48 protein-coding genes and 3 tRNA genes are annotated in these 57,671 nt (G+C 69.0%); 30 read left to right on the forward strand and 21 right to left on the reverse strand.

Annotated elements, in window-relative coordinates; translation table 11 throughout:
- Positions 1-228 precede the first annotated feature (228 nt).
- Complete coding sequence (locus tag ACIHCL_RS14250) at positions 229-1,671, reverse strand: CCA tRNA nucleotidyltransferase (protein ID WP_399861264.1); 1,443 nt, start codon at positions 1,669-1,671, stop codon at positions 229-231.
- Positions 1,672-1,853: 182 nt separating this feature from the next.
- Here ACIHCL_RS14250 and ACIHCL_RS14255 point away from each other — a divergent pair, with 182 nt between their 5' ends.
- The 7 genes from ACIHCL_RS14255 to trxA all read left to right on the forward strand — a co-directional run bounded on the left by ACIHCL_RS14255 (position 1,854) and on the right by trxA (position 11,607).
- Complete coding sequence (locus ACIHCL_RS14255; RefSeq protein ID WP_399861267.1) at positions 1,854-4,142, forward strand: DUF6049 family protein; 2,289 nt, start codon at positions 1,854-1,856, stop codon at positions 4,140-4,142.
- 49 nt (positions 4,143-4,191) lie between these two features.
- Positions 4,192-6,345: a murein biosynthesis integral membrane protein MurJ gene (murJ, locus tag ACIHCL_RS14260; protein ID WP_399861269.1), complete on the forward strand. Its 2,154-nt coding sequence runs from the start codon at positions 4,192-4,194 to the stop codon at positions 6,343-6,345.
- Between the two features lie 125 nt (positions 6,346-6,470).
- Positions 6,471-8,186: a serine/threonine protein kinase gene (locus ACIHCL_RS14265; RefSeq protein WP_399861272.1), complete on the forward strand. Its 1,716-nt coding sequence runs from the start codon at positions 6,471-6,473 to the stop codon at positions 8,184-8,186.
- Positions 8,187-8,479: 293 nt separating this feature from the next.
- On the forward strand, positions 8,480-9,190 hold the full coding sequence (sigM, locus tag ACIHCL_RS14270; RefSeq protein WP_399861275.1) for an RNA polymerase sigma factor SigM: 711 nt from the start codon (positions 8,480-8,482) through the stop codon (positions 9,188-9,190).
- Positions 9,187-10,137 (forward strand): hypothetical protein, encoded by a 951-nt coding sequence (locus ACIHCL_RS14275; protein ID WP_399861278.1) that lies wholly within the window; start codon positions 9,187-9,189, stop codon positions 10,135-10,137. Before sigM ends, ACIHCL_RS14275 begins: the two co-directional genes overlap by 4 nt.
- 131 nt (positions 10,138-10,268) lie before the next feature.
- Positions 10,269-11,231 carry a thioredoxin-disulfide reductase gene (gene trxB / locus ACIHCL_RS14280; RefSeq protein ID WP_399861281.1) on the forward strand — a complete coding sequence of 321 codons (963 nt, stop codon included), beginning with the start codon at positions 10,269-10,271 and terminating at the stop codon, positions 11,229-11,231.
- A 43-nt stretch (positions 11,232-11,274) separates the two neighbouring features.
- The gene (trxA, locus tag ACIHCL_RS14285) at positions 11,275-11,607 is read left to right on the forward strand and encodes a thioredoxin (RefSeq protein WP_399861284.1); all 333 of its coding nucleotides are present in this window, start codon (positions 11,275-11,277) and stop codon (positions 11,605-11,607) included.
- Between the two features lie 89 nt (positions 11,608-11,696).
- Here trxA and ACIHCL_RS14290 read toward each other — a convergent pair whose 3' ends face one another.
- The 9 genes from ACIHCL_RS14290 to rpmH form a co-directional block, all read right to left on the reverse strand.
- Positions 11,697-12,314 (reverse strand): GNAT family N-acetyltransferase, encoded by a 618-nt coding sequence (locus ACIHCL_RS14290; RefSeq protein ID WP_399861286.1) that lies wholly within the window; start codon positions 12,312-12,314, stop codon positions 11,697-11,699.
- 228 nt (positions 12,315-12,542) lie between these two features.
- Positions 12,543-13,637, reverse strand: a complete 1,095-nt coding sequence (locus ACIHCL_RS14295) for a ParB/RepB/Spo0J family partition protein (protein ID WP_399861289.1) — start codon at positions 13,635-13,637, stop codon at positions 12,543-12,545.
- Positions 13,634-14,710, reverse strand: a complete 1,077-nt coding sequence (locus ACIHCL_RS14300; protein ID WP_399861292.1) for a ParA family protein — start codon at positions 14,708-14,710, stop codon at positions 13,634-13,636. Before ACIHCL_RS14300 ends, ACIHCL_RS14295 begins: the two co-directional genes overlap by 4 nt.
- A gap of 291 nt (positions 14,711-15,001) precedes the next feature.
- The gene (gene rsmG, locus ACIHCL_RS14305; RefSeq protein ID WP_399861295.1) at positions 15,002-15,718 is read right to left on the reverse strand and encodes a 16S rRNA (guanine(527)-N(7))-methyltransferase RsmG; all 717 of its coding nucleotides are present in this window, start codon (positions 15,716-15,718) and stop codon (positions 15,002-15,004) included.
- Positions 15,719-15,827: 109 nt separating this feature from the next.
- Entirely contained in the window at positions 15,828-16,337 is a 510-nt protein-coding gene (locus ACIHCL_RS14310; RefSeq protein WP_399861298.1) for a protein jag, read from the reverse strand.
- A 14-nt stretch (positions 16,338-16,351) separates the two neighbouring features.
- Positions 16,352-17,608: a membrane protein insertase YidC gene (gene yidC, locus ACIHCL_RS14315; protein WP_399861301.1), complete on the reverse strand. Its 1,257-nt coding sequence runs from the start codon at positions 17,606-17,608 to the stop codon at positions 16,352-16,354.
- Positions 17,609-17,611: 3 nt separating this feature from the next.
- Complete coding sequence (gene yidD / locus ACIHCL_RS14320; protein ID WP_399861304.1) at positions 17,612-17,971, reverse strand: membrane protein insertion efficiency factor YidD; 360 nt, start codon at positions 17,969-17,971, stop codon at positions 17,612-17,614.
- Positions 17,968-18,339: a ribonuclease P protein component gene (gene rnpA, locus ACIHCL_RS14325; RefSeq protein WP_399861306.1), complete on the reverse strand. Its 372-nt coding sequence runs from the start codon at positions 18,337-18,339 to the stop codon at positions 17,968-17,970. Before rnpA ends, yidD begins: the two co-directional genes overlap by 4 nt.
- 18 nt (positions 18,340-18,357) lie before the next feature.
- On the reverse strand, positions 18,358-18,495 hold the full coding sequence (gene rpmH, locus ACIHCL_RS14330) for a 50S ribosomal protein L34 (RefSeq protein WP_073790753.1): 138 nt from the start codon (positions 18,493-18,495) through the stop codon (positions 18,358-18,360).
- Between the two features lie 381 nt (positions 18,496-18,876).
- Here rpmH and dnaA point away from each other — a divergent pair, with 381 nt between their 5' ends.
- From dnaA to ACIHCL_RS14375, 9 genes are all read left to right on the forward strand, one after another.
- Positions 18,877-20,661, forward strand: coding sequence for a chromosomal replication initiator protein DnaA (gene dnaA, locus ACIHCL_RS14335; protein ID WP_399861310.1), 1,785 nt, complete (start codon positions 18,877-18,879; stop codon positions 20,659-20,661).
- A 1,257-nt stretch (positions 20,662-21,918) separates the two neighbouring features.
- The gene (gene dnaN / locus ACIHCL_RS14340) at positions 21,919-23,049 is read left to right on the forward strand and encodes a DNA polymerase III subunit beta (protein WP_399861313.1); all 1,131 of its coding nucleotides are present in this window, start codon (positions 21,919-21,921) and stop codon (positions 23,047-23,049) included.
- Positions 23,050-23,216: 167 nt separating this feature from the next.
- Positions 23,217-24,095: a phosphogluconate dehydrogenase (NAD(+)-dependent, decarboxylating) gene (gnd, locus tag ACIHCL_RS14345; RefSeq protein ID WP_399861316.1), complete on the forward strand. Its 879-nt coding sequence runs from the start codon at positions 23,217-23,219 to the stop codon at positions 24,093-24,095.
- 88 nt (positions 24,096-24,183) lie between these two features.
- On the forward strand, positions 24,184-25,314 hold the full coding sequence (gene recF / locus ACIHCL_RS14350) for a DNA replication/repair protein RecF (protein WP_399861319.1): 1,131 nt from the start codon (positions 24,184-24,186) through the stop codon (positions 25,312-25,314).
- Between the two features lie 86 nt (positions 25,315-25,400).
- Entirely contained in the window at positions 25,401-25,913 is a 513-nt protein-coding gene (locus ACIHCL_RS14355) for a DUF721 domain-containing protein (protein WP_399861852.1), read from the forward strand.
- Positions 25,914-26,394: 481 nt separating this feature from the next.
- Entirely contained in the window at positions 26,395-28,518 is a 2,124-nt protein-coding gene (gene gyrB / locus ACIHCL_RS14360) for a DNA topoisomerase (ATP-hydrolyzing) subunit B (protein WP_399861321.1), read from the forward strand.
- 46 nt (positions 28,519-28,564) lie between these two features.
- A complete protein-coding gene (gyrA, locus tag ACIHCL_RS14365) occupies positions 28,565-31,213 on the forward strand; it encodes a DNA gyrase subunit A (protein ID WP_399861323.1) in 2,649 nt (882 codons plus the stop codon).
- A 93-nt stretch (positions 31,214-31,306) separates the two neighbouring features.
- Positions 31,307-31,915, forward strand: a complete 609-nt coding sequence (locus tag ACIHCL_RS14370) for a DUF3566 domain-containing protein (protein ID WP_399861325.1) — start codon at positions 31,307-31,309, stop codon at positions 31,913-31,915.
- 70 nt (positions 31,916-31,985) lie between these two features.
- A tRNA-Ile gene (locus tag ACIHCL_RS14375) sits at positions 31,986-32,062 on the forward strand.
- A 357-nt stretch (positions 32,063-32,419) separates the two neighbouring features.
- Here ACIHCL_RS14375 and ACIHCL_RS14380 read toward each other — a convergent pair.
- Complete coding sequence (locus tag ACIHCL_RS14380) at positions 32,420-32,791, reverse strand: DUF6344 domain-containing protein (RefSeq protein ID WP_399861328.1); 372 nt, start codon at positions 32,789-32,791, stop codon at positions 32,420-32,422.
- Between the two features lie 382 nt (positions 32,792-33,173).
- Here ACIHCL_RS14380 and ACIHCL_RS14385 point away from each other — a divergent pair, with 382 nt between their 5' ends.
- Together ACIHCL_RS14385 and ACIHCL_RS14390 are read left to right on the forward strand one after the other, a co-directional pair.
- Positions 33,174-33,308 carry a DLW-39 family protein gene (locus tag ACIHCL_RS14385; protein ID WP_003958712.1) on the forward strand — a complete coding sequence of 45 codons (135 nt, stop codon included), beginning with the start codon at positions 33,174-33,176 and terminating at the stop codon, positions 33,306-33,308.
- 406 nt (positions 33,309-33,714) lie between these two features.
- On the forward strand, positions 33,715-35,106 hold the full coding sequence (locus ACIHCL_RS14390) for a hypothetical protein (RefSeq protein WP_399861331.1): 1,392 nt from the start codon (positions 33,715-33,717) through the stop codon (positions 35,104-35,106).
- A gap of 63 nt (positions 35,107-35,169) precedes the next feature.
- Here the strand turns inward: ACIHCL_RS14390 and ACIHCL_RS14395 are convergent, their stop codons facing one another.
- Together ACIHCL_RS14395 and ACIHCL_RS14400 are read right to left on the reverse strand one after the other, a co-directional pair.
- A complete protein-coding gene (locus tag ACIHCL_RS14395; protein WP_399861333.1) occupies positions 35,170-36,630 on the reverse strand; it encodes a protein kinase in 1,461 nt (486 codons plus the stop codon).
- Positions 36,631-36,725: 95 nt separating this feature from the next.
- A complete protein-coding gene (locus ACIHCL_RS14400; protein ID WP_399861336.1) occupies positions 36,726-37,274 on the reverse strand; it encodes a helix-turn-helix domain-containing protein in 549 nt (182 codons plus the stop codon).
- Positions 37,275-37,446: 172 nt separating this feature from the next.
- Between ACIHCL_RS14400 and ACIHCL_RS14405 the strand changes: the two genes are divergently transcribed.
- A tRNA-Ala gene (locus tag ACIHCL_RS14405) sits at positions 37,447-37,519 on the forward strand.
- A gap of 131 nt (positions 37,520-37,650) precedes the next feature.
- On the opposite strand, the gene ACIHCL_RS14410 is transcribed toward ACIHCL_RS14405, so the two are convergent.
- The gene (locus ACIHCL_RS14410; protein ID WP_399861339.1) at positions 37,651-38,394 is read right to left on the reverse strand and encodes a DUF5324 family protein; all 744 of its coding nucleotides are present in this window, start codon (positions 38,392-38,394) and stop codon (positions 37,651-37,653) included.
- Between the two features lie 539 nt (positions 38,395-38,933).
- On the opposite strand from ACIHCL_RS14410, the gene ACIHCL_RS14415 reads away from it, so the two are divergent.
- Both ACIHCL_RS14415 and ACIHCL_RS14420 read left to right on the forward strand, forming a co-directional pair.
- Positions 38,934-39,461 carry a peptidylprolyl isomerase gene (locus ACIHCL_RS14415; protein ID WP_399861341.1) on the forward strand — a complete coding sequence of 176 codons (528 nt, stop codon included), beginning with the start codon at positions 38,934-38,936 and terminating at the stop codon, positions 39,459-39,461.
- Positions 39,462-39,609: 148 nt separating this feature from the next.
- A complete protein-coding gene (locus ACIHCL_RS14420; protein WP_399861343.1) occupies positions 39,610-40,512 on the forward strand; it encodes a rhomboid family intramembrane serine protease in 903 nt (300 codons plus the stop codon).
- A gap of 474 nt (positions 40,513-40,986) precedes the next feature.
- On the opposite strand, the gene crgA is transcribed toward ACIHCL_RS14420, so the two are convergent.
- Positions 40,987-41,241, reverse strand: coding sequence for a cell division protein CrgA (gene crgA, locus ACIHCL_RS14425; protein WP_399861346.1), 255 nt, complete (start codon positions 41,239-41,241; stop codon positions 40,987-40,989).
- A 141-nt stretch (positions 41,242-41,382) separates the two neighbouring features.
- Between crgA and ACIHCL_RS14430 the strand changes: the two genes are divergently transcribed.
- From ACIHCL_RS14430 to ACIHCL_RS14455, 6 genes are read left to right on the forward strand one after another with little or no spacing between them, the layout of a single operon-like run.
- Positions 41,383-42,150: a DUF881 domain-containing protein gene (locus ACIHCL_RS14430; RefSeq protein WP_399861348.1), complete on the forward strand. Its 768-nt coding sequence runs from the start codon at positions 41,383-41,385 to the stop codon at positions 42,148-42,150.
- 27 nt (positions 42,151-42,177) lie between these two features.
- Entirely contained in the window at positions 42,178-42,903 is a 726-nt protein-coding gene (locus ACIHCL_RS14435; RefSeq protein ID WP_399861350.1) for a class E sortase, read from the forward strand.
- 57 nt (positions 42,904-42,960) lie between these two features.
- Complete coding sequence (locus ACIHCL_RS14440; RefSeq protein WP_399861353.1) at positions 42,961-43,143, forward strand: hypothetical protein; 183 nt, start codon at positions 42,961-42,963, stop codon at positions 43,141-43,143.
- A complete protein-coding gene (locus ACIHCL_RS14445) occupies positions 43,140-43,778 on the forward strand; it encodes an aminodeoxychorismate/anthranilate synthase component II (protein WP_399861355.1) in 639 nt (212 codons plus the stop codon). The genes ACIHCL_RS14440 and ACIHCL_RS14445 overlap by 4 nt, the downstream gene beginning before the upstream one ends.
- Positions 43,775-45,319 carry a class E sortase gene (locus tag ACIHCL_RS14450; RefSeq protein WP_399861357.1) on the forward strand — a complete coding sequence of 515 codons (1,545 nt, stop codon included), beginning with the start codon at positions 43,775-43,777 and terminating at the stop codon, positions 45,317-45,319. The genes ACIHCL_RS14445 and ACIHCL_RS14450 overlap by 4 nt, the downstream gene beginning before the upstream one ends.
- A gap of 27 nt (positions 45,320-45,346) precedes the next feature.
- Entirely contained in the window at positions 45,347-46,075 is a 729-nt protein-coding gene (locus ACIHCL_RS14455) for a class E sortase (protein WP_399861360.1), read from the forward strand.
- A gap of 183 nt (positions 46,076-46,258) precedes the next feature.
- On the opposite strand, the gene pknB is transcribed toward ACIHCL_RS14455, so the two are convergent.
- The 6 genes from pknB to ACIHCL_RS14485 all read right to left on the reverse strand — a co-directional run bounded on the left by pknB (position 46,259) and on the right by ACIHCL_RS14485 (position 54,290).
- Positions 46,259-48,229, reverse strand: coding sequence for a Stk1 family PASTA domain-containing Ser/Thr kinase (pknB, locus tag ACIHCL_RS14460; RefSeq protein ID WP_399861362.1), 1,971 nt, complete (start codon positions 48,227-48,229; stop codon positions 46,259-46,261).
- 167 nt (positions 48,230-48,396) lie between these two features.
- Positions 48,397-49,851, reverse strand: coding sequence for a peptidoglycan D,D-transpeptidase FtsI family protein (locus tag ACIHCL_RS14465; protein WP_399861366.1), 1,455 nt, complete (start codon positions 49,849-49,851; stop codon positions 48,397-48,399).
- Positions 49,848-51,257 carry an FtsW/RodA/SpoVE family cell cycle protein gene (locus ACIHCL_RS14470; protein WP_399861369.1) on the reverse strand — a complete coding sequence of 470 codons (1,410 nt, stop codon included), beginning with the start codon at positions 51,255-51,257 and terminating at the stop codon, positions 49,848-49,850. Before ACIHCL_RS14470 ends, ACIHCL_RS14465 begins: the two co-directional genes overlap by 4 nt.
- A 23-nt stretch (positions 51,258-51,280) precedes the next feature.
- Entirely contained in the window at positions 51,281-52,786 is a 1,506-nt protein-coding gene (locus ACIHCL_RS14475) for a PP2C family protein-serine/threonine phosphatase (protein ID WP_399861372.1), read from the reverse strand.
- A 129-nt stretch (positions 52,787-52,915) separates the two neighbouring features.
- Positions 52,916-53,431, reverse strand: coding sequence for an FHA domain-containing protein (locus ACIHCL_RS14480; protein ID WP_399861374.1), 516 nt, complete (start codon positions 53,429-53,431; stop codon positions 52,916-52,918).
- Between the two features lie 10 nt (positions 53,432-53,441).
- Positions 53,442-54,290: an FhaA domain-containing protein gene (locus ACIHCL_RS14485; protein ID WP_399861376.1), complete on the reverse strand. Its 849-nt coding sequence runs from the start codon at positions 54,288-54,290 to the stop codon at positions 53,442-53,444.
- A gap of 316 nt (positions 54,291-54,606) precedes the next feature.
- On the opposite strand from ACIHCL_RS14485, the gene ACIHCL_RS14490 reads away from it, so the two are divergent.
- From ACIHCL_RS14490 to ACIHCL_RS14500, 3 genes are all read left to right on the forward strand, one after another.
- A tRNA-Leu gene (locus ACIHCL_RS14490) sits at positions 54,607-54,689 on the forward strand.
- 446 nt (positions 54,690-55,135) lie between these two features.
- Entirely contained in the window at positions 55,136-56,761 is a 1,626-nt protein-coding gene (locus ACIHCL_RS14495) for a sensor histidine kinase (protein ID WP_399861854.1), read from the forward strand.
- Positions 56,762-56,794: 33 nt separating this feature from the next.
- Positions 56,795-57,454, forward strand: coding sequence for a response regulator (locus ACIHCL_RS14500; RefSeq protein WP_399861379.1), 660 nt, complete (start codon positions 56,795-56,797; stop codon positions 57,452-57,454).
- Positions 57,455-57,671 lie beyond the last annotated feature (217 nt).

The following is a 57,671-nucleotide window of genomic DNA, read 5'->3' on the forward strand; positions in this document are numbered from 1 at the left end:
GGGGGTTCCGTTGGGCCCGGGCGGGGGGGGGGGGGGGGGCGGGGGGGGGCCCCCGGCCCCCCCCCCGCGCCCGGGGGGGGGGGGGGGGGGGGGGGGGTTGCCCCCCCACCCCCCCCCCCCCACCCCTACCGGCTGTCGTCGTGTTTCACGTGAAACACGACGACAGCCGACCCCCACCCTTACGGGCCTACCGGCCAGAACGCTCCGGCCAGTCCGAGCTTCGACCGCTCAGCTCTGGGCGGCCCACCACTCCTTGAGCTTGCCGATCGCCGCATCGTGCCCCAGCGGGCCATGCTCCAGCCGCAGCTCCAGCAAGAAGGCGTAGGCCTTGCCGATCACCGGCCCGGGGCCGATGCCCAGGGTCGCCATGATCTCGTTGCCGTCCAGGTCGGGCCGGATGGCGTCGAGCTCCTCCTGCTGCTGCAACTCTGCGATGCGCTCCTCAAGGCCGTCATAGGTCCGGGAGAGGGCGGCCGCCTTGCGCTTGTTGCGCGTGGTGCAGTCCGAGCGGGTCAGCTTGTGCAGCCGTTCCAGCAGCGGTCCCGCGTCACGCACGTACCGGCGCACCGCGGAGTCCGTCCACTCGCCGTCGCCGTATCCATGGAAGCGCAGGTGGAGCTCGATGAGCTTCGAGACGTCCTTGACCATCTCGTTGGAGTACTTGAGCGCGGTCATCCGCTTACGGGCCATCTTGGCGCCCACCACCTCGTGGTGGTGGAAGGAGACACGGCCGTCCTTCTCGAAGCGCCGCGTCCTCGGCTTGCCGATGTCATGCAGGAGTGCGGCGAGCCGCAGGACCAGGTCAGGGCCGTCCTGTTCCAGCTCGATCGCCTGCTCCAGGACCGTCAGCGAATGCTCGTAGACATCCTTGTGACGGTGATGCTCATCACTTTCCAGCCGCAGGGCGGGCAGTTCCGGGAGGACGCGTTGTGCCAGGCCCGTGTCGACGAGGAGCGCCAGGCCCTTGCGAGGGTTGGCGGAGAGCAGCAGCTTGTTGAGCTCTTCCCTGACGCGTTCGGCGGAGACGATCTCGATACGTCCGGCCATGTCCGTCATCGCCGTAATCACGTCGGGCGCCACGTCGAAATCCAGCTGCGCGGAGAAACGGGCGGCACGCAGCATGCGCAGCGGATCGTCCGAGAAGGACTCCTCGGCCGTACCGGGGGTGCGCAGGACCTGCTGGGCCAGGTCCTCCAGTCCACCGTGGGGGTCGACGAAGTCCTTCTGTGGAAGCGCGACGGCCATCGCGTTGACGGTGAAGTCGCGGCGGACGAGGTCGTCCTCGATGGAGTCGCCGTAGGACACCTCGGGCTTGCGCGAGGTCCTGTCGTAGGCCTCCGACCGGTAGGTGGTGATCTCGATCTGGTAGCCGTCCTTCTGGGCACCGACCGTGCCGAAAGCGATCCCGACCTCCCACACCGCGTCCGCCCAGGGCCGCACGATCTTCAGTACGGCCTCGGGTCGGGCGTCGGTGGTGAAGTCGAGGTCGTTCCCGAGCCTGCCGAGAAGGGCGTCCCGCACCGAACCACCGACCAGAGCAAGACCGAATCCGGCATCCTGGAAGCGGCGGGCGAGGTCGTCGGCGACCGGTGACACCCGCAGCAGTTCGCTGACTGCGCGCTGCTGTACCCGGGTCAGGGCGATGGAGCTGTCTTCGTTGGCGTTCGACACAACAGAAAAGGGTACGTGCCCGGACCGGCCCAGTCGTCCGGATTCCGTCCCACCCTGCGAGACTCTTGCGATCTTGTAGTGCACTCCGCAGCACTCGGCACCCGCGCACCTCGTTACCATGCGTGGACGCAGCACCGAGAACCATCGACACCATCTGACTACGACGAGGGACGGGCAGGCGCGTGGCCGAGGCGGCAGACAATCAGGGGATCGGTCCCTCTCCTGCCCGCCGGTGGCTGCGGCGCACAGCCGCCCTGATCACCGGGGCCCCGCTCGTCGCCGCTCTGCTGGCCGCACCGCCCGTGCACGCCGACGCGCCGGCCAAGGCTCCTTCCGGGTCCGAGACCGTGCGGGTGTCCTTGAACACCGTGGCTCCCAGTGCCCCGGTGAAGGGGGACACCCTGACGATCGCCGGCACGGTGATGAACCGGGGCAAGGCCACGATCACCGACGCGAAGGTCGATCTGCGGGTGGGTTCGAGGCTGGTCGGCCGGACGTCCATCGACGCCGCCGCCAAACGCTCCGGGTACATCCCGGGCGGCGATCCCGCCCCGCTCGACGACAAGTACAGCGTGAAGCTCCCCAGGCTCCGCTCCGGGATCAGCCAGGACTTCACGCTGTCCGTACCGGTCGGCAAACTGGGTCTCGGCGACGACGGTGTGTACCCGATCGGTGTCTCACTGTCGGGGCAGACCTCCAGTGCCCAGTATGAGCAGGTGCTGGGGATCCAGCGCACCTTCCTGCCCTGGCAGGAGGAGGAACGCGACTCCCGGACGGAGATCACCTACCTCTGGCCACTCATCGCGCCGCCGCATGTCACCGCCGAGACCGGCTCCGATGACGAACAGACCCCGGTGTTCGCCGACGACGAGCTGGCCGACGAGCTCGCTCCGGGCGGACGCCTTGAGCAAATGGTCTCGCTGGGCAGCCGACTGCCGGTGACCTGGGTCATCGACCCGGACCTGCTGGCCAGTGTCGACGCGATGGCGCGTGGCTACCGGGTCAAGTCCGGTGACACCACCGTCGCCGGGAAGAACCAGGCCCTCGCCAAGCAATGGCTCGCCGCTCTGGAGGCCGCGGTGTCCGACGGCGAGGTCGTCGCGCTGCCCTTCGCCGATCCCGATCTGGCGGCCATCGCCCACCGCGGCAAGAACGTGTCGGGCACCCTCAGCCATCTGCAGACCGCCACGGAGGTGGCCGGGGCGACCGTGCAGACCGTCCTTCACGTGAAACCGTCGACGGACTTCGCGTGGCCGGTGAACGGAGCGATCGACCCGGCGATCGTCGATGTCGCCACCTCCGCCGGCGCCCACAAGGTGATCGCCCGCAGCGACAGCCTCCAGGAGGTCGGCGGGCTGCCGTACACCCCGTCCGCGGCGCGTCCGATCGGCGGCGGCACGACCGCGGTGGTCGCCGACGCCCGGCTCTCCACCGCTTTCGAGGGCGACATGTCGAGGGCCGACGGCTCCACCCTCGCCGTGCAGCAGTTCCTCGCCCAGACCCTCGCCCTGACCGATCAGGGCACGAACGAGGAACGCAGCATCGTCGTGGCGCCGCAGCGGATGCCGACGGTCGCCCAGGCGCAGTCGATGGCCCGCGCCCTGCAGGCCCTCGACGACGACCGCTGGACCCGGCCCCTCGGGCTCGTGGACGCGGCCGAGGCGAAGCCCGACGCGGACGCGACGACCAGTGTCCCGGGCTCCTCCCGCTACCCGAAAAAGCTCCGCAACCAGGAGCTGCCCACCCAGGCGTTCCAGGACATCAAGTCCACGCAGGTCTCGCTCAACAAGTTCCAGGTGATCCTCACCCACCCCGAGCGGGTGGTCACGCCCTTCGGCAACGCGGTGAACCGGTCCATGTCGACGTCGTGGCGAGGCAAGCCCCTGGAGGCCCAGCAGTACCGGGACTCCGTCCGCAGCTATCTCCAGGGCCTCATCGGCGAGGTTCAGCTCATCTCGAAGTCGGACGTCACCCTGTCCGGTCGCAGCGCCACGATCCCCGTGACCGTGCAGAACCGGCTGCTGCAGGGCGTGGACCACCTGGTGCTCCGCCTGAAGTCGGACAACGCGACCCGGCTCAGGCTGAACAACGGCGGGGCCGTGGCGGAGCAGCCGATCCGGATCTCCGGCGGCCACAGCCAGTCCGTGAAGTTCGACGCCGCGGCCAACGTCAACGGTCAGGTACAGATGACCGCCCAGCTCTACACCGAGGACGGCACACCGTACGGCGAGGAGATGACCTTCACCGTGAAGGTCTCGGAGCTCACCCCGACCGTGCTCCTCGTGATCGCCGGCGGGCTGCTGCTGCTGGTCCTCGCCGGCATCCGGATGTACACCCAGCGCAAGCGGGCCAACGCCGCCGACGCGGACGGGAACGACGGCGGTGAACCGGAGCACCCGGGTGACCCTGCGCCGGACACCGGTCCGGACAGCCGTGGGGCATCGGACTCGGGTGAGAAAGTGGAACGTTGAGCGATGTCTGTCGTGGCCGGTCGGCCGGGGACGATGAGGTGGGGTTTCGATGAACGCGCCGTACGACGGTGACCGCGGTCGGGGTACGGGCGGAGCTGGGCCCTCCGGCGGCCCCCCGGGGCCGGACGGGGTCCCGCCGGTGCCCGATCCGTACCTGCAGGCCGCGTACGACCACGATCCCTACCGGGCCCAGGATCTGTCGGCCCAGGACCCGGTGGACGAAGCGTTGTACGACCGCGCCGCGCACCCCCCGCCGCCCCATGGCGCCCACCAGCAGCCCCAGCCGCTGTACCAGCAGCCGCCCCCGGCGCCGTACGCGCCCGATCCGCGCGTCTGGGCGCAGACGCCGCCGCCCGAGCCCGACGGTCCGTCGCGCCATCTGCCGTACGGCGACGCCTCGGCGGCGACCCAGTTCGTCGGGGTGGACGATCTCGTCAGCCAGGCGTCCCGGGACCGGGGGCAGCCGGACGCCTTCGCGCATCTGCTCCGCGACCAGGAGGGCGCGAGGGCTTCCTCCGTCGCGGCCGAGCCCGAGCCGGTCCCGGCCCCGGCGCCCGCGCCTCGCAAGTCCGGGGGCCGGGCGTCCGGGCTGCTGAAGTCCAGCGCCCTGATGGCGGCCGGCACGCTGGTGTCCCGTCTCACCGGCTTCGTCCGCACGCTCGTGATGACCGCCGCGCTCGGCGCGGCCCTGCTCGGCGACAGCTTCACCGTCGCCTACACCCTGCCGACGATGATCTACATCCTCACCGTGGGCGGCGGTCTGAACTCGGTCTTCGTCCCCCAGCTCGTCCGTTCCATGAAGGACGACGAGGACGGCGGAGAGGCGTATGCCAACCGGCTGCTGACCCTGGTGATGGTCGCGCTCGGGTTGATCGTGGCGGTGGTGGTCCTGGCCGCTCCGTGGCTGATCCACATGATGTCGCCGACGATCGCCGGGGACCCGGCCGCCAACCGTGTCTCGGTGACGTTCGCCCGGTACTGCCTGCCCACCATCTTCTTCATGGGCATCCATGTCGTGATGGGCCAGATCCTCAATTCCCGCGGCAGGTTCGGCGCGATGATGTGGACCCCGGTCCTCAACAACATCGTCATGATCTTCACGTTCGGCATGTTCATCTGGGTGTACGGCACCTCCGCCGAGTCCCAGATGGGGGTCCAGACGATCCCGCCGGAGGGCGTCCGGCTGCTGGGCATCGGCACGCTGCTCGGTCTGATCATCCAGGCGCTGGCCATGCTCCCCTATCTGCGTGAGGCGGGCTTCCGGTTCCGTCCGCGCTTCGACTGGCGGGGGCACGGCCTCGGCAAAACGATCAAGCTGGCCAAGTGGACCGTACTGTTCGTCCTGGCCAACCAGGCGGGCGTGATCGTCGTCACCCAGCTCGCGACCTCGGCGGGCAAGCTGTCCGGCAAGGACGGCACCGGGTTCCTCGCCTACTCCAACGCCCAGCTGATCTGGGGCATGCCGCAGGCGATCATCACCGTGTCGGTCATGGCCGCTCTGCTGCCCCGTATCTCCCGCGCCGCCCATGACAACGACCCGGGCGCCGTCCGTGACGACATCTCCCACGGTCTGCGGAACTCGGCGGTCGCCATCGTGCCGGTCGCGTTCCTGTTCCTCGCGCTCGGCCTGCCGATGTGCACCCTGCTGTACTCCTCGGCCGGCACCGAGGCCGCCCGCTCCATGGGCTTCATCCTCATGGCGTTCAGTCTCGGCCTGATCCCGTACTCCGTGCAGTACGTGGTGCTGCGTGGCTTCTACGCCTACGAGGACACCCGCACACCCTTCTACAACACGGTCATCGTCGCCGCGGTCAACGCCGCGGCCTCGGCCCTCTGCTACGTCGTCCTGCCCGCCCAGTGGGCCGTGGTCGGCATGGCCGCCTCGTACGGACTCGCCTACGCCGTCGGTGTGGGCGTCGCCTGGCGTCGGCTGCGCAACCGGCTGGGCGGCGATCTGGACGGTGCGCATGTCGTACGCACCTACGCCCGCCTGTGCCTGGCCGCCGTCCCGGCGGCGGTGCTCGGTGGCGGAGTCGGCTTCGCCGTGCTCATGGGCCTCGGTGAGGGTGCCGTCGGGTCGCTCGTCGCACTGGTCTGCGGCGGGGCCGTTCTGCTGGCCGTCTTCGTCGCCGCGGGCAAGCGAATGCGGATCGAGGAGATCAACGGCCTGGTCGGCATGGTTCGCGGCCGGCTCGGGCGCTGAGGATCCCGGCGCACAACCATCACCACTCCTGGCGTGTCGTGCATAGCGTCGGAGTGTGGGCACAATTGGCGTGACTGTGCAGAGCCGGCTGGCAACGCGCAACGGATGGGGAGGCAGGAACGACGGTGGCGGAACGTAGCACGGCTGCCGTCGACGTGGCCGACAACAGCGGCAAGGAACCGCTGGCCGCCAAGGCGGACGGGGCCACGGCCGACGGGACGGCAGAAGCGCAGGACTCGGCGGGCACCAAGCCGCAGGACACGAACGGTGGACCACGCCGTTCCGAGGCCTCCCTACCGGCCCCGGATCTGCACAGCGGGCACAAACTCGCCAGACGGTACCGGCTTGAGGAGTGCGTCACCCGTCTGGACGGATTCAGCAGCTGGCGCGCCGTCGACGAGAAGCTGCGCCGCGCGGTCGGGGTCCATGTGCTCCCCGCCGACCACCCCCGTGCGCGTTCCGTGCTGGCGGCCGCCCGGTCCGCCGCGCTGCTCGGCGACCCCCGTTTCGTGCAGGTGCTCGACGCGGTGGAGGAGAACGACCTCGTCTATGTCGTCCACGAATGGCTCCCCGACGCCACCGAGCTGACCTCCCTGCTGGCGTCCGGACCGATGGAGGCGCACGACGCTTACCAGCTCGTCAGCCAGGTCTCCCAGGCCATGGCGGCGGCGCACCGGGAGGGCCTGGCCCATCTCAGGCTGACGCCGGGAGCTGTGCTGCGAAGCTCGACCGGCCAGTACCGGATCCGCGGCCTCGCGGTGAACGCGGCCCTGCGGGGCATCACCTCCGACGGACCGCAGCGGGCGGACACGGAGGCGATCGGAGCCCTGCTCTATGCCGCGCTGACCCAGCGCTGGCCGTACGAGACGGACGCCTACGGGCTGTCCGGACTCCCCAAGGGCATGGGGCTGATCGCCCCCGACCAGGTGCGGGCCGGTGTGCACCGGGGTCTCTCCGAGCTCGCCATGCGCGCCCTGGCCAACGACGGGGCCACAGCCTCCCGTCAGGAACAGCCGTGCACCACACCGGACGAGCTGGCCAAGGCCGTATCCGCGATGCCCCGTATCAGGCCCCCGGAGCCCGCCTTCACGGCGCCCCCGGAGTACCAGCGCACCACCTACCAGCAGGGGACCTACCGACGGCCGCCCGCGGGCCCCATTCCCGCCACCGCGCCCATCCCCGTGCCGCCGGCCCCGCTGCAGAGCCGCGCCGGCAAGGCCCTGAAGTGGGCCGTCTCCGCGCTGCTCATCGCCGCACTGGGACTGGGCAGCTGGCAGCTGGCGGACACGGTGCTGCACCGCGACAAGGGCTCCGACGAACAGCGGACGACGCAGAACAGCACCGACGACGACAAGTCGAAGGCGCTCGTTCCGATCAAGATCCAGAGTGCGCAGGAATACGCTCCGGACGGTTTTCTGCAGGCTCCCGGCGACGTGGACAAGACCTACGACGGCAAGGACTCCACATTCTGGCGGTCCAAGACCTTTGTGGACGGCCCGGTGCTCGCCCCTTACAAAAAGGGCTTCGGCATCGTCTATGACCTCGGCTCGGTGAAGAGCGTCTCCAGCGCCTCCATAAAACTGCTCTACGGCGGCGATTACACGGCGGTCTCGCTGTATGCGGAGGACAGCATGTCACCGGGCACACCCGTCGATTCGCTGAAGCCGTTCGCGACCCGGAAGACGAGTGGTGTATCGGCCCGTCTGGAAGCCGAGACGCCGGTGAAGACGCGTTACGTGCTGGTCTGGCTCACGGCGGCACCGAAGGCACCGGGAGACGCCTATACCGGTTCCGGCTACAAGCAGGCCATCACGGATGTCAGTTTCTCCGCTGCGGAGTGACCGCGGCATGGGAAAGCAGGGTCTCGTCAGAGGAAAAACTCTGACGAGACCCTGCTTTCCCATGTGAGGAGATTCGCACGGCTACGGGTTTCCCAATCTGCTTTCAGCGTGGCTCGAACCCATTCTCCCGCGATGAATCGCCGCCACCACGGAAGAAAGGGACACCCAACACAAAAGAGGAACTTTCCCATCGACATTGGGCAGCCGATTATTCTTTCGATTGTTCTCCAACATTTACATTTCGGCATGGATCGGTTTCAATGCACGGATGACACCGGCCGAGGAGGAGAACCGTGAGTTCTGCGGAGAGCGATCCCCGCGCAACAAGCGACTCCGACCTCCTCGCTCGCCATGTGGCCGGTGACCCCGACGCCTTCGGTGAGCTGATACGCCGTCATCGGGACCGGTTGTGGGCCGTGGCGCTGCGCACCCTCGGCGACCGCGAGGAAGCAGCCGACGCAGTCCAGGACGCCCTGGTCTCCGCTTTCCGTGCCGCGCACGGGTTCCGCGGCCAGTCCGCCGTCACCACCTGGCTCCATCGCATCACCGTCAATGCCTGTCTCGACCGGATGCGCAAAGCGGCCACCCGTAAGACCTCGCCGCTCGACGACACTGAGCGGTTCGAGCAGCTTCTCGAACCGCACGAGTCCGCGGAGGCACCGGTGGAACGCCGGGACCTGCACCGCGAGCTCCTGGCGGCACTCGCCACTCTGCCCGCCGAGCAGCGCGCGGCGCTCGTTCTCGTGGACATGCAGGGCTACCCGGTGGCCGAGGCCGCCCGCATCCTCGACACACCCGTCGGCACGGTGAAGAGCCGCTGTGCGCGGGGCCGGGCCCGGCTCGCCCCCCTGCTCACGCATCTACGCAGTGGAGTCGAGAGCGAGGACGCCCCTGCTGTGGAAAGGAACCGGACGCCGCGCGCAACCGTCCCACCCCCGACGGGACCAGGAGACGCGGGCACAGACGGTCCTGCCGTGGTGAAGGGCGGAGGTGGACACGCATGACATCGACCGACACGAGCAGGCATCCGGATGTTTCGGAGATCTCCGATCTCATGGAGGGACTTCTCTCGTCGGCGCACGCGGTCGAGGTGAGTGACCACGTCGAAGGGTGCGAACTCTGCGGCGACGTCCATGCCTCGCTCATCGAGATCCGTGAGCTTCTCGGCGCTGTGCCCGCACCACAGCGCATGCCCGATGACGTCGCGGACCGGATCGACGCCGCACTCGCCGCCGCGGCACTCGACGCCACCACCACGGATCACGCTGCGATCCATGTTTCACGTGAAACACCACCGGCCACGGTGACCCGACCTGATATGAGCCTGCCCACCACCGACCGCCCGGCAGGTCACCCCGGGGCCGCTACCGGCCCCGGCCGTCGTCGCACCCGGCGCCGCCGTCGAGTGGCTGTACTCGGTGCCGCTCTCAGCGCGGCCGTCATCGGCCTGGGCTTCCTCTTGTGGCCGAACGACCGGACGGCCCAGGAGGCCACAGCCCTCGATACAGCGAACCGCGAGGCCGACTCCACAGCGAGCGGGACATCGACCTTCTCGGAATCCACCCTCGAAAGCGACGTGCGCACGCTGCTACGGCGTGCCGACAGGAAACCGACGGTTCCGGACAACGGCGGCGCGGAAAGGAAACCGCCCTCCGTCCGGTCCCAGTCGACGCCCGGAAACACCTCTTCCGTGTCCGAGGCGCCCCAAACGCCTCTGCGCACGCCCGCCGCATCCGTCCCGAACTGCGTCCAGCAGGGAATCGGCCGCGACACCCCGGCCCTTGCCGCGGAAGCGGGAACCTTTGAGGGGACGAGTGCCTTCCTCGTCGTCCTCCCCCACCCCTCCGACTCCGCCCGCGTCCAGGCGTACATAGTCGACGCCGCCTGTACCCGCGACAAGGACACCGCCATGGGGAAGCTACTGCTCACCCACGCCTACGCCCGGCCCTGAAAGGGCGCTGGGGCGACCCTCACACGATGGGAATGCATCCCCCGTAGGATCCGTTGGGTGGGGTGAGAGTCGTTGAACCGACCCCAGTAGGCGTGGACCGTAGGCAGTCTGCAGAGACGAGGAAGAAACCCGTGAGCGACGTCCGTAACGTGATCATCATCGGCTCCGGCCCCGCGGGGTACACGGCCGCCCTTTACACCGCACGTGCCTCGCTGAAGCCGCTGGTCTTCGAGGGCGCCGTCACCGCAGGTGGCGCGCTGATGAACACCACCGACGTCGAGAACTTCCCGGGCTTCCAGGACGGGATCATGGGCCCCGAGCTCATGGACAACATGCGCGCCCAGGCCGAGCGCTTCGGCGCCGAGCTCATCCCCGACGACATCATCTCCGTGGACCTCTCCGGCGACATCAAGACGGTCACCGACACGGCGGGCACGGTCCACCAGGCCAAGGCCGTCATCGTGGCGACCGGGTCCCAGCACCGCAAGCTGGGCCTCCCCAACGAGGACGTCCTCTCGGGACGCGGCGTCTCCTGGTGCGCCACCTGCGACGGCTTCTTCTTCAAGGACCAGGACATCGCCGTGGTCGGCGGTGGCGACACCGCGATGGAGGAGGCGACCTTCCTCTCGCGCTTCGCCAAGTCGGTCACCATCGTCCACCGCCGTGACGCGCTGCGTGCCTCCAAGACCATGCAGGAGCGTGCCTTCGCCGACCCGAAGATCAAGTTCGCCTGGGACAGCGAAGTCGCAGAGATCCACGGCGACCAGAAGCTCTCCGGCCTCACCCTCCGCAACACCAAGACCGGTGAGACGTCGCAGATCGCGGTGACCGGCCTGTTCATCGCGGTGGGCCACGACCCGCGCACCGAGCTCTTCAAGGGGCAGCTCGACCTCGATGACGAGGGCTACCTCAAGGTCGACGCTCCCTCGACCCGCACCAACCTGACCGGCGTCTTCGGCGCCGGTGACGTCGTCGACCACACCTACCGGCAGGCGATCACCGCCGCCGGCACGGGTTGCTCGGCCGCTCTCGACGCCGAGCGCTTCCTCGCCACACTCGCCGACGAGGAGAAGGCCGCGACGGCGACCGTCTGATCCACATCCCCACACCCCACACCCCGAGCAGAAGGAGGCCGCCGTGGCCGGCGCCCTGAAGAACGTGACTGACGACACCTTCGACGAGGTCGTCCTGAAGAGCGACAAGCCCGTGCTGGTGGACTTCTGGGCCGCCTGGTGCGGTCCGTGCCGCCAGATCGCGCCGTCCCTGGAGGCCATCGCCGCCGAACACGGCGACCAGATCGAGATCGTCAAGCTCAACATCGACGAGAACCCCGCCACGGCCGCCAAGTACGGCGTCATGTCCATCCCGACCCTGAACGTCTACCAGGGCGGCGAGGTCGCCAAGACCATCGTCGGCGCCAAGCCGAAGGCCGCGATCCTCCGCGACCTCGAAGGCTTCATCGGCGAGTAGGACAGCCGTTCGCTGTTTCACGTGAAACGGTCCACCCCTGGGGTGGACCGTTTCGCTTTGCTCCAGAATTCCGGATCACAGCAACTGGATCACAACGGCCGAAGAGCCGGCTCTTTCTGGACGGCTCCCAGCAACCGATCCAACGCCTGCTCGACGTCCTCCTTCCACGAGAGTGTCGCCCGGAGTTCCAGTCGCAGCCGCGGATGCATGGGATGGGGCCGCACGGTCTTGAAGCCGACCGCGAGGAGATGATCCGCGGGAAGGACGCAGGCCGGCTCCTTCCAACGGGCGTCCCCGAAAGCCTCGACCGCCTTGAACCCCCGACGCAGGAGATCCTTGGCGACGGTCTGCACCATCACCCGGCCCAGCCCCTGTCCCTGGTATCCGGGCGTGATCCGCGCGGTCATCAACTGCACGGCATCGGGAGAGACGGGACTCGTAGGGAACGCCATCGAGCGCGGGACATAGGCCGGCGGCGCATAGAGAACGAAGCCCACGGGCACCTCGTCGACATAGACCACACGGCCGCACGACCCCCACTCCAGCAGGACGGCCGAGATCCACGCTTCCTTCTCCCTCTCGGGCGTCCCCGCCTTCACCGCGGCATCCCCACTGACCGGATCAAGCTCCCAGAAGATGCACGAGCGGCAGCGCTTGGGAAGATCGGAGAGGTTGTCCAGTGTGAGCGGTACGAGCCGACGCCCCATGAAGGCTGTTCCTCGCTTCCTTCGTCTGCCGCATCGCGTACGACCGTCAGCGCGCCCCGCTCGTGGGCGGGAGAAGCAGCTCTCGCTCCGCCGAGGTGGCTCAAGCCGGAGGGCCGTACCAGAACGCATCGTATCCACCCGTACATCAGGCCGACACTGCGAGAAAGCAAAGGGCTGGGTGTGTTCCGGCGTCTGCCGGAACACACCCAGCCCTTTGGTCCCTCTGGTTCAGCCCTCGTCGCCCTCGTCGCCCTTGTCACTCTTCTCGGCCTGGCTCTGGTCCAGCACCCGACCCTCACCCGGTGCCAGGCTGCCGAGAATGCGATCGAGATCCTCTATCGACGCGAACTCGACAACGATCTTCCCCTTCTTCTGCCCGAGATCGACCTTCACCCTCGTCTCGAAGCGATCAGACAGACGGGAAGCGAGCTCGGACAACGCCGGCGACACCCGGCCACCGGCCCTCGGCCCCTTGGCCTTGGCAGAGCCCTTGGACTCGGAGCCCAGCAGCGTCACGATCTCCTCGACCGCCCGCACCGAAAGCCCCTCGGCCACGATCCGATGCGCCAGCTTGTCCTGCTCCTCCGAGTCCTCCACAGAGAGCAGCGCCCGCGCGTGCCCGGCCGACAGCACCCCGGCCGCGACTCTGCGCTGCACCTGCGGCGACAGCCTCAGCAGTCGCAATGTATTGGAGACCTGCGGGCGGGAGCGCCCGATCCGATCGGCCAGCTGGTCATGGGTGCACTTGAAGTCCTTGAGCAGCTGGTCGTAAGCGGCCGCTTCCTCCAGGGGATTCAGCTGAGCCCGGTGAAGGTTCTCCAGGAGGGCGTCCAGAAGAAGCTTCTCGTCCTCCGTGGCCCGGACGATGGCGGGGATCCGCTCCAGCCCCGCCTCGCGGCACGCCCTCCAGCGCCGCTCCCCCATGATGAGCTCATAGCGGTCCGGTCCCACCTTCCGGACAACGATGGGCTGGAGAAGGCCGACTTCCTTGATGGACGTCACCAACTCGGCGAGCGCGTCCTCGTCGAACACCTCGCGGGGCTGACGCGGATTGGGTGTGATCGCATCGAGTGAAACCTCGGCGAAGTACGCCCCCGCGACACCCACCGTTCCCGCCGCCGCAGGCTCCGAGACCGGCGCACTGGGCTCCGGCACGGCAGGGGCGGACGCCAGAGAGGCCACCTTCGCGGCAGCCACCCCGCGCTCCGACGCCATGATGGGGCCCGCACCGGCAGAGGCCGCGCCCGGCACCTGCTTCTCCTGCGGAGCGGCGGGGATCAGGGCACCCAGCCCACGCCCCAACCCTCTACGACGCTCACTCACTGAATCCCCTCCGAATTGCTCTGCTGACTGTTCCCGCTGCCCGTGTGGGCATGCCGGGCCTCGTACTGCACCCCAACACCTCGCAGGGCGATCTCACGCGCCGCTTCGAGGTAAGACAACGCCCCGCTCGAACCCGGGTCATAGGTCAGCACGGTCTGCCCGTAACTCGGTGCCTCCGAGATGCGCACCGACCGGGGAATGTTGGTGCGCAGCACCTCCTTGCCGAAGTGGCTCCGCACCTCCTCCGCGACCTGTGAGGCGAGCCTGGTCCTGCCGTCGTACATGGTGAGCAAGATCGTCGACACATGAAGTTCGGGGTTGAGGTGTCCTCGCACCAGCTCCACGTTGCGCAGCAACTGCCCGAGCCCTTCCAGCGCGTAGTACTCGCACTGGATGGGGATCAGTACCTCGGCGCCGGCGACCAGGGCGTTGACCGTCAGCAGACCGAGCGACGGCGGGCAGTCAATCATGATGTAGTCCAGCGGCTGCTCATACGCTTGGATCGCCCGCTGGAGCCGGCTCTCCCTCGCCACCAGCGACACCAGTTCGATCTCCGCACCGGCGAGATCGATGGTGGCGGGAGCACAGAAAAGGCCCTCGACGTCCCGAACGGGCTGAACCACTTCAGAGAGCGGCCTGCTGTCCACCAAAACGTCGTAGATAGAGGGGACTTCGGCATGGTGATCGATCCCCAGCGCTGTAGAGGCGTTCCCCTGCGGGTCCAGGTCGATCACCAGAACGCGTGCACCGTGAAGCGCGAGCGAAGCAGCAAGGTTGACCGTCGTGGTCGTCTTGCCCACACCGCCCTTCTGATTGGCCACCACCATGATGCGTGTCCGGTCGGGGCGGGGCAGGCCCTCACCAGCGCGGCCGATGGCCTGCACCGCCAGCTGTGCCGCACGACCGATGGGTGTGTCATCCATCGGCGGCGGTGTTTCACGTGAAACACCCTCCCCCGCCGATTCGGTTCGGGGACCGGGGACCGGGTCGGTCATCGGCCCCGCGATGTTGGCGTCGGACCGCAAGGATTCACTCTCCTCGACTTCAGGCTCGCAATGAACAGAGCCTGCCATGCTTCCGGGGTCGTGAACCAGCGAGGCCCGCTCTTCTGTGGACGAATCCACTTCTGTGGACAACTCCGTAGCCCTAACGGGCCTGCGATGCCGCGGTGCGGCAGCAGCACGACCGCGGTCGATGATCCCATGCAGCAAAGAGCGACGTTTCACGTGAAACACGATGCCCCCGCAGCTTGGCTGCAGGGGCACGACACTCCGCATCTCGCACACAGGGTGACGTGCCGAGACCATCACCACCGGCTACCCAGAACCTGAGCAGCCGGTACCTCAGCGGCACGTCCATGCGTGTCAGCGCCGACGTCTCGTTCGACTCGTCCTCGCGGCCTTGGCCCTCTTCGCAGCGAACCTGACGCCACCCGGGCTCTCCCCGACCACGACACGGACGACCGTGGACATGGGGTCGACGATGCCCTCACCGACGTGCAGCACCTCGGTCTCCACCACGCCGAGCTTGCTCAGCGCGGCGCGCGCGCCGTTGAGCTCCTCCTCGGCGGTATCGCCCTTGAGGGCAAGCATCTCCCCGTACGGGCGCAAGAGCGGAACGCCCCAGCCGGCCAGCCGATCAAGCGGCGCCACGGCGCGAGCCGTCACCACATGGACCGGCTGAACCTTTCCCAGAACCTCCTCGGCCCGGCCGCGGACCACCGTCACATGCTCCAGCCCCAGCAGCTCGACGACTTCCTGGAGGAAGTTGGTGCGCCGCAGCAAGGGCTCCAGCAGGGTGATCTTCAGGTCGGGACGCACCAGCGCCAACGGGATCCCGGGAAGGCCCGCTCCGGAGCCCACATCGCAGACCGTGACACCTTCCGGTACGACCTCGGAGAGCACCGCGCAGTTCAGCAGATGCCGCTCCCACAGCCGTGGCACCTCGCGCGGACCGATCAGTCCCCGCGTCACCCCGATATCCGCCAGCAGTTCCGCGTACCGGACAGCTTCTGGGAAGAAGTCATCGAATACCGTCCGCGCACTTTCAGGCGCTGGGGGAAGCTCTACTTCCGCCGTCACCGGAACCGTCCTTCCATACCGCTCGACCGCACCGTGGCCGGCCGACTACCAGGCTGACAAAGATCGGCCCCGCCTGTGAACAGACGGGGCCGACAGAACAAGGGTCCGGTCAGGCCGGGAGAACGATGACGAAGCGCTGCGGCTCCTCGCCCTCGGACTCGCTGTGCAGACCGGCGGCCGCCACCGCATCGTGCACGACCTTGCGCTCGAACGGCGTCATCGGGTCCAGCTTCACCGGCTGACCGGTGCTCTTGACCTCGTCCGCGGCCTTGGCGCCCAGTTCGGCGAGCTGGGCCCGCTTCTTGGCCCGAAAGCCGGCGATGTCCAGCATCAGGCGGCTGCGATCACCGGTTTCCCGGTGCACGGCGAGCCGCGTCAGCTCCTGGAGCGCCTCCAGCACCTCACCGTCGCGGCCCACGAGCTTCTGCAGATCACGAGTCGAGTCGCTGATGATCGAGACCGCGGCCCGGTCCGCCTCGACGTCCATATCGATGTCGCCGTCGAGGTCGGCGATGTCGAGCAGGCCCTCGAGGTAGTCCGCGGCAATCTCGCCCTCCTGCTCAAGGCGGGTCAGGGTGTCGCTGCCCTCAGCGGCCGTGGAGGTGGTGCCTTCCGTCACGGATGGACTCCTTCTTACTTCTTGGACGGGTGCTTGGGCCGCTGCGGGCCCTTGCCCTGTCCGGACTTGGCTTGGCGTGAGGAGCCGGACGCGGCCTTGCCCGCCGGCTTCGACGTGTCGTCCGACTTCGGCTGGGAAGCCCTGGACCGCGCGGGTGTGGCGCCGGCTTCCTTGGCGCCCGTCTGCTGGGCCGTGCCGGCACCGCTCTGGCGCTGGGCCTTGGTCTGGCGCTTGGGCTGCTGGCGCCGCTGCGCGGCCCCCTCGGCCTCGGCAAGAGCCGTGTCGCTCTTGATCACCGTGCCGTCCTCCTGGGCGGCGAAGCCCTGCTTGGCCAGGCCCGTGATGAACTTCCGCTCGATGTCATTGCGGTCCGGCCCCTTGGACACGATGCGCTTGACCATGCTCCGCCTGGTCCTGCCGCGCACCTGGCCATGAGTGCCGACGTTCTTCAGCAGCCGTTGCAGGTACTGGTCCTGGGCCTTGCTGCCCGGGGTCGGGTTCTGGTTGATCACGTACATCTGCTGGCCCATGGTCCAGAGGTTGGTGGTCAGCCAGTAGACGAGGACACCGACGGGGAAGTTGACGCCCATGACGGCGAAGATCAGCGGGAAGATGTACATCAGCATCTTCTGCTGCTGCATGAACGGCGTCTTGACCGTCAGGTCGACGTTCTTCGTCATCAGCTGGCGCTGGGTGAAGAACTGGGACGCCGACATCAGCACGATCATGATCGCGGTGACGACCCGGACATCGGTCAGCGAGGCTCCGAGGGCCTGGGCCTTCGCCTCGGTGTCCATGAACTTGACCGCGAGCGGGGCGCCGAAGATGTGCGCCTGACGGGCGCTGTCGAGCAGCGGCTGGTCGATGACGCCGATCGTCTTGCCCGAGGCGATGGACGAGAGCACGTGGTACAGGGCGAAGAAGAACGGCGACTGCGCCAGGATGGGAAGGCACGAGGAGAGCGGGTTGGTGCCCGTCTCCTTGTACAGCTTCATCATCTCTTCGGACTGACGCTGCTTGTCGTTCTTGTAGCGCTCCTGGATCGCCTTCATCTTCGGCTGGAGCACCTGCATGTTGCGGGTCGACTTGATCTGCTTCACGAAGAGCGGGATCAGGCAGACCCGGATCAGCACCACCAAGGACACGATGGACAGGCCCCAGGCCCAGCCGGTGTTGTCGCCGAAGAGCGCACCGTACAACTTGTGGAACTGGACGATGACCCATGAGACGGGCCAGGTGATAAAGCTGAACAGACTGGCAATCGTGTCCACTAATCAGGCTCCTTGAGCATTGGGCGAAGTCTCTGCGGCCGGGCTCGGAGGTTCGGGAACCGTCCCTCCGGGAGGCACATCAGCGGCGGAGTCTCCGCCCTTGCCACCGCGCATGGCGTTACGCAGCAGTTCGTGCCAGCGCGGACGTTTGCGTGGTGGAACATGGTCCACGCCACCGGGCGACCACGGATTGCATCGCAGGATGCGCCAAGCCGTCAGCGCGGTTCCTTTGATCGCTCCGTGCCGGTCGATCGCCGTATATCCATAGTGGGAACACGACGGGTAGTAACGGCAGACAGGCCCGAGAAGCGGGCTGATCGTCCACTGATAGAGCTTGATGAGAGCCAGCAGCGGGTACTTCATCGCGCGCCCCCTCCCAGCAGCCGCTGGAGTGCAGCGTCCAGGTCTCGGGCCAGTGCTTCGTAAGCGGCGTCGCCCGCTCCGGGCAGCGCCCGTACGACAACCAGGCTACCGGGGGGCAGCAGGGCCAGCCGGTCGCGGACCAGATGGCGAAGCCTGCGCTTCACCGCCGTGCGCACCACCGCGCCACCCACGGCTTTGCTGACAACGAAACCCGCACGTGGCGGGGGAGCTCCCTCCCCTGTCACGTGCGGGTCCGTGGCACCGCTGCGTAGATGAACGACGAGGAGCGGACGGCCGGCCCGGCGTCCTCGGCGTACCGCGGTCGCGAAGTCCTCGCGCCGCCTCAGCCGATTCTCGGTAGGCAGCACGTCATGACCTGTAAGCGATCAGGCGGACAGGTTGGCGCGACCCTTGGCACGGCGGGACGCGAGAATCGCGCGGCCGGCACGGGTGCGCATCCGCAGCCGGAAGCCGTGGGTCTTCGCGCGACGACGGTTGTTCGGCTGGAAGGTGCGCTTGCTCACTCGGGGGCTCCAGAAATGACTCGGGTTTTGGCGGGACGTCGTCTGGCTGTCACCGTGCGCCCACGAGAGACTCGCGTAAACGCTCAAGCGCACCGCTTCGCGATCACAGATCGTGACCTTTGCCTATCGGAGGCAGGCAGCAGCAGCCATCGACAACTCGACCTCGTCACGGTACGCGCGGCTAAGCCATCCGGTCAAACCAGCTCTGCGACACCCCCCACTGTGCACAGGCTGTGGACAACAACTTGAACGACGCGGGTCGCCCTGACTACCGTGGCCGAACCCCGGTTCTTTTTCTTCCTGCCTGCCGGTCCTCACCTATACCGACCCACCCCGTCCCGAGAACCACACATTCGTGGGACCAGCGAGAGAGCGTGCTTTGTGGCTGACGTACCTGCCGATCTTGCCGCAGTGTGGCCACGCGTGCTGGAACAGCTCCTCGGGGAGGGCCAGCAGGGCATCGAGCCGAAGGACAAGCAGTGGGTCGAGCGCTGCCAGCCGCTCGCGCTGGTCGCCGACACGGCACTGCTCGCCGTCCCCAACGAGTGGGGCAAGCGCGTGCTCGAAGGCCGGCTGGCGCCGCTCATCAGCGAGACGCTGAGCCGCGAGTGCGGCCGCCCGATCCGCATCGCGATCACCGTCGACGACTCCGCGGGCGAGCCCGTGAGCCCGCCCGCGCCCCCGATGCACCAGCCGCCGCGCTACCCGGGGCCCCAGCACGACGAGCGTCAGCGCGCCGACGTGTACGACGGTTACGGGCACCGGCCCTCGGACGACGGCATGCCGACCGCCCGGCCCGCCTATCCCGGCTACCAGCAGCAGCGCCCCGACCCCGGGGCGTGGCCCCGCACCCAGGAGGACCTCTCCTGGCAGCAGCCCCGGCTCGGTGGGTTCCAGGACCGGGACACCGGCGCGGACCAGTGGCGCGAGCCGTACCCCGGCAGCCACACCCCGCACGACTATCGGCCCCAGCCGTCCGAGCACCCGGGCTACGAGCAGCCGCGTCCCGAACGCCCGGAGCTGCCGGACCCCCAGGCGCCGCACCGGCCCGCCGTCCCCGGCACCGGAAGGCCCGGCGGCGCTCCCGGGCCGATGGGCACGCAGTCCTCGGCCCTGCCCGGCCCCGGCGAACCGGCGGCGCGGCTGAACCCGAAGTACCTCTTCGACACCTTCGTGATCGGTGCGTCCAACCGGTTCGCGCACGCCGCGGCGGTCGCGGTCGCCGAGGCCCCCGCCAAGGCGTACAACCCGCTCTTCATCTACGGGGAGTCCGGGCTCGGGAAGACGCACCTGCTGCACGCCATCGGGCACTACGCCCGCAGCCTCTACCCGGGTACCCGGGTGCGGTACGTGAGCTCCGAGGAGTTCACCAACGAGTTCATCAACTCGATCCGCGACGGCAAGGGCGACACCTTCCGCAAGCGGTACCGCGATGTGGACATCCTGCTGGTCGACGACATCCAGTTCCTGGCGAGCAAGGAGTCGACGCAGGAGGAGTTCTTCCACACCTTCAACACGCTCCACAACGCCAACAAGCAGATCGTGCTGTCCTCGGACCGGCCGCCCAAGCAGCTGGTGACCCTGGAGGACCGGCTGCGCAACCGCTTCGAGTGGGGGCTGACCACCGATGTGCAGCCGCCGGAGCTGGAGACGCGGATCGCGATCCTCCGTAAGAAGGCGGTACAGGAACAGCTCAACGCCCCGCCGGAGGTCCTGGAGTTCATCGCCTCCCGCATCTCCCGGAACATCCGGGAGCTGGAGGGCGCGTTGATCCGGGTCACGGCGTTCGCCAGCCTCAACCGCCAGCCGGTGGACCTGGGGCTGACCGAGCACGTGCTGAAGGACCTGATCCCGGGCGGCGAGGACACGTCACCGGAGATCACGGCGACGGCCATCATGGCCTCGACCGCGGACTACTTCGGCCTGACGGTGGACGATCTCTGCGGAACCTCGCGCAGCCGTGTGCTGGTGACGGCCCGCCAGATCGCCATGTACCTCTGCCGTGAGTTGACCGATCTCTCGTTGCCGAAGATCGGAGCGCAGTTCGGCGGGCGCGACCACACGACGGTGATGCACGCGGACCGGAAGATCCGTGCGCTGATGGCGGAGCGGCGGTCCATCTACAACCAGGTCACCGAGCTCACGAACCGCATCAAGAACGGCTGACCGTCCAGGCGGTCCCGGCTGTGACCGGACCGCCTGGACCGCCTGGACCGCCTGGACCGCGCCGTACGCGCCACGAGGGCCGCCCCTGGAACCTCACCCGTGCCGGCCACGAGGCGCACGTGGGCGGAACCGGTCGGCGCGCGGCCCTCGCCGACCGGGCGAAGAACTGCCGTCCGTACCCCGGCCCCCTGAGTGCACCGGGCCCCTCGTCCGCTTTCCCATCCGCTCCCCCGTTCTCTCCGTCCGCTCCCCCGGACTTCCCGGCCTTTCTCCGGGCTCCCCGCGCTCCCGTCCCGCCGACGGCTGGGCGGCTCGCCCCCGCGTCCGCCCCGAAGCCTCCCGTTGCCTTCCCGAGCCCGGCGAGGACGACGCGAAGCCCGTCCCAGCGTGTCTCCACGGGGCGTTCGCGGCCCGGCCGTGGGCCGCTCCACAGCCGGACCGAACCCCTTGCAGCGCCTCCGCCGTGGCTCCGGAGCGATGGCGGTGTTCGAATACCTGTCGCCCGCGGCCTGTTCTCCACAGATCTGGGGAGATTTTCCCCTCCACAGCCTGGGGATCCGGAGGTTGTCCATACTGCTTCCACAGCAGTGTTGGGTGGCAGTTCATCAGCCCAGGTCAGGCGCCTGGGGATTTGTGGCAAACAGTGATCCACAGCCTGTGGAAAAAATCTTCGCCCACAGGGCCTTGCTGCTGTTGTCCACTGAGAGCCCACAGCCACGAGCGCGTTGTCCCCAGCCAATGCGTGCTTCTCCACACCCCTGTCCACTGTTCGGCAACACGACACCGCTTCTCACCGCGCCGAGTGAAAGGCGTCACACCAAGAGGGGCGGTTGGGCTGTGGGGAACGCGGGTAAAGCTGGGGACGGCTCTGGGGAGAAACCCCCCTGCCCTGTGTATCGGTTGTGCAGAACTTCCGTGTGTCCACAGAAGTGCCGAGTTCTCCACCGCGGCGCCCACAGGGGCAGTGGACAAAAAATCTGCCTTGACCTGCGAAAACAGCGTTATCCACGGTTTCCACAAGCCCTACTACTACTCCCACCTAGAGTTAGCTCGGAATCCGTTTGGAAGCAGGGGCTGTGCACAACTCGGGGTCGACGCTCGCCGGACGCCTTGCCGCGACTTGACCGCGAGCGGGCACCGAGTGTCGGTGCAGTAGGCCAGACTGGTCCCCGGCGTCCTCCCGCCGCCATGGACGGGGGGCCCGATCAGATGTCGAAGGCCGGCAGGGCGAGCGAGCAAAAGCAGGAGGCGGTTCCGGTGAAGATCCGGGTGGAGCGCGATGTACTCGCGGAGGCGGTGGCCTGGGTGGCCCGCAGCCTTCCGGCCCGTCCGCCGGCGCCCGTCCTCGCGGGCCTGCTGCTGAAGGCGGAGGACGGCGCGCTCAGCTTCTCCAGCTTCGACTACGAGGTATCGGCCCGGGTCTCGGTGGATGCCGAGGTCGAGGAGGACGGCACGGTCCTGGTCTCCGGCCGGCTGCTCGCCGACATCTGCCGCGCCCTGCCCAACCGGCCGGTGGAGATCTCCACCGACGGTGTACGGGCGACCGTGGTCTGCGGCTCCTCTCGGTTCACACTCCACACCCTTCCTGTGGAGGAGTACCCGGCGCTCCCGGAGATGCCCACCGCGACGGGGACGGTTCCGGGTGAGGTCTTCTCCTCCGCCGTCGCGCAGGTGGCCATCGCCGCGGGCCGTGACGACACGCTGCCGGTGCTGACCGGTGTACGCATCGAGATCGAGGGCGAGACGGTCACCCTGGCCTCCACCGACCGGTACCGCTTCGCGGTCCGCGAGTTCCTGTGGAAGCCGGAGAACCCGGACGCCTCGGCCGTCGCGCTGGTGCCCGCCAAGACGCTGCTGGACACCGCCAAGGCCCTGACCAGCGGCGACTCGGTGACGCTGGCGCTGTCGGGTTCGGGTGCCGGAGAGGGCCTGATCGGTTTCGAGGGCGCGGGCCGACGCACCACCACGCGGCTTCTCGAAGGCGATCTGCCGAAGTACCGCACGCTGTTCCCCACCGAGTTCAACTCGGTCGCGGTCATCGAGACCGCCCCGTTCGTCGAGGCCGTCAAGCGTGTGGCCCTCGTCGCCGAGCGGAACACCCCGGTGCGGCTCAGCTTCGAGCAGGGCGTACTGATCCTGGAAGCCGGTTCGAGCGACGACGCACAGGCTGTGGAGAGGGTCGACGCGGTGCTGGAGGGCGACGACATCTCGATCGCCTTCAACCCGACCTTCCTGCTGGACGGCCTGAGCGCGATCGACTCCCCGGTCGCCCAGTTGTCCTTCACGACGTCGACCAAGCCCGCGCTGCTGAGCGGCCGTCCGGCGGTCGATGCCGAGGCCGACGAGGCGTACAAGTACCTGATCATGCCGGTGCGCCTCTCCGGCTGACCGGGCTTTCGGCCACCGGTCCCCGACGCGTTTTCGCCGGGGCCGGTACGGCCGTTTCGACGACCACGGCGGGCGCGCTCTGCGGCGGGCACGCCCACCGGTCCGGCCCCTTCCGGGCGTAGGCTCGGTCCCGGGTACGAATCGGCACAACGCTTAAGGAATCTCTGATGGAGCTCGGTCTCGTCGGCCTCGGCAAGATGGGCGGCAACATGCGCGAGCGCATCCGCCGCGCAGGCCACACCGTCATCGGCTACGACCGCAATCCGGACCTCTCGGATGTCGCCGGCCTGGAAGAACTCGTGGGCAAGCTGAAGGGCCCGCGCGTCGTCTGGGTGATGGTGCCGGCCGGTGCCCCGACCCAGGCCACCGTCGACGAGCTGGCCGGGCTCCTGTCCCCCGGTGACGTCGTCGTGGACGGCGGGAACTCCCGCTGGACGGACGACGAGAGGCACGCGGTCGAGCTGGGCATCAAGGGCATCGGCTTCGTGGACTGCGGCGTCTCCGGCGGCGTCTGGGGCCTGGAGAACGGCTACGCGCTGATGTACGGCGGCGACGCCGAGAACGTGGCGAAGGTCCAGCCGATCTTCGACGCGTTGAAGCCCGCCGGGGACTTCGGTTCCGTGCACGCGGGCAAGGTCGGCGCCGGCCACTTCGCGAAGATGGTCCACAACGGCATCGAGTACGCCATGATGCAGGCCTACGCCGAGGGCTGGGAACTGCTGGAGAAGGTCGATTCCGTCACCGATGTGCGCGAGGTCTTCCGTTCCTGGCAGGAGGGCACGGTCATCCGTTCCTGGCTGCTGGACCTGGCGGTCAACGCGCTGAACGAGGACGAGCACCTCGACAAGCTCCGCGGGTACGCCGCCGACTCCGGCGAGGGCCGCTGGACGGTGGAGGCCGCGATCGACAACGCGGTCCCGCTGCCCGCGATCACGGCGTCGCTCTTCGCGCGGTTCGCCTCGCGGCAGGAGGACTCCCCGCAGATGAAGATGATCGCCGCGCTGCGCAACCAGTTCGGCGGCCACGCGGTCGAGACCAAGAAGTAACGGCGACGGGGCAAGGAACGGGGGCCGTCCCGGCCCGTACCCCGGAGCACGCAGTACGGAACAGCAAGGCGGGAAGGTCGGCGCACCCATGCATGTCACGCATCTCTCGCTGGCCGACTTCCGCTCGTACGCCCGGGTCGAGGTTCCCCTCGATCCGGGCGTCACCGCCTTCGTGGGGCCCAACGGCCAGGGCAAGACGAACCTCGTGGAGGCCGTCGGCTATCTGGCGACGCTCGGCAGTCACCGGGTCTCCTCCGACGCGCCGCTGGTGCGGATGGGCGCGGAGCGGGCGGTGATACGGGCCGCCGTCACCCAGGGCGAGCGTTCGCAGCTGATCGAGCTGGAACTCAATCCGGGCAAGGCCAACCGGGCCAGGATCAATAGATCCTCGCAGGTCAGACCCAGGGACGTGCTGGGGATCGTGCGTACGGTGCTGTTCGCCCCGGAGGACCTGGCACTGGTCAAGGGAGACCCGGGTGAGCGCCGGCGTTTCCTCGACGAGCTGATCACGGCGCGTTCGCCGAGGATGGCGGGGGTGCGCGCCGACTACGAACGGGTGCTCAAGCAGCGCAACACCCTGCTGAAGTCGGCGGCGATGGCGCGTCGGCACGGCGGCCGGTCGATGGACCTGTCCACCCTCGACGTGTGGGACCAGCACCTGGGCCGGGCGGGCGCGGAGCTGCTGGCGCGGCGGCTCGATCTGATCGCTGCCCTGGGGCCGCTGGCCGACAAGGCGTACGGGGACGTGGCGCCGGGCGGCGGACCCGTGACGCTGGAGTACCGGAGCTCGGTCGGTGCGGACGCGGGGTCGGCGGGGACGCGCGAGGAACTGTACGAGCGGATGATCGCGGCCCTGGCCGAGGTCCGCAAGCAGGAGATCGAGCGGGGAGTGACGCTGGTCGGTCCGCACCGCGACGATCTGCTGCTGGGGCTGCGCGGGATGCCGGCCAAGGGGTACGCGAGCCACGGCGAGTCCTGGTCGTACGCACTGGCGCTGCGGCTGGCCTCGTACGAGCTGCTGCGCGGCGAGGGGAACGAGCCGGTCCTGGTGCTGGACGACGTCTTCGCCGAGTTGGACGCCAGTCGGCGCGAGCGGCTGGCGGAGCTGGTCGCTCCGGGCGAGCAGGTGCTGGTGACGGCCGCGGTGGACGATGACGTCCCCGGGGTGCTGGCGGGTGCGCGGTACGCGGTGGCCGCGGGCGAGGTGGAGCGGCTGTGACGGGTCGGGGCGAGGTTTCCAGGGCCGCAGAGGTCTCCGGGGTCTCCGGGGCTGCCGCGGAGGGGGCGCGTCCGGCGGGGGCGGGGCTGCCGGAGCCGTCGGGTGTCGATCTGGCCCGGGTGGCGCTGCGCGCGGCGAAGGAGCAGGCGCGGGCGCGCGGCGCCGCGGTGCAGCAGCGGAAGCAGGCCCGGCGGGGCGGAGGTCTGCGTTCCGGGGCGCGGGCCGATGGACGTGATCCGTTGCCGCTGGGCGCCGCGATCAACCGTCTGATCACCGAGCGGGGCTGGGAGACGCCCGCCGCGGTGGGCGGGGTGATGGGCCGCTGGCCGCAGATCGTGGGCGAGGACCTGGCCAAGCACTGCGTGCCGCTGAGGTACGACGAGGAGCCGGACGAGCGGGTGCTGACCGTGCGGTGCGACTCGACGGTGTGGGCGACGCAGCTGCGGCTGCTGGCGCCCCAGCTGGTGGCCCGGCTCAACGCGGACCTGGGGCATGGCACCGTCCGGATGATCAAGGTGCTGGGGCCGGGCGGTCCGCAGCACCGGTACGGCCCGTTGCGGGCGCCGGGGAGCAGGGGGCCGGGCGACACCTACGGGTGAGGCGCCGGGGCGGCCACGGGCGGCGCGGTCCGGGTTCTTCCGTTCACGGGGTTGGTGGGCGCTTTCACGGGGTTCGCGGGCGGCGTGCCGTGGCTCTCCGCGCACGGCGGGGCGAGGGGCCGGGGGTCGTGCGTTCCGGTCCGTGGCCGCACGGATCCGCGGGGGTTCGCCGCCCGCCGCACCTCATGTCGCACGGCTGTGCGGTGGTCGAAACCACGTGGTGGAAATGGGGCGTCCCTCACGGTAGTCGGAGGTTGACAGCCCGAAGCGCACAATGCCCGCGTGAGCCCCCTGGGGGCCCTTCCCGAATATGGGGAGTCGTCAGTCGCTGGTTGAGGGCGGCACATGCGTACTCAGGCGCCAGCAAACCCCCATGAGTGTCAGTGCTACCGGTAGACTGGTGGACAATCCCGCATGTCGCGGGAGTCGTCGATGACAAGCCGAACGACGCAGCCGCTCCGGACTGTCCGGAGGATGGCCTGTGCTGTGCCAGAAAGGGCGCTTCGTGGCCGATTCCGGCAACCCCAACGAGAACATTCCGTCCGCATCCGGTGAGAACGGCGAGGGCGTCGCCCCCGCCGAGGCAGCCGCCACCGTCGAGGCGCCCGCCTCCGGCGATCCGGCCGCCTCGTACGACGCCAGTGCGATCACCGTCCTGGAGGGCCTGGACGCGGTCCGCAAGCGACCTGGCATGTACATCGGCTCGACCGGTGAACGCGGCCTGCACCACCTCGTGCAGGAGGTCGTCGACAACTCGGTCGACGAGGCGATGGCCGGGCACGCGGACACGATCGACGTCACGCTCCTCGCCGACGGCGGTGTCCGCGTGGTCGACAACGGCCGCGGTATCCCGGTCGGCATCGTGCCGTCGGAGAAGAAGCCGGCGGTCGAGGTCGTGCTGACGGTCCTGCACGCGGGCGGCAAGTTCGGCGGCGGCGGCTACGCCGTCTCCGGCGGTCTGCACGGTGTCGGCGTCTCCGTGGTGAACGCGCTGTCGACGCGCCTGTCCGTGGACGTCAAGACGGACGGTTACCGCTGGACCCAGGACTACGAGTTCGGCGCGCCCACGGCCCCGCTGGCCCGCAACGAGGCCACCGAGGAGTCCGGTACGTCGGTCACCTTCTGGGCCGACGGGGACATCTTCGAGACCACCGAGTACTCCTTCGAGACGCTGTCGCGCCGCTTCCAGGAGATGGCCTTCCTCAACAAGGGCCTGACGATCCGGCTCACCGACGAGCGCGAGTCGGCGAAGGCGACGGCGGGCGCGGACGTCGCCGAGGTGGCCGAGGTCGCCGAGGAGGAGCAGGCCCGCACGGTCACGTACCACTACGAGGGCGGCATCGTCGACTTCGTGAAGTACCTCAACTCCCGCAAGGGCGACGTCATCCACCAGTCGGTGATTGACATCGAGGCCGAGGACAAGGAGCGCATGCTCTCGGCCGAGATCGCGATGCAGTGGAACACGCAGTACACGGAGGGCGTGTACTCCTTCGCGAACACGATCCACACGCATGAGGGCGGTACGCACGAGGAGGGTTTCCGCGCCGCGCTGACCACGCTGGTCAACAAGTACGCGCGCGAGAAGAAGCTGCTCCGCGACAAGGACGACAACCTCACGGGCGACGACATCCGCGAGGGTCTGACGGCGATCATCTCGGTGAAGCTGGGCGAGCCGCAGTTCGAGGGCCAGACCAAGACCAAGCTGGGCAACACGGAGGCGAAGACCTTCGTCCAGAAGGTCGTCCACGAGCAGCTCACCGACTGGTTCGACCGCAATCCCAACGAGGCGGCCGACATCGTCCGCAAGGGGATCGCGGCGGCCACGGCCCGGGTCGCGGCCCGCAAGGCACGCGACCTGACCCGCCGCAAGGGGCTGCTGGAGAGCGCTTCGCTGCCGGGCAAGCTGAGCGACTGCCAGTCCAACGACCCGACGAAGTGCGAGATCTTCATCGTCGAGGGCGACTCCGCCGGTGGTTCGGCGAAGTCCGGCCGCAACCCGATGTACCAGGCGATCCTGCCGATCCGCGGCAAGATCCTGAACGTCGAGAAGGCCCGTGTCGACAAGATCCTGCAGAACACCGAGATCCAGGCGCTGATCTCGGCCTTCGGCACCGGGGTCCACGAGGACTTCGACATCGAGAAGCTCCGCTACCACAAGATCATTCTGATGGCGGACGCCGATGTCGACGGCCAGCACATCAACACCCTGCTGCTGACGTTCCTCTTCCGTTTCATGCGTCCGCTGGTCGAGGCCGGGCACGTGTTCCTCTCCCGCCCGCCGCTCTACAAGATCAAGTGGGGCCGGGACGACTTCGAGTACGCGTACTCGGACCGGGAGCGCGACGCCCTGGTGGCGCTGGGCAAGCAGAACGGCAAGCGGATCAAGGAGGACTCGATCCAGCGCTTCAAGGGCCTCGGCGAGATGAACGCCGAGGAACTGCGCGTCACCACCATGGACATCGACCACCGGGTCCTCGGCCAGGTCACGCTGGACGACGCGGCGCAGGCCGACGACCTTTTCTCGGTGCTCATGGGCGAGGACGTCGAGGCGCGGCGCTCGTTCATCCAGCGCAACGCCAAGGACGTCCGCTTCCTCGACATCTGAGTCGGCCGTACCAGCAAGCCGCCGCTCGAAAGGACTTTGACCAGCAATGGCCGACGAGAACACCCCTGTGACACCTGAAGAGGAGCCCGCCGCCGGCGGAGGCATGCGTGTCGAGCCCGTGGGGCTCGAGACGGAGATGCAGCGCTCCTACCTCGACTACGCGATGTCCGTGATCGTCTCGCGTGCGCTGCCGGACGTGCGGGACGGCCTCAAGCCGGTCCACCGCCGGGTGCTGTACGCGATGTACGACGGCGGCTACCGGCCCGAGAAGGGCTTCTACAAGTGCGCCCGCGTCGTCGGCGACGTCATGGGCACGTACCACCCGCACGGCGACTCCTCGATCTACGACGCGCTGGTGCGTCTGGCACAGCCCTGGTCGATGCGGATGCCGCTGGTGGACTCCAACGGCAACTTCGGCTCCCCGGGCAACGACCCGGCCGCCGCCATGCGGTACACCGAGTGCAAGATGATGCCGCTGTCCATGGAGATGGTCCGCGACATCGACGAGGAGACCGTCGACTTCCAGGACAACTACGACGGCCGCAACCAGGAGCCGACGGTCCTGCCGGCCCGCTTCCCGAACCTGCTGGTCAACGGTTCGGCGGGGATCGCGGTCGGCATGGCGACCAACATCCCGCCGCACAACCTGCGCGAGGTCGCGGACGGCGCGCAGTGGTACCTGGAGCACCCGGAGGCCACCCAGGAGGAGCTCCTGGACGCGCTGATCGAGCGCATCAAGGGCCCGGACTTCCCCACCGGCGCGCTCGTCGTGGGCCGCAAGGGCATTGAGGAGGCGTACCGCACCGGCCGCGGCTCGATCACGATGCGCGCGGTCGTCGAGGTCGAGGAGATCCAGAACCGTCAGTGCCTGGTGGTCACGGAGCTCCCCTACCAGACCAACCCGGACAACCTGGCGCAGAAGATCGCCGACCTGGTGAAGGACGGCAAGATCGGCGGCATCGCGGACGTCCGCGACGAGTCCTCCTCACGCACCGGCCAGCGGCTCGTCGTCGTGCTGAAGCGGGACGCGGTCGCCAAGGTCGTGCTGAACAACCTGTACAAGCACACCGAACTCCAGACCAACTTCGGCGCCAACATGCTGGCGCTGGTGGACGGCGTGCCGCGCACGCTGTCGATCGACGCGTTCATCCGCCACTGGGTGACGCACCAGATCGAGGTCATCGTCCGCCGTACGCGGTTCCGGCTGCGCAAGGCGGAGGAGCGGGCACACATCCTGCGCGGTCTGCTCAAGGCGCTGGACGCGATCGACGAGGTCATCGCACTCATCCGGAGCAGCCAGACGGTCGAGGTGGCGCGCGAGGGCCTGATGGGCCTGCTGGAGATCGACGAGATCCAGGCCAACGCGATCCTGGAGATGCAGCTGCGCCGGCTGGCCGCGCTGGAGCGCCAGAAGATCACCGCCGAGCACGACGAACTCCAGGCGAAGATCGACGAGTACAACGCGATCCTGGTGTCGCCGGAGCGGCAGCGGAAGATCGTCAGCGAGGAACTGGCCGCGATCGTCGAGAAGTTCGGCGACGACCGGCGTTCCAAGCTGGTGCCCTTCGAGGGCGACATGTCCATCGAGGACCTGATCGCCGAGGAGGATATCGTCGTCACGATCAGCCGCGGCGGCTATGTAAAGCGCACGAAGACGGACGACTACCGCTCGCAGAAGCGCGGCGGCAAGGGCGTGCGCGGCACCAAGCTCAAGGAAGACGACATCGTCGACCACTTCTTCGTGTCGACGACCCACCACTGGCTGCTGTTCTTCACCAACAAGGGCCGGGTGTACCGCGCGAAGGCGTACGAACTCCCGGACGCCGGACGGGACGCGCGCGGTCAGCACGTCGCCAACCTGCTGGCCTTCCAGCCGGACGAGCAGATCGCGCAGGTCCTGGCGATCCGCGACTACGAGGCGGCGCCGTATCTGATCCTGGCCACGAAGGGCGGTCTGGTGAAGAAGACCGCGCTGAAGGACTACGACTCGCCCCGTTCCGGCGGTGTCATCGCCATCAACCTCCGCGAGATGGAGGACGGTTCCGACGACGAGCTGATCGGTGCGGAGCTGGTGTCGGCCGAGGACGATCTGCTGCTCATCAGCAAGAAGGCGCAGTCGATCCGGTTCACGGCGACGGACGAGGCGCTGCGCCCGATGGGACGTGCCACCTCGGGTGTCAAGGGCATGAGTTTCCGCGCGGACGACGAACTTCTCTCGATGAATGTTGTCCGTCCGGGCACGTTCGTGTTCACTGCCACCGACGGCGGTTACGCGAAGCGGACTTCCGTCGACGAGTACCGAGTTCAGGGTCGCGGCGGCCTCGGCATCAAGGCCGCCAAGATCGTGGAGGACCGTGGTTCGCTGGTCGGTGCGCTGGTGGTGGAGGAATCGGACGAGATTCTCGCCATCACTCTGGGCGGCGGTGTGATTCGTACGCGAGTCAATGAAGTCAGGGAGACGGGCCGTGACACCATGGGCGTTCAACTGATCAATCTGGGCAAGCGCGATGCCGTCGTCGGTATCGCACGCAACGCCGAAGCCGGCCAGGAGGCCGACGAGGTCGAGGGGTCCGAGGAGGACACCGGGGCCCCGCAGGCGGAGGCCGCCGAGACCACGGTTGAGAGTGCGACCGCAAGCACGGTCGAGGGCAACGCCGAAGACACGTCGTCTTCGGCTGGGGAGCACGAGGAGTAGAGCGTGAGTGGAGCCACGGGCGCCGGTTCGGCCGCTTCCGGAGTCGGAGCGAACGGTGCCCGTGGCCCCGCCGCGGACTCCCAAGGGGGCACTGTGACGGACACCCGGGGGCCTCAGCCCCAGTACGAGGGCTATGCGACCGGGCCACTGCCCGGCGATCGCGAGCCCGCACCGGGGCAGGCGAGCGGGCCGTACCACCCGCCGCAGGCGTACCCCTCGCCCGCGGGCGAGACCAAGGGCGGCCGGCCGGCCGGCACCCAGGGCGGTACGCAGGGCGCCGGCGCCGCGCAGGCGGCCCGGATGCCGCGGACGGGGGCGCGGACGACTCCGCGTACTCGCAAGGCCCGTCTGCGGGTGGCGAAGGCCGACCCGTGGTCGGTGATGAAGGTGAGCTTCCTGCTCTCGATAGCACTCGGCATCTGCACGATCGTGGCGGTCGCGGTGCTGTGGATGGTGATGGACGCGATGGGCGTCTTCTCCGCCGTGGGCGGCACGATCAGCGAGGCCACCGGCTCGAACGAGAACAACGGCTTCGACCTCCAGTCGTTCCTGTCACTGCCGCGGGTCCTCCTCTTCACGTCGGTCATCGCGTTGATCGACGTGGTGTTGGCGACCGCGCTGGCGACGCTGGGCTCGTTCATCTACAACCTCTCGGCGGGTTTCGTGGGCGGTGTCGAGCTCACGCTGGCCGAGGACGAGTAGCGCTCGGGCAATCGATTTTGGGACTGGCCCCGACGTGCGCTAATCTTCAGGAGTCAGCGCGCAGCGCGGAGGGGCTATAGCTCAGTTGGTTAGAGCGCATCCCTGATAAGGATGAGGCCACAGGTTCAAATCCTGTTAGCCCCACCAGTACGAAGGCCCCCGACCGATCCGGTCGGGGGCCTTCGGCGTGTACGGAGGGCGGAAGCGTCCGCATGACGGTGGCGGAGCACCGACCCGCTCTCCTTGACCCGCTCTTCTCGATCCGTTCTCTTCGATCCGCCTGCGGGACAGCCCTTGCAGCCTCGTATGCCAGGAAACATGTCGTCGCCGATCGATGAGCGGAGTCTGCGCGAGGGACGGGGCGGGACGTGCACGACCGCGCTGGACCGGAGGGCGTGACAGCGCGGGCGGGAGGGCGTGACAGCGCGGGGACGGAGCGCGTGAAGAAGCCCCCGCCCGGTGTGAACCGGTCTCGGGGGCTCGTGCGTTCAAGGGGCGCCGCTCTCAGGGCGGCAGGAGGGACATGTCCCCCGCCGGGGGCCGGTGGGCGGGTCGGGCGAAGCTCATGGCCGCTGTGGCGTGCCCGATGTCCGGGAGCAGCCGTCTCGCGGCGGGCGAGGAGCCGTGCGCCTCGGCCTGGATGCGCTGCTTCATCGTCGGCGGCAGCGACCTGTCACGGGGAAGAGTCCACCGGATGGACGGGGCGGTCGCGGTTGCCGCAGTCACGGCCGCGTGCTCCTGGTTCGTGGCAGTCGGCTCGATGGCGTTCTGCTGCGTGGCCGCCGCGGGGGCGCTCATGAATCCCAGCGCGGCGAGGAGCGCGAAGAAGGCGGTGACGAAGGCGGTCCAGATGCTCTTGGGCGTGAAGGTGCGCATGGCCCCTCGCTTTCGGGCAGTCCGTTTTGCTTACCTTTCTGATGATGTGGACGTGACCCGCGATTCCGTGGACCGACGCCTCGAATCCGTCGATCTTCAGATCAACACCACTCATCTGGTGCAACCGGCCTCCATGGGCTTCTGCGAGGCGATCGGTGCGGCCCCGCACCCGGGAGGCCGGTCGGTCGCGGCGTGCACCCGGAGGTGGCTTCCAGGGGCGCCATTAGAACGATTCATCGAATGGTCACCGGCGTCGGCGGGCGCGGTGATCGCTCATTCTGTGGCGCCAGTTGGGTCGCGCACAGGTCACTGATCGATATCGGCCGGTGTGTATAGTCGGGCGACAGAAGTCCCCTACGTCAAGGAAAGACGAGGTCGCGCGGTGAAGAAGCTTCTCCTGGTCGCACTGGCCGCCATCGGCGGGCTCCTCGTGTACCGCCAGATCCAGGCGGATCGCGCCGAGCAGGATCTGTGGACGGAGGCGACTGACTCCGTGCCCGCAGGTTCGGGTGTATGAGACAGACAACCTGATTGCGGGCCCCGGTCGCTGAGCGGCCGGGGCTTCGTGCTGTTGTGGGGGTGGAGACCCGTGCCTCCGGGTTCGCCCGCGCGAATCCACGGGGTGCGGAGCCCTTCGGGAGCGCGGGCGGCGGGAACCGGGCGCCGAGCACATCGAGCGCATGGAAACACCGAGAGCATCGGGAACGCCGAGAGTGCCGAGAGCATCGGGAACGCCGAGAGCGCCGGGAAAACGGACAAGGCGGGCAATCGGTTCGGTGTCGAAGACAGCGGCCGGGCGGTCGGGGCAGGATGGACCGGCATTGCCGCCCCTGGGCGGGCGCCGCGGCTGGGATCGCGTGACCCGTGTCCGTATGCCCCGGCGTCGCGGGCGGGCCGCACGGACGACGAGGGGAAAGCGCGTGATGAGGCAGCGCAGCAGGGGCCGGGCGGCGCTGGCCGCGGTCGCGGCGATGTGCGCGGCGGCGGCGCTGCCGGGGCAGGCGTACGCGGCCGGGGAGACCACCGCGTACACCTTCGATCCCGGGGCGAAGAAGATCAACGGCGCCGAGGTGAGCATCGAGGCGTCGCCGCTCACGACCGGGTCGGTCCACCGGAGCTCGATCAAGGGCGGCGAGAAGCTCTACTACCGCCTCGACCTCGACGCGAAGACGAACGCGTACGTCTCCGTCGTGGCCGTGCCCAAGGGCGGCGGAAAGGTCGCGTACGGCGACGGCTTCACGGTCAGCATCCGGGACAGCACGGACCGGCAGTGCGGTTACGAGACCGCCCGCTTCGCGTCGGCGGAGTTCCCGCGCCCGATCGCCGCGTACGCCCACCGGACCGTCGACAAGGACGGCGGTGCCTGCCAGGAGGCCGGGACGTACAGCGTCCTGATCGAGCGCGAGAGCAAGGAGACCTCCTCGCCCGAGGCGTGGGACCTGGAACTGCGCTATGCGTCGGAGCCGCGGCTCGGGACGGGCGGCGCGATGCCGACCGAGGCGCCGGGGAACTGGCCGTCGGAGTCGCCCGCGCCACCGACCGCCACCCCGCAGATGCGCTCGGGCGGCACCAGCTACTACGACGCGATCGGCGTGGAGACCGGTGAGTGGCACGACGACGTCGCGCCGGGGCAGACCCGCTTCTACCGGGTGCCGGTCGACTGGGGCCAGCAGCTCTTCGCCACCGTTGACCTGGGCAACAACAACGCCTCCACCGAGTTCGTCGGCAGCGCGCTCACGCTGTCCCTGGACAACCCGGCCCACGGCCGCGTCGACGACGCCATGCCGCTGTCCTACTCCGGCAAGTCCACGTCGGTATCGCTGGACCCGCTGCCGCCGGTGGCGTACGAGAACCGCTACTCCTCCCGCGACAGCGTCAGTGGCATGCGGTTCGCCGGGTGGTACTACCTGTCGGTCACGCTGAGCCCCAAGGTGGCGGAGGCGTACGGCGACAAGGCGATTCCGCTCAGCCTCAAGGTCACGGTGAAGGGGTCGCCGGGGAAGTCGCCGTACGCGGGGGACGCCGGGATCTTCTCGGTCACCGGGAGCGACAAGGACATGGCGAGGAACGGGAAGAGCGTCCCCGAGGCCGCCCGGAGCAGCACGATGAGGACGGTCGGGGTGGCCGGGATCGGCACGGGTGTCGTGCTGGTGCTCGGACTGGGGGTGTGGACGCTGTTGGCCCGGCGCCGCGCCGCGGCGGTCCCGGCCCCGGCCGGCCCGGTGCCGAGTGGACCTGCACAGGGCGGAGCCGTGCCGGGGGGACCGGCCGGGGACGGCCGGTCCCCGTACGGAGGGCCGCCGCAGGGCTGGTAGCGGCCAGGCCGGGAGGCGCCGGGGCGGGACCGCCGCGTGCGGGAAGGGTTCCGGCGCCTCGGCTCAGCTCAGGGCCAGCGCCCAGATGCCCACGGTGAAGCAGAGCAGTGCCACGATCAGGACCGGGACCGCCACCTTCGGGGGCGGTCCCGGGCGCTTCGCCGGCGCCGGAACGGCGACCCGGGGAGGCGCGCCCGACGCTCCCGTTCCCGTTGCGGGGAAGGGCGGCTGCCCGGCGGTGTACGCCTGGGTGAAGGCCGGATCGCGCGGCACCCCGGTCGTGGGCAGCTGAGAGGGGTCCGGCGCGGGGAAGGGAGCGGCGGCCGGATGTGGCGCGTGCGGTACCGGAGGCGTGGGCGCGGGTTCCCGTGAGGCCGGCGGCGCGGGCTGTACAGGGGGCGGCGGGAGGTGGAAGCTGCCCGTCTCCGACATCGACACGGGCGGCTGCATGGGGGACGCCCCCTGGCCGACCGGTCGCCCCTGCGCGGCGGGGTCCGGTGCCGCCCCGGTCCCCGACGGCGCGTTCGGCGGAGGCGTCCACGTGGGTTCGTGGGACGGCGGTCCGGGCACTGGGGGCGGCGGCGCGGACCGGTCGTCGCGTATGTCCGCGCGGGGTTCTGCCACCGCGTCCGCCCGGGGTTCCGCGACCGGCCCGTCGGGGCCGAAACCGGCGGGCAGCGGACCGATCTGGTCGAAGACCTCCACCAGCTCGTCGTCGGGGCCGGGCTCGGGCAGCATCTCGACCGCGGCCGACAGCGCCTTGCGCGCCCCCGTCGCCGTACGGAACCTGGCCTGGGGGTCCGGTTGCAGCAGACCGGCGAGGACCTGCCACAGCGGTTCGGGGAGGCCGTCCGGGGCGCCGGGGGTGCCGTGCGCGGCGAAGTGCTCGACGATCGCCCGCGCGTCCGGCTTCCGGCCCTGGAGCAGATAGAGCGCGACCAGACCGACGGCGAACAGGTCCGCGGGGAAGTCGGGCTCCGCGCCCATCATCTGCTCGGGGGCGAAGTAACCGGGCGTTCCGACCACGTAGTTGGTCTCGGTGAGGCGTGGCTCGCCCTTCCGCATGGAGATACCGAAGTCGGACAGCCGCAGGTGCGGCCGGCCGGTGCCGGTGGCGTCCAGAAGGATGTTGGCGGGCTTGATGTCCCGGTGGACCACGCCCTCCGCGTGCACCGTGGAGAGCCCGGACAGCAACTGGTCGAGCAGCACGCACACGAAGCGTGGCGGCAACGGACCGTAGTCACCGATCAGATGGGCGAGCGAACCTCCGCTCACCAGGTCCATGGTGAAGAGCACCTGGTCGTCGTCCGCGGCCCAGCTGGCCGGGGCGAGTACATGGGGGTGCTCGATCCGCAGCGCCTGTTCGCGAACGAAGCGCAGCAGCGTGTGGGCGTCGCTCTGCTGGAGGACCTTGGCCGCCACATAGCGGCGGCGGCGGTGGTCCCAGGCACGCCAGACGGCTCCGACTCCACCGCGCCCGATCGGATCGACCAGTTCGTACCGACCGGCGAAGACCTCACCCATTGCGCTGCGTCCGCTCCCCGTCCCTGACTTCCGGCCCGACTCGGGCCCGTCCCCCGCTTTCCGCCGTCCGCGTTCCGTTCTCCGCGGACGAGTCGTCAGCCCTGGTGCCCCTCGTAGTGCGCCACGGCCTCCGCGGTGCGTCCCGCGCCGTAGACCTTGAGGAACTCTGCCAGCTCCGGGTGGGTCGGGGCGAGTGAGTCGGCGGCTTCGATGATGTCACCGGCCGCGGCGACGGATCGCAGCAGTGACTGGATCTCGCGCACCACACGCCGGACGGTCGGGGCACCGCCGGTGTGCGAGGTCTGGCTGGGGGCGGTGAGGACGGAGCCGCCCTGGGACTTCTTGACCTCTTCCATGCGGTCGGCGGCCTCGCCCGCGCTGACGCTGCCGTCGGCCACCTGGCCGGCCAGTTCCTGAAGGGCTTGGACGCGCTGGACGACCGCGGGATTGCCGATCTTCGCACGCTGACCGCTCATCAGCTGGGAGAGCATCGGGGCGGACAGCCCGAGGACCGCTGCGAGCCGGGCCTGGTTCAGGCCGAGGTCGTCGATCAGGCGGCGGAACAGCGCCCCGAGAGGCTCTCCGTACCAACTGCGCTGAAGCTCTCTGGCTCTTGCCGTCGCCTCTTGCTGAGCTGCGTCCATGGCGTCTCCCCTTCGCTGCCGCTTCGCTGCTGCGAACCTCGTCGTGCATCTTACGGAGAGTGGTCGCCGACCGGGAGTCCCCATCTTTTTTGCGAGATTCCGGGGAGTACCCGGTACTCTGGTCTGCGGCGGTAGCCGAGGCGCTGAAACGTCCGGTGTTGTCCGCCTTTTCGGGGCCTTAGCTCAGTTGGTAGAGCGCTGCCTTTGCAAGGCAGATGTCAGGAGTTCGAATCTCCTAGGCTCCACCGAACACGACGAAGCGGGCGCCGGAGAATCCCAGGATTCTCCGGCGCCCGCTTCGTCGTGCGAGGGCCGCTCGGTTTCGTGGTGCGGCCAGGAGCTCGATGCCCGGCTCGACGGCCCGGGGCCGGGCGGCTCAGCCGAGGTCGTCGGGTCCGGTGCCGTTCACACCTTCGGGGCCGTCCCCCCTCTTGTCCTTCCCTTCCTGTCCCGCCTCGCCGGTCTCCCCCTCCTCCGGGTCGAGCGGCGTCGGACCGGAGCCGTCGACCGAGGACGGCGGGGTCTGCTCGGAGACCTCCGTGGGAGCGGACGGTTCGACCAGCCAGTCGGGGTTGGCCTGCTTGTCCCACCACCTCCAGGCGACGTAGGCGGCGCCCGCCAGGACGCCGGCCGCCAAGAAGCCCCTGCACAGCCGGCCGGCCCTCGCCCGACGCTCGTGCTTCCTGGACAGTCGCCTGATCTCCTCCGCGGTGACCTGGCTGCGCAGCGCGGCCAGCGCCGCCGCGCCGCGGGCCGACGCCTCCTCGGCCATGGGCTGGGCCACGGTCATCGCGTGCTCGACGCGCGGCACGGTGTAGTCCGCGGCGGTACGGGCGGCACGGCGGGTGTGGTACGCGGCGCGCTGCGCGACCTCATCGACCCTGGGCGGCACATGGGTGCGGGCCTGTTCGATGCGTGGTGCGAGATGCGTGCCGTAACGGGCGCGGGCCTGCTGGGCCGCCCTCGACACCTTCGGCGCGAGCCGTGCGCGGGCCTCGCACGCGAGTAGCGCGGCCTGCTCCTTGGCGGTGTCGGCGTAGGGCGCCACCACGTCCGCGGCGTGCTGCACGCTGTCCTTCGCCGAGCCGGTTGCGGCGCGCACGCTGTCGATGCGGGTCACGGGATCCTCCTCCTCGGTGGCGGGTGGTTGGTCCGCCTTTCCACCCATTGAGAGATCATGCCTGCCGAAGGCGGGTCCGGCATGCGGGGTGGGCATCCGGGGCAGGCGTCGTGAGCGGTCCGGGGCCGTCGGCCTTTCGTGCTCGTGTCTTCGGGTTCCGGCCGTTCGTGCGGTCCCCCGGTTTCCGGTGCGCCCCGGCCCGGAGTCCATAGGGCCTTCCCGGGCCTCATGTGACTTTCGGGTTGAACGGGGTGCAAGCCGAGCTTGCCGACGAGGGGGCCGGGGTTCGGCTGAGCCCGCGCCGGTTCGTCACGCGCCTGGCCGCACGCGTTCCTGCGGGGAGCGGCACGGAGCTTCCTGTGGGAGCGGTGTGGAGCGCGGGCCCGGGAGGCCGGGCGGGAGCGCGGGGCGGGGTCGGGCAACGAGGTGAGCGGGGCGCGTGCGGGGTGGCGGCCGGGCGCCGGAACGGGCGGTCCGTGCGAGGATCGACGGGCGTCACCGAACGACTGACGTCATCGAGGACTTACGGAAGGCAGATCGTGGCCGAGCAGCTTTACGCCACCTTGAAGACCAACCAGGGCGACATCGAGATCCGGCTCCTGCCGAACCACGCGCCCAAGACGGTCAAGAACTTCGTCGAGCTCGCCCAGGGCGAGCGCGAGTGGACGCACCCCGAGACCGGCAAGAAGTCCACGGACAGGTTGTACGACGGCACCATCTTCCACCGCGTCATCAGCGGTTTCATGATCCAGGGCGGCGACCCGCTGGGCAACGGCACCGGCGGGCCGGGGTACGAGTTCGCCGACGAGTTCCACCCCGACCTGGCCTTCACCAAGCCGTACCTGCTGGCCATGGCCAACGCCGGCCCGGGCACCAACGGCTCGCAGTTCTTCGTGACCGTCGCGCCGACCGCCTGGCTGACCGGTAAGCACACCATCTTCGGCGAGGTCGCCGACCCGGCCAGCCAGAAGGTCGTCGACGCCATCGCGTCCACCCGGACCAACCCCCGCACCGACCGTCCGGTGGAGGACGTCGTCGTCGAGTCGGTCGTCATCGAGAAGCGCTGATCACCTGCGGTCATCGGATGATCACGTTCTGGTCGTCCGTCCGGGAACCAATCGCCCCGCTCGTCCGTACTTGTTACATGGCGGACGGGCGGGGCCGTCTCGTGCCCGCCGACGACGAGGACCGAGGGGACGGGAAGTGAGGGGACCGATGGACGAGCAGCCGCCGGTGGGCCGGGAGCGGCATGCCGCCGCGGACGGCTCGCTCACCTGTTACCGGCACCCGGACCGCGGGACACACATCCGCTGCACCCGCTGCGACCGTCCGATCTGCCCCGACTGCATGGTCAATGCCTCGGTCGGCTTCCAGTGCCCGGACTGCGTCCGGCAGGGCGCCAGTACGGGACACGGTCCGTCCGCCGCCCGTCCGCGTACCGTCGCGGGCGCCACGGTCACGGCCGATCCCCGGCTCGTCACCAAGATCCTTCTGGGGATCAACGTCGCCGTGTTCATCGCCGTCTGGGTGAAGGGCGACGAACTGCTCAACGAACTGCTGCTGCTCGGTCGCGCGATCACCTACTACGGCGGCCCGCTGGAGGGTGTCGCCGAGGGGCAGTGGTACCGCCTGGTGACGTCGATGTTCCTGCACCAGCAGGTGTGGCACATCCTCTTCAACATGCTGGGGCTGTGGTGGCTCGGCGGCCCGCTGGAGGCGGCGCTCGGCCGGGCCCGCTATCTCACCCTGTACATGCTCTCCGGCCTGGCGGGCGGGGCTCTGACCTACTGGCTCTCCTCGCCGGTGCAGGGTTCGCTCGGAGCCTCCGGCGCGATCTTCGGCCTGCTCGGTGCCACCGCCGTGCTGATGCGCCGGCTCAACTACGACATGCGCCCGGTCTTCGTGCTCCTCGCCGTGAACCTGGTCATCACCTTCAACCCCTGGGGCGGAATCGCCTGGCAGGCGCATGTCGGCGGACTGATCGCGGGCACGCTGATCGCGATCGGCATGGTGCACGCACCCCGCGAACGGCGTGCGCTGGTGCAGTACGGCACCTGTGCCCTGGTCCTGCTGGCGGTGATCGGCATCGTCGTCGCCCGAACGGCCGCGCTGACCTGAGGGAGAACGGCCGCGCCGTCGGGCCGGAGAACGACCGTGCCGTCGAGCCCGGAAAGCAGCCGTGTCGGCGAGAGGGCAGCCGTGGGTGGGCGACCAGGTGTGGGTGACGGGGGCGGGCGGCTGCGCGTGGGGGTGATGAATGGTTCAGTTGTCCACAGCATGTGCCAGATCTTGTGCGTTCTGTGGGAACAACTGAGCCCCTTGTCGCTGAGCTGGGTTTTCCAGCAGGGACAAGGGGCGTACCGTCCCCGGACGGGGGAAGGCGCAGTCACATCGGTGTCAACGGCCGGTGAGTTATCCACAGATCGTCTGACCTTTTCCCCTGCCTGTGGATAACGCTGTGGGTAACTTGGGGCAAGGCTTGCGCGAGTGTGGGCCGCTGTGGGATTCGAGGCCCGCTGCGGAAGCGGATCGGAGGAGCTCGGAGCGGATCGGTGGGTCAGTGGATCAAAGGAGCTCAGATCCGCCGCGGCCCTACTTCCACTGTGTGGAGACGCCGAAGCCCCCGGCGATGAAGCCGAAGCCGACCACGATGTTCCAGTTGTGCAGCGACGTGATCGGGAGCTCGCCGTCGGTCACATAGAAGACGACGATCCAGGCCAGGCCGATCAGGAAGAGCGCCAGCATCACCGGCGCCACCCAGCTGCGGCCGCTCAGTTTCAAGTTGTTCGTCTGCTTCGCCGGAGGGGGCGTGAAGTCGGCCTTCTTGCGGATACGTGACTTCGGCACGAGGAACTCTCCTGTCGATGCGCTGCGTGACCGCGCAGGTATCTGTGGCTGGCGCCGGGGCGGGGTGCGAGGGGGAATGCTGCCTCCCCCAAGCGTCCGTTAGCGTAGTGCTTCCGTGGCGCCGAAGGAGATAAGGGTACGTTGAGCAATTCTGCCGACTCCCCCGGAGGACCGGGCCGCCGCGCCTTCCGGCACCCGGCCCGAGTGCTCACGGCTGCGGTTTTCGCCCTCGCCGGGCTGATCTTCGTCACCAGCGCCAACACGGCCAAGGGCACCAACATCCGCACCGACTCCTCCCTGCTGAAGCTCTCCGACCTCGTCCAGCAGCGCAGCGGCAAGAACGCCCAGCTGGACGAGACGAACGCCTCCGTACGCGAGGAGATCGACGACCTCGTCCAGCGCGACGACGGCGCCACCAAGACGGAGAACGCCCGGCTCAAGGAGCTGGAGCGGGCCGCGGGTACCGCGAAGCTCTCCGGCCGTGCGGTGTCCGTCACCCTCGACGACGCCCCGCCCGATGCCACCGCGAACCCCGGCTACCCCGATCCCCAGCCCAACGACCTGGTCATCCACCAGCAGGACCTCCAGGCGGTGGTCAACGCGCTCTGGGCGGGCGGTGCCCAGGGCATCCAGGTCATGGATCAGCGGCTCATCTCCACCAGCGCGGTCCGCTGCGTCGGCAACACCCTGATCCTCCAGGGCCGGGTCTACTCACCGCCGTACAAGATCACCGCGGTCGGCGATCCGTCCCTTCTCAAGAAGGCGCTCGACGACTCCCCGGCGATCAGCAACTACCTGCTGTACGTGAAGGCGTACGGGCTCGGCTGGAAAGTCGACGAGCACCAGGCGGTGACTCTTCCCGGCTACTCGGGCACAGTGGACCTCCACCAGGCGGAGCCGGTGCGGTAGCGAGCGGCTCGGGGGGAGGCCGGCGCGGTGTCGGTGCGACTGATCGTGCGGACGTTCAGCGAACTCTGTATCACCGTCGGCGCCCTGATCGTGCTCTTCGTGGTGTACGTGCTCTTCTGGACCGGGGTGCGGGCCGCGAGCGCGGCCGAGGACCAGATCGGCACCCTGCGCGACCAGTGGGCGCGCACCATGGCCGCCGCCCCCGCGCCGTCCACGTCTCCCGTCCCGCCCGTACCCTCCGCGGCGCCGGGTGCCGTTCCGGAGCCCGCCCCCGCGAAGTACCGGGACGGCAAGCCGTTCGCGATGCTGTACATACCCCGCTTCGGCGCGGGGTGGGAATGGCCCATCCTGGAGAACACCGAGGTCGGCACCCTGCAGAAGGGGATCGGCCACTACTCGGGGACCGCCAGCCTCGGCGAGCGGGGCAACTTCGCCCTCGCCGGACACCGCCGCACCTACGGAGATCCGTTCAAGGACTTCCCGAAGCTCCGCCCCGGGGACGCGGTGCTGCTGACGGACGGGACGACGTGGTTCACGTACCGCATCGACTGGAGGCCGTACCGGACGGTGCCGACCGACACCGGCGTCATCGACCCGGTCCCCCGCAAGTCCGGGTACGACGGTCCGGGCCGCTATCTGACGCTGACCACCTGCGACCCCGAGTGGGGCAGCAGCCACCGGTTGATCGCCTGGGCGCACCTCGATGCGACCCGGCCCGTGGCCGAGGGCGGACCGGCGGCTTTCCTCAGCTGACCCACATGTGCGCCTCGGCCCTTTAGTCTGGTTCCGGTACCGAATGGAGGGGACTGCATGTACGGCTGGATCTGGCGGCATCTGCCGGGCAACGCGTGGGTGCGCGCGCTCATCTCGCTCGTGCTGGTGTTGGCCGTCGTCTACGCGCTTTTCCAGTACGTCTTCCCGTGGGCGGAGCCACTGCTTCCGTTCGGCGACGTGACGGTCGACGGCGAGAGCGGAGCGGGGGCCGGACGATGAGTGCCCGCATCCTCGTCGTGGACAACTACGACAGCTTCGTCTTCAACCTCGTCCAGTACCTCTACCAGCTCGGCGCCGACTGCGAAGTGCTGCGGAACGACGAGGTGACCACGGCGCACGCCCAGGACGGCTTCGACGGCGTCCTGCTGTCCCCCGGCCCCGGCACCCCCGAGCAGGCGGGCGTCTGCATGGAGATGGTGCGCCACTGCGCGGCGACGGGCGTTCCGGTCTTCGGGGTCTGTCTCGGGATGCAGTCGATGGCGGTGGCGTACGGCGGTGTGGTGGACCGTGCCCCGGAGTTGCTGCACGGCAAGACCTCGCCGGTCACCCATGACGGCACCGGCGTCTTCACGGGCCTGCCCTCTCCCTTCACCGCGACCCGCTACCACTCGCTCGCCGCCGAACCGGACACGATTCCGCCGGAGCTGGCGGTGACGGCCCGTACGGCCGACGGCATTGTCATGGGGCTGCGCCACCGCGAACTTCCGGTGGAGGGCGTGCAGTTCCACCCGGAGTCGGTGCTGACCGAGCACGGCCACCTGATGCTGGCCAACTGGCTGGCGCAGTGCGGCGACACGGGGGCCGTCGCGAGAGCGGCGGGGCTCGCGCCGGTGGTGGGCAAGGCCGTAGCGTGACCGAACTCCGCCCCGAACACGACGCCGACCAGGACAGCCCGTACGAGCGAGGAGCGTACGAAGCGGGTTCCTCCGGGCCGGCGGGCGTGTTCGAGGCGGCGGGAGCCTTCGAAGAGGCGGGGGACCTTGAGGCGGCGGTCGGCCGACTGGCCGACCCGCTGAACGACCCGCTTCCGTCCTCGGCCCCGGGAGAGCACACCTCGCCGTGGTTCCGTGCGGACGTTCCGTCGTCGGAGAGTCCGGGCCCGAGGCATGGACGGGGACAGGGACGGCACCGGGCTCAGGAACGGCCGGAGCAGGAGTCGGCGCCCACCCCGGCCCCGGACCAGGCGCAGCCGTCACGGCCTTCCCCGGCGGCGCATGGCGCTCAGAAGGCGCCGCCTGAGTGGTACGACCCGGAGGGGTTCGAACGGGACTGGTACGGGCCGCGGAGCCCCGCGCCGGCGCCCGAGGCGCAGCCGGTCCGTCCGTCTCCCGCCCCCGCTTCCGTTTTCCCCGATTCCGTTCCCCCTGCTTCCCCTTCCGCGCATTCCCCTTCGGCGGACGACGAGGCGGCCGGAGCGCGGACCACGGCCCTCGGAGGCCCGGACGGCCCGCTGGAGTCGACCCGGCGGATGCCGGCCGTCTCCATCCCCGTTCCCGGGCCGGATCCGGTTTCGGACCGCGACCCGGCCTTGGACCGTGACTCGGACCCGGCGCCGGAGGAACCGCGTACCGGAGGCCGTGCCGAGCGCCGACGGGCCGCGAAGGGGCGGGGCCGCCGCCGTGCCGAACCGCGGCAGGGGCGTGCCGCCCCGGCCCCGCCGACGCCCGACAGACCCATGTCACGTGTCGAGGCACGGCGTGCGGCGCGCGCGGCCAAGGAGAGCCCGGCCGTCGTCGCCAGCCGGTTCGTCGGCGAACTGTTCATCACGCTCGGTGTGCTGATGCTGCTGTTCGTCACGTACCAGCTGTGGTGGACGAACGTGCGCGCCGTTCAGTACGCCGGCCAGGAGACGCACAAGATCCAGGACGACTGGGCGAAGGCGAAGGGCGACCGCGCCCCCGGCGCCTTCGAGGCGGGCCAGGGCTTCGCCATCCTCCACATTCCCAAGCTGGACGTGGTCGCCCCGATCGCCGAGGGCATCAGCAAGGAGAAGGTCCTCGACCGCGGCATGATCGGGCACTACGCCGAGGGCGCGCTGCGCACCGCGATGCCGTCGGACGAGCAGGGCAACTTCGCGATCGCGGGCCACCGCAACACGCACGGCGAGCCCTTCCGCTACATCAACCGGCTGGGCCCCGGTGACCCGATCGTGGTCGAGACGCAGGACACGTACTACACGTACGAGATGACGAAGATGCTGCCGCAGACCTCGCCGTCCAACATCTCGGTCATCAATCCGGTGCCGCCGGAGTCGGGATTCACCGATCCCGGCCGATACATCACGCTGACGACGTGTACACCGGAATTCACGAGTACGTACCGATTGATCGTCTGGGGCAAGATGGTCGACGAACGACCGCGCAGCAAGGGGAAGCCCGACGCGCTTCTCGACTGACACATCATCACCACAGGGACGGGTGCGGTGACAACGAGGACCGAGCACGAAGAGCTGACCGGCGAGTCCGCGCCCCCGCCTCGGCGTACGGGCCGCCATCCCGTCGCGATCGCGATCAGCGTTTTCGGTGAACTCCTGATCACGGCGGGCCTGGTCCTGGGCCTCTTCGTGGCGTATTCCCTCTGGTGGACCAATGTGCTCGCCGACCGTGCGGCGACCAAACAGGGCGAGACCGTCCGCGACCGCTGGGCGGACGGGCCGGGCGCGCTGGACACCAAGGACGGCATCGGCTTCCTGCACGTTCCGTCGATGAAGAACGGCGAGGTGCTGGTCAAGAAGGGCACCGACGACGAGACCCTCAACGACGGCATCGCGGGCTATTACACGGACCCGGTGAAGTCGGCCCTGCCCTGGGACGAGAAGGGCAACTTCACCCTGGCGGCGCACCGCGACGGTCATGGCGCCAAGTTCCACAACATCCACAAGGTGCGGTCGGGCGACTCGATCGTCTTCGAGACCAGGGACACCTGGTACGTCTACAAGGTGTTCAAGGAGCTTCCCGAGACGTCGAAGTACAACGTCGACGTGCTGCTGCCGGTGCCGAAGGGCTCGGGCGCGAAGAAGCCCAGCCGCTACATCACGCTGACGACCTGCACACCGGTCTACACGTCGAACTACCGCTACATCGTGTGGGGCGAGCTGCTGCGCACGGAGAAGGTCGACAAGGACCGTACGAAGCCGGCCGAGCTGCGCTGACGTCCCTGGCGGCGGGGGTGCCCTCCGGCCGGGGCACGCCCCGGGTGGTTCCGGTGGTTTCTTCCGTCACCATGGGCACGGTGGCAACACGGCCGTGCCGTCACCAAGGCCATGGTGACGGAAGCGGAAGGGCCCCGGTCACCCGTTGCCGGGTGACCGGGGCCCGATGAGGCCGGGGCCGGGTCAGTGCCTCCGCTCGCTGTCCGGGCCGCCGAAGGAGTTGCCGTCCCCGCCGCCCGGAATGGTCATCACTTTGACCTCGCTGTTCTTGTCGGCCTGTTGTCCCTGGCCGGGCTGGGAGGCGACGATCCGGGCATCGTCGTTGTTCGGGCCCCGCACCTCGCCGAGCCGTAGTCCCGCCCCGGCGAGCAGGTTCTTCGCCTCTCCGAGGGACTTGCCCTGGATCTCGGGAACCGTGGTCTGCTCCGGCTGCTGCGGTCCCTTGGAGACGCTCAGGACAACCTGCACATCTTTCGCCTGCTTGCTGGGACCGGAGGGGGTCTGACCGGTGACCGTACCTGCTGGTTCGTCCGAATCCACCGGCGTCTGAGAGACGTTGGTGAAGCCAAGGGGCGTGAGCTGGGCCAGTGCCTGCTCGACGGTCCGACCGCGGACGTCCGGCAGATCCGCCATCTGCTGCTTGGCGACCGTGATCGTGATCTCGGAGTTCTTCTCGGCCTTCTCGCCGCCCGCGGGGTCCTGCTTGATGACCGTGCCCGGGTTGGCCTCGGACTCGACCGCGGTGACGTTGACCGTGAAGCCCTTCTCCTCAAGGAGCTTGCGGGCGTTGGCCTCGGACTTCTCCGTGACGTCCGGGACCTCGACCTTCGGTGCACCGGTGGAGACGACGACCGTGACGGTGTCCTTCACCGGCATCTTGCCGTCGGCGGTCGGGGTCTGGCTGCAGATCTTGCCCTTGGGCTGGTCCTCGCAGGGTTCCTGTGAGCCGACCTTGAGGACGACATCAGCAGTGTCCGCGAGTTTCTGGGCCTCGTCCACGGTCGATCCGACCAGGTTCGGCACACCGACCTGGTCGTTGTCGGTGCTGCTGAACATCGATTTGCCGATCAGTATCGCGCCGATCAGGACCAGGAGACCGGCGACGACCAGCAGGATCGTCGAGGCGTTGTTCTTCTTCTGGCGGCGACGGTCCGGGCGGTCGTCGTAGCCGTAACCGCCGTCGTCCGGGTTGACGGGGGGAAGCATGGAGGTGGCGCCCGCGCCGTGCTGGTCGGCGGAGTGCAGCGCCGTGGTGGGCTGATCGCCGTAACCGCCGCCGTAACCGGGCGCGGCCATCGCCGCGGCGGCGACGGGCTGACCGTCGAGGCACGCCTCGATGTCGGCGCGCATCTCGTCGGCCGACTGATAGCGGTAGTCGGGGTCCTTGACCAGGGCCTTCAACACGATCGCGTCCATCGCGGGCGTGATCTCGGGGTCGAAGTTGCTGGGCGGCTGCGGCTCTTCCCGGACGTGCTGGTAGGCGACCGCGACGGGGGAGTCCCCGACGAACGGCGGCCGGACGGTGAGCAGCTCGTAGAGCAGGCAGCCCGTCGAGTACAGGTCGGAGCGTGCGTCGACCTGCTCGCCCTTGGCCTGCTCCGGCGAGAGGTACTGGGCGGTGCCGATGACGGCCGCGGTCTGGGTCATCGTCATGCCGGAATCGCCCATGGCGCGGGCGATGCCGAAGTCCATGACCTTGACCTGGCCGGTGCGCGTCAGCATGACGTTCGCCGGCTTGATGTCCCGGTGGACGATGCCCGCGCGGTGCGAGTACTCCAGCGCCTGGAGGATGCCGATGGTCATCTCCAGGGTGCGCTCGGGCAGCAGCTTGCGGCCGGAGTGCAGAAGCTCCCTGAGGGTCGATCCGTCGACGTACTCCATCACGATGTACGGGATGGAGACCCCGTCGACGTAGTCCTCGCCGGTGTCGTAGACGGCGACGATCGCCGGATGGTTGAGCGACGCGGCGGACTGGGCCTCACGGCGGAACCGGGCTTGGAAGGACGGGTCGCGTGCCAGGTCGGCCCGGAGTGTCTTCACAGCTACGGTGCGGCCGAGCCGGGTGTCGTGTGCGAGGTAGACCTCGGCCATGCCACCACGGCCGAGCACCGAGCCCAGCTCGTACCGGCCGCCGAGGCGACGCGGCTCTTCCATAACTGTTCCAGCCCTCTCCGTCAGTCCCGACCGCACCGATGCGCGGTCCGGCGGTGTGCTGCTCGCGCCTACGCTACCGGCCGCGCACTACCCGGTCGGCCCGGAGACCGGACCTGATACCTGACCGGTATCCGAAGGTGCAGGTATGACCCTTGGTGTGATGGTCATCACCTCTTGTTGATGACCGCGTTCATGACGGCCTTGGCGATCGGGGCGGCCAGACCGCCACCGGAGATGTCGCCCCGGTTCGCGTCGCCGTCCTCGACGACCACGGCCACGGCGACGGGAGAGCCCTTGTCGGTCTTGGCGTACGAGATGAACCAGGCGTACGGCTTCTCGCTGTTGTTGAGGCCGTGCTGGGCGGTACCGGTCTTGCCGCCGACCGTGACGCCGGGGATCTGGGCGTTCTTGCCGGTGCCGTCCTGGACGACCGTCTCCATCATCGACTGGAGCTTCTGCGCGTTCTCGGCCGAAAGGGGCTGGCCGAGCTGTTCCTGCTTGTGGGTGTAGATGACGTCCAGGCCGGGCGCCTGGCGCTGGGCGACCATGTACGGCTGCATCAGCTTGCCGTCGTTGGCGACGGCGGCGGCGACCATGGCCATCTGGAGCGGGGTGGAGCGGTTGGACGCCTGGCCGATGCCGGCCATGGCGTTCTGCGGCCGGTTGTCCTTGGGGTAGACGCTGGCGTTGGCCCGTACCGGGGTGAAGATCTCCTTGTTGAAGCCGAACTTGTCCGACTGGTCGATCATCTTCTGGTTGCCCAGGTCATCGCTGATCTTGCCGAAGACGGTGTTGCAGGACCACCGCAGAGCCTCCCGGAGCGAGGCGTTCTCACACGGGATGTTGCCCTCGTTGTTCAGCGGCCGTGTCGACAGGGGCAGCTGCCAGGGCAGCGGCGAGTTCGTCTTCGCGTCGATGTCGGTGTACAGCCCGTTCTCCAGGGCTGCGGCGGCGGTGACGACCTTGAAGGTCGAGCCCGGCGGGTAGGTCTCGCGCAATGCCCGGTTGAGCATCGGCTTGTCCTTGTCCTTCAGGAGCCCCTGCCAGGCTTCCGTATCCTTCTTGGAGTTGCCCGCGAAGGTCGAGGGGTCGTAGGAGGGGGTGCTGGCGAGGGCCAGGATGGCTCCGGTCTGCGGGTCGAGTGCCGCGACGGCGCCCTTCTTGTCGCCGAGCCCCCTGAACGCGGCCTTCTGCGCGGCGGAGTTGAGGGTGGTGACGATGTTGCCACCCTGCTTCTTCTCACCGGTGAACATCGACAGCGTCCGGTCGAAGAAGAGCTGGTCGTCGTTGCCGGTGAGGATGCCGTCCTCGAGCTTCTCGATCTGCGAGGCGTCGAACGCCTGGGAGGAGTAACCGGTCACGGGGGCCCACATGGGGCCGTCCTTCCAGACCCGCTTGTACTTGAAGTCGCCTTCCTTGGTCTCGACCGAGCCGGTGACCGGATTGCCGTCGACGATGATGTTGCCGCGCTCGTGCGCGTAGCGCTCGATGCGGACGCGGCGGTTCTCCTTCCGGCTGTTCAGTTCGTCGGCGCGCACGTACTGGAGGTAGTTGGTGCGCACGAGCAGAGCGAGGATGAGGACACCGCAGAAGATCGCGATCCGGCGCAGGGGCTTGTTCACGTTCGGACCACCTGGGTCATCTCGGCGTCGGGGGACGGTGCGGGGGCCGGTGCGGGGCGGCGGGCGGTGTCGCTGATCCGGATCAGGATGGCGATCAGCGCCCAGTTGGCGAGCACGGACGAACCACCGTAGGCCATGAAGGGCATGGTCATACCACTGAGCGGGATGAGCCCCGTCACGCCGCCGGCGACCACGAAGATCTGGATCGCGAAGGCGCCGGACAGTCCGACGGCGAGCAGCTTGCCGAAGGGGTCGCGGGCGGCGAGCGCCGTACGGATACCCCGCTCGATGATCAGGCCGTAGACCAGCAGGACGGCCATCATTCCGGCCAGGCCCAGCTCCTCGCCGACGGTGGAGAGGATGAAGTCGGCGTTGGCGGCGAACATGATCAGGTCGGAGTGGCCCTGGCCCAGGCCGGTGCCGAGCGTGCCGCCGGAGCCGAAGGCCATCAGCGACTGGGCGAGCTGATCGCTCTGTGCCCACGTCGCCTCGGCGAACGGGTCGAGCCAGGCGTTCACACGGGACTGCACATGGGACTCGAAGGACGCGACCCCCACGGCGCCGACCGCGGACATCAGCAGACCGAAGACGATCCAGCTGGTCCGTTCCGTGGCGACGTACAGCATCACCACGAAGAGGCCGAAGAACAGCAGCGAGGTACCGAGGTCGGTCTCGAAGACCAGGATCAGGATCGACAGGGCCCAGATCGTGATGATCGGACCGAGGTCCCGTCCGCGCGGCAGGTACATCCCCATGAAGCGGCGACTGGCCAGCGCCAGCGCGTCACGTTTCACCATGAGGTAGCCGGAGAAGAACACCGCGATCAGGATCTTGGCGAACTCCCCCGGCTGGATGGAGAACGGGCCGAGGCTGATCCAGATCTTGGCGCCGTTCACCGCGGGGAAGAACATCGGCACGATCAGCAGGACCAGCGCCACGGCCATCGAGATGTAGGTGTAGCGCTGCAGGATGCGGTGATCCTTGAGGATCATCAGCACGGCGACGAAGAAGGCGACGCCGATCGCGGAGTAGAGCAGCTGCTTGGGGGCGTCCGGACTGTACGCCCCGTACAGGTATTCAGCCCGTTTGATCAGTCGTTCCGACTGGTCGAGCCGCCAGATCAGCACCAGCCCCAGACCGTTGAGCAGGGTCGCCAGCGGCAGCAGCAGCGGGTCCGCGTAGGGGGCGAACTTGCGCACCACGAGGTGGGCGACGCCGCCGAGCAGGATGAGACCGCCGCCGTAACCCAGCATGCCGGGCGGGAGTTTGCCGTCGATGGCGAGCCCGACGTTGGCGTACGCGAACACCGAGATGCCGATGGCGAAGACCATCATCATCAACTCGGTGTTGCGACGGCTGGGCGCGTCGATCGCGCCGATCGTGGTGGTATTCGTGACAACGCTCATGGTGCTGAAGGCCCCCTACGGCTTTACGGCTTACCGCACTGCGGGACCAGCTTTTTCTCTTCCGCCGAGAGGCTGGGACCGGGAGTGGGGGTCGCTGCGGTCGACTTGGTCTTGGAGGCGCCCGGTTCGTCGAACGCCTTGGTGGCGTCCGATCCCGTGCCACCGGCCCGGGCCTCGTCGGAGTGGGCCTTCTCGGCCGCGCGCCGCTGGGCGTCCTTCTTGCAGGCGGATGCCTGGAGGGCGAGTTCGTCGATCTTCTCGCGGGCGGAGACGAGGTCGCTCTCGGCGATCGTCGACTCCACCTGCTTGCGCTGATAGGCCGGGAGGTACTTGAGTTCGATCTCGGGGTGGTCCTTCTCGACCTTCGAGAGCGAGACCCACGCCAGGTCCTGGCTGATGCCCCGGAACAGCGCGACGTGCTCGTTGTTCGCGCCGACGTAGAACTGGTTCTGGGTCCAGCGGTAGCCGCTGTAGACGCCGCCGCCGATGACGGCCAGCGCCAGGGCGGTGTAGAAGGACCTTTTGAGCCACTTCCGGCCGCCGCCCGGCTTGACGAAGTCCTCGTCGGTGTACGCGTCGAAGGAGCTCTCGGGCAGCTCTCCGTAGTCGGCGGCGTCGCCGCTCCCGGGCGGCCCGAACCCGCCCGCGGGAGGCGGTACGGGGCGGCCCAGGCCGGCCGCCCGCCCGGCGGGGGTCTGCATGGCGGCCGTGCTCTCGGCGGCGGCCATCTGCGCGGCCTGGTTCTCGGCGACCGCGCCCACGACGACCGGGATGTCGTTGAGCCGCCCGGACAGGGTGTCGCTGTTGTCCACGTCGAGGACATCGGCGACGATGCAGGTGATGTTGTCCGGGCCACCGCCGCGCAGGGCGAGCTGGATCAGTTCCTGGATGGTCTCCTGGGGGCCCTGGTAGCTGGCGAGGGTCTCCTCCAGCGTCTGGTGGGAGACGACGCCCGAGAGCCCGTCGGAGCAGATCAGATAGCGGTCTCCGATCCGCACCTCACGGATGGAGAGATCGGGCTCGACGTGGTCGCCACTGCCCAGCGCCCGCATCAGGAGGGCCCGCTGCGGGTGGGTGGTGGCCTCCTCCTCGGTGATCCGGCCCTCGTCGACCAGCCGCTGGACCCAGGTGTGGTCCTGCGTGATCTGGGTGAGCACACCGTCGCGCAGCAGATACGCACGGGAGTCGCCGACGTGGACGAGACCGAGGCGCTGCCCGGTCCAGAGCAGGGCGGTGAGCGTGGTGCCCATGCCCTCCAGCTGGGGGTCCTCCTCGACCATCATGCGCAGCTGTTCGTTGGCCCGCTGGACCGCCGAGCCGAGCGAGGTGAGGATGTCCGAGCCCGGGACGTCGTCGTCGAGCTGGACGAGAGTGGAGATCACCTCGGAGCTGGCGACCTCGCCGGCCGCCTGACCGCCCATGCCGTCGGCGATGGCGAGAAGGCGCGGACCGGCGTAGCCGGAGTCCTCGTTGCCCTCCCGGATCATGCCCTTGTGCGATCCGGCGCCGAAGCGCAGGGAAAGACTCATGCGCACCTCGCCCGTCGGCTCGGGGTACCGCCGGTCTCGAGCCACACTGCCCACCCTCCGGTCGGGAGCCGGGCCGGGGCCGTTGCCCGGGCTGCTGCGGCTCGCTCGCTCCGCTCGCTCATTGTCGTACTACTTCCGCAGCTCGATGACGGTCTTGCCGATACGGATCGGCGCGCCCAGCGGAACAGGCGTCGGGGTGGTGAGCCGGGTCCGGTCGAGGTACGTGCCGTTGGTGGACCCGAGGTCCTCGACGATCCACTGGCCGTCACGGTCCGGGTAGATCCTGGCATGCCGGCTGGACGCGTAGTCGTCGTCCAGCACGATCGTCGAATCGTGGGCCCGTCCCAGCGTGATGGTCTGCCCCTGGAGCGCGACCGTGGTGCCGGTGAGCGACCCCTCGGAGACGACCAGCTTCGTGGGCGCTCCGCGGCGCTGGCGGCCGGACTGCTGGCGCTGCTGCGGCGGCGCCGCGGCGCTCTGTCGCGCCTGCTGTGGTCGTGCGTCGTTCGCGGTGCGGCGCGAGCCGCGCTGCGTGACGCGCGTTCCGAACAGATCGCTGCGGATGACCTGGACGGCCACGATGACGAACAGCCACAGAACAGCCAGGAAACCCAGCCGCATGACCGTCAGGGTCAGCTCTGACATTGCCCCCGCTTCACCCTTCGGCTTGCCGGTAAACGATGGTGGTGCTGCCCACGACGATCCGCGAGCCGTCGCGGAGCGTAGCGCGGGTGGTGTGCTGCCCGTCCACCACGATGCCGTTGGTGGACCCGAGATCCTGGATCGTCGAGGGCGTTCCGGTCCGGATCTCGCAGTGCCGGCGCGATACGCCGGGATCATCGATCCGCACGTCGGCGTCGGTGCTGCGCCCCAGTACCAGCGTCGGGCGGGAGATCTGGTGCCGTGTGCCGTTGATCTCGATCCAGCGCCGCACCTGCGCGTTCGACGGGGAGCCGGGGCCGGGGGCTCCCGGCGGCGGGGCCGTGGGCATGGGCGGGGCGGCGGTGGGCGGGTATCCGTAGCCGCCGGTGGGCTGCGGGGTACGCCCCTGGCCCGGGTACGGGGACTGGCCGTGCTGTCCCGGGTGGTTCGGCGCGTCCGGCCGACCGAGGTCCTGGTGCTGTGACGAACTCGACGCCAGGGTGCGGCTGCGCACCCGGTAGAGACCGGTGTCGAGGTCGTCGGCCTTCTCCAGGTGGACCTTGATCGGGCCCATGAAGGTGTACCGCTGCTGCTTGGCGTAGTCGCGGACCAGCCCGGAGAGTTCGTCGCCCAACTGGCCCGAGTACGGGCTGAGTCGCTCGTAGTCGGGGGTGCTGAGCTCGACGATGAAGTCGTTGGGGACGACGGTCCGCTCGCGGTTCCAGATCGTCGCGTTGTTGTCGCACTCGCGCTGGAGGGCTCCCGCGATCTCCACCGGCTGGACCTCGGACTTGAAGACCTTGGCGAAGGTGCCGTTGACCAGACCCTCGAGACGCTGCTCGAAACGCTTCATGACTCCCATGGGGCACCTCCTCCGTTGTGGTCGTCCCGGTACTGCTTACTGATCGTATCCACGCGTCGGGAAATCGGCTGGTTCCCCTTGTCTGCCCTGTGGATGAGTGTCACCTCTCACACGGATCGTAGAGGCGGCCTCCTGACAGTGTCCCGCACAAGGGGGGTACTGAGGAGGAGTGGGGGGCGGCCGCTCGGCGTTCCCGGTTCCCGCCAGGTCTTCGATGAAACAACGGATGTGAATCCACCCTCTCCAGCGTGCTAATCTTCCGGATGTCGCCAGGCGAACGCACCAAACGGTGGGGGAGCCCGGAAACACCACTCATGCGCGAGTGGCGGAACGGCAGACGCGCTGGCTTCAGGTGCCAGTGTCCTTATGGACGTGGGGGTTCAAATCCCCCCTCGCGCACAAAGGAAGAAGCCCCACGGATCAACGATCCGTGGGGCTTCTTCGTTTCCGGTGTGCCATGACATTTTCGGCCCTTTCCGGCACTTCCCGTCGTTCCTGTCATTCGGAGCAGCTTTCCGGTGTTCTGCGACGCTCCCTGGTGTTCATGGTGGCTTCCCGGCGTTCTCGGTGCTCTCGAAGGGGCTCCTGGTGTTCTCGGCGCTCTTGGGGTGTGGTCGGATCCCTTCTGTTTCCCCCTCGCCCACCCCGGTCTTCTCGTGATCTCCATGCGCGGGGCGAAGACTTTCGTCGGAGCGGGGGCGACGAAAGTGGGGCGTCGCAGGCATACGGGGCTGTCTAGGGTGCAAGACGTGTACGCGATATCGAAGCTCCGGGCCGGGTGGCGGTGGTGGGCCGCGCCCGAGCTGTGGTCCCGGCGCAGAACGGCCGGCGAGGCGGTGCTGGCCATGGTGCTGGGGCTGCTCGCGGCCGGCACGGAGGAGTTGCTGGGCAGCGGGGGACCGCGCTTGTGGGCGGTTTCGGTCGCGGTCGTGGTGCTGTCCCTGATGAGGCGCCGACTCCCGGTGACGGTGCTGGTGGTGACCTCCGCCCTGGCCGGTCTCTCCGGCGGCTTCGCCTTGCTGCTGATGGTCGTGGCCTGGAGTTCCGGGCGCAGGATCGCGGGGGCGGGGCGGGCCCTGGGCGCCTTCACCGCCTCGTACGCGCTCTACGCGGGGCTGACCGTCGCGATGAACTGGACCTCGCTGCGCCCCCTGACGCAGGTCCTGTTCACCACTCTCTACTTCCTCGCGACGACGCTCGTGCCCGGTCTCGCCAGCCGGTACTGGACACAGCGCCGTACCCTGCTGCACGCCCTCCAGGAGCGCAATGCCCAGCTCATCCGCGAGCGGGCCATGATCGTGGGCCAGGCGCGGCTCATGGAGCGCCAGCGGATCGCTCAGGACATGCACGACAGCCTCGGTCATCAACTTGCGCTCATCTCCGTCCACACGGGTGCGCTGGAGGTCGACCGGGAGCTGACGGAGCGGCAGCGGGAAGTGGTCGGGGTGCTGCGGGGCGCCTCGGTGCACGCGATGCACGAGTTGCGCGAGGTCGTCGGCATTCTCCGGGACGGCGTCGAGGCACCGGCGCACGGCGCCGAGGGCGGGCAGCCGGCGGCGCGCGGGACGGCGGGCATCGAGGAACTGACGGAGGCCGCGCGGGCCGCCGGGAGCGCGGTGCGGCTCCGCCGGACCGGCGAGGTGCGGGAGCTGGCGGGCCCCTCGGACCGGGCGGCCTATCGCATCGTCCAGGAGGCGCTGACCAACGCGTACAAGCACGCACCGGGTGCGGCGATCACGGTCGAGCTGCGCTACGAGCCGGATTCCTTCGTCGTCGAGATCGTCAACGGGCCGCAGAGCGAGGCGCAGCCTGCGGGGGAGGTGGTGAGCGGCGGGCAGGGGCTGCCCGGTCTGCACGAGCGGGCCCGGCTGGTCGGCGGCATGGTGCACACCGGCCGGACGGAGAACGGGGGCTTCCGGGTGGCCGGAGTGCTTCCCTACGGCACCGAGGGAGCGCCCGGGGGTGTGGTGGGGGCGCCGTTGGTCGACATGGAGGACGACTTTCGGCAGCAGTCGCAGCAGGCCCCGCAGGGGAACGGTGGTCCGGTCATGGACTGGACGGTTTCCGAGCGGGAGTTGGCGATGGGCGGCAACAGGAGGAGCACGGGCACCGGGATCGCGCTGGGCTGCGGCATAGGAGTGGGAGCGCTGGTGCTGCTGGTGCTGGCCTGTGGATGGGGCCTTTACTTCCTGACGACGGAGCTGGACAAAGCGACGATCGAACCGAGCCAGTACGAGTCGATCAAGGTCGGGACGCCCGAGGACGAGGTGCGGGAGCAACTGCCGGCCGGGGATACATTCGTCGTGGCCGGACTGGACCGAGAGGGGCCACAGAAGCCGGCCGGGGCACGGTGCCTGGTCCTGATGTCCACCGAGCTGGGCGACGACCTCAATACCGAGCCCGTGTTCCGGTTCTGTTTCCGGGACGGCAAGCTGATCGAGAAGAGGTCCTACGAGGTCGTCGGCAGATGAGGCGCCCGGGACGAGTGCGGGGGTGCGAGTGAAGTGACGGGGCAGCCGATCAGGGTCGTCATCGCTGATGACGAGCCCCTCATCCGGGCCGGGATACGGATGATCCTCACCTCCGACCCCTCCATCGAGGTCGTCGCGGAGGCCCCCAACGGGCGCGAGGCCGTGAAGCTGGCCCGTGCCCACGCGGTGGACGTGGTGCTGCTCGACATACAGATGCCGGTGATGGACGGGCTCACGGCGCTGGCGGAACTGCGTACGGCGGCTCCGAAGGCGCGGGTGATCGTGCTCACCACGTTCGGTGAGCGGGAGAACGTCCTGCGGGCGCTGGAACAGGGAGGCGCCGGCTTCCTGCTCAAGGACACCGCCCCGGCCGAACTGATCCAGGCCGTGCGGGCCGCGGCGGCTGGGGACGCGTATCTTTCGCCCGCTGCCACCCGGCATGTGGTGGATCAGCTGAGCCTGGGGCGGGCCGCGGTCCGGGGTGAGGAGGCGCGGCAGCGGGTCGCGGCGCTCAGCGAGCGGGAACGGGAGGTTCTCGCCCTGCTCGGGGAAGGGCTCTCCAACGCGGACGCGGGCCGTCGCCTGCACATGAGCGAGGCGACGGTGAAGACGTATGTGAGTCGGATTCTGGCGAAGCTGGGGTGTGACAACCGGGTCCAGGCCGCTCTGCTGGCGAGGGACGCGGGGCTGTAGAGGGAGGTCTGGGTGGGGGCCGCCCATGGCCGGTTCGACCTGGGCTGCGGGGCGTCCGGTGCGAGACGGAGTGGCGGGGACTGGTCGGGCCGTCGGGCCGTTGAGCTGTGTTTCACGTGGAACACCCCATTGTGGGGAGTTCTGTGATGTGGGTGTTCTCGTACGGAATCGTCCCGGTCCTCGTTCCCTTGCCGTCGTGGGGCGGGCCTGGCGATGA

The organism is Streptomyces sp. NPDC052042, from assembly GCF_044548345.1.
In the GTDB taxonomy this organism is placed as follows: Bacteria; Actinomycetota; Actinomycetes; order Streptomycetales; family Streptomycetaceae; genus Streptomyces.

Bases quoted from the DNA above. Each gene is read 5' to 3' on its own strand.
- ACIHCL_RS14390 (WP_399861331.1), top strand. From the start codon at position 33,715: ATGAGGCAGCGCAGCAGGGGCCGGGCGGCGCTGGCCGCGGTCGCGGCG.
- ACIHCL_RS14395 (WP_399861333.1), bottom strand. From the start codon at position 36,630: ATGGGTGAGGTCTTCGCCGGTCGGTACGAACTGGTCGATCCGATCGGG.
- ACIHCL_RS14300 (WP_399861292.1), bottom strand. From the start codon at position 14,710: ATGGCAGGCTCTGTTCATTGCGAGCCTGAAGTCGAGGAGAGTGAATCC.
- ACIHCL_RS14445 (WP_399861355.1), top strand. From the start codon at position 43,140: ATGAGTGCCCGCATCCTCGTCGTGGACAACTACGACAGCTTCGTCTTC.
- ACIHCL_RS14495 (WP_399861854.1), top strand. From the start codon at position 55,136: ATGGTGCTGGGGCTGCTCGCGGCCGGCACGGAGGAGTTGCTGGGCAGC.
- ACIHCL_RS14380 (WP_399861328.1), bottom strand. From the start codon at position 32,791: ATGCGCACCTTCACGCCCAAGAGCATCTGGACCGCCTTCGTCACCGCC.
- recF (WP_399861319.1), top strand. From the start codon at position 24,184: ATGCATGTCACGCATCTCTCGCTGGCCGACTTCCGCTCGTACGCCCGG.
- gyrA (WP_399861323.1), top strand. From the start codon at position 28,565: ATGGCCGACGAGAACACCCCTGTGACACCTGAAGAGGAGCCCGCCGCC.
- ACIHCL_RS14400 (WP_399861336.1), bottom strand. From the start codon at position 37,274: ATGGACGCAGCTCAGCAAGAGGCGACGGCAAGAGCCAGAGAGCTTCAG.
- ACIHCL_RS14420 (WP_399861343.1), top strand. From the start codon at position 39,610: ATGGACGAGCAGCCGCCGGTGGGCCGGGAGCGGCATGCCGCCGCGGAC.
- ACIHCL_RS14485 (WP_399861376.1), bottom strand. From the start codon at position 54,290: ATGGGAGTCATGAAGCGTTTCGAGCAGCGTCTCGAGGGTCTGGTCAAC.
- gnd (WP_399861316.1), top strand. From the start codon at position 23,217: ATGGAGCTCGGTCTCGTCGGCCTCGGCAAGATGGGCGGCAACATGCGC.
- ACIHCL_RS14470 (WP_399861369.1), bottom strand. From the start codon at position 51,257: ATGAGCGTTGTCACGAATACCACCACGATCGGCGCGATCGACGCGCCC.
- ACIHCL_RS14290 (WP_399861286.1), bottom strand. From the start codon at position 12,314: ATGGGGCGTCGGCTCGTACCGCTCACACTGGACAACCTCTCCGATCTT.
- ACIHCL_RS14275 (WP_399861278.1), top strand. From the start codon at position 9,187: ATGACATCGACCGACACGAGCAGGCATCCGGATGTTTCGGAGATCTCC.
- pknB (WP_399861362.1), bottom strand. From the start codon at position 48,229: ATGGAAGAGCCGCGTCGCCTCGGCGGCCGGTACGAGCTGGGCTCGGTG.
- ACIHCL_RS14475 (WP_399861372.1), bottom strand. From the start codon at position 52,786: ATGAGTCTTTCCCTGCGCTTCGGCGCCGGATCGCACAAGGGCATGATC.
- ACIHCL_RS14480 (WP_399861374.1), bottom strand. From the start codon at position 53,431: ATGTCAGAGCTGACCCTGACGGTCATGCGGCTGGGTTTCCTGGCTGTT.
- murJ (WP_399861269.1), top strand. From the start codon at position 4,192: ATGAACGCGCCGTACGACGGTGACCGCGGTCGGGGTACGGGCGGAGCT.
- ACIHCL_RS14440 (WP_399861353.1), top strand. From the start codon at position 42,961: ATGTACGGCTGGATCTGGCGGCATCTGCCGGGCAACGCGTGGGTGCGC.
- yidD (WP_399861304.1), bottom strand. From the start codon at position 17,971: ATGAAGTACCCGCTGCTGGCTCTCATCAAGCTCTATCAGTGGACGATC.